44 protein-coding genes, 1 tRNA gene and 3 pseudogenes are annotated in these 47,900 nt (G+C 68.4%); 24 read left to right on the plus strand and 24 right to left on the minus strand.

Features of this window, described 5'->3' with window-relative positions; translation table 11 throughout:
* Positions 1 to 92 precede the first annotated feature (92 nt).
* Positions 93 to 1,238, plus strand: coding sequence for an aminotransferase class V-fold PLP-dependent enzyme (locus tag HWX58_RS11495; protein ID WP_175987864.1), 1,146 nt, complete (start codon positions 93 to 95; stop codon positions 1,236 to 1,238).
* A gap of 109 nt (positions 1,239 to 1,347) precedes the next feature.
* Positions 1,348 to 1,770: an NUDIX hydrolase gene (locus tag HWX58_RS11500; RefSeq protein WP_175987866.1), complete on the plus strand. Its 423-nt coding sequence runs from the start codon at positions 1,348 to 1,350 to the stop codon at positions 1,768 to 1,770.
* 7 nt (positions 1,771 to 1,777) lie between these two features.
* On the opposite strand, the gene HWX58_RS11505 is transcribed toward HWX58_RS11500, so the two are convergent.
* Both HWX58_RS11505 and HWX58_RS11510 read right to left on the minus strand, forming a co-directional pair.
* Positions 1,778 to 2,194: an aminoacyl-tRNA deacylase gene (locus HWX58_RS11505; protein ID WP_175987952.1), complete on the minus strand. Its 417-nt coding sequence runs from the start codon at positions 2,192 to 2,194 to the stop codon at positions 1,778 to 1,780.
* Between the two features lie 92 nt (positions 2,195 to 2,286).
* Positions 2,287 to 2,784, minus strand: coding sequence for a DNA helicase (locus tag HWX58_RS11510; protein ID WP_175987868.1), 498 nt, complete (start codon positions 2,782 to 2,784; stop codon positions 2,287 to 2,289).
* A gap of 158 nt (positions 2,785 to 2,942) precedes the next feature.
* Between HWX58_RS11510 and HWX58_RS11515 the strand changes: the two genes are divergently transcribed.
* A complete protein-coding gene (locus HWX58_RS11515; protein WP_175987870.1) occupies positions 2,943 to 3,500 on the plus strand; it encodes a peptidylprolyl isomerase in 558 nt (185 codons plus the stop codon).
* A 23-nt stretch (positions 3,501 to 3,523) separates the two neighbouring features.
* Complete coding sequence (locus tag HWX58_RS11520) at positions 3,524 to 4,417, plus strand: rhomboid family intramembrane serine protease (RefSeq protein ID WP_175987872.1); 894 nt, start codon at positions 3,524 to 3,526, stop codon at positions 4,415 to 4,417.
* 204 nt (positions 4,418 to 4,621) lie between these two features.
* On the opposite strand, the gene HWX58_RS11525 is transcribed toward HWX58_RS11520, so the two are convergent.
* Positions 4,622 to 4,861 carry a cell division protein CrgA gene (locus HWX58_RS11525; RefSeq protein WP_175987874.1) on the minus strand — a complete coding sequence of 80 codons (240 nt, stop codon included), beginning with the start codon at positions 4,859 to 4,861 and terminating at the stop codon, positions 4,622 to 4,624.
* Between the two features lie 77 nt (positions 4,862 to 4,938).
* Here HWX58_RS11525 and HWX58_RS11530 point away from each other — a divergent pair, with 77 nt between their 5' ends.
* The 3 genes from HWX58_RS11530 to HWX58_RS11540 are packed head-to-tail and all read left to right on the plus strand — an operon-like array spanning position 4,939 to position 6,539.
* Positions 4,939 to 5,730, plus strand: coding sequence for a class E sortase (locus tag HWX58_RS11530; protein ID WP_175987876.1), 792 nt, complete (start codon positions 4,939 to 4,941; stop codon positions 5,728 to 5,730).
* 10 nt (positions 5,731 to 5,740) lie between these two features.
* A complete protein-coding gene (locus HWX58_RS11535; RefSeq protein ID WP_175987878.1) occupies positions 5,741 to 5,896 on the plus strand; it encodes a hypothetical protein in 156 nt (51 codons plus the stop codon).
* 7 nt (positions 5,897 to 5,903) lie between these two features.
* A complete protein-coding gene (locus HWX58_RS11540; protein ID WP_175987880.1) occupies positions 5,904 to 6,539 on the plus strand; it encodes an anthranilate synthase component II in 636 nt (211 codons plus the stop codon).
* Here HWX58_RS11540 and pknB read toward each other — a convergent pair.
* The 7 genes and pseudogenes from pknB to HWX58_RS11575 form a co-directional block, all read right to left on the minus strand.
* Positions 6,521 to 8,218, minus strand: coding sequence for a Stk1 family PASTA domain-containing Ser/Thr kinase (gene pknB / locus HWX58_RS11545; protein ID WP_175987882.1), 1,698 nt, complete (start codon positions 8,216 to 8,218; stop codon positions 6,521 to 6,523). The two genes, HWX58_RS11540 and pknB, sit on opposite strands and share 19 nt — an antisense overlap.
* A 59-nt stretch (positions 8,219 to 8,277) precedes the next feature.
* Entirely contained in the window at positions 8,278 to 10,026 is a 1,749-nt protein-coding gene (locus HWX58_RS11550) for a protein kinase domain-containing protein (RefSeq protein ID WP_175987884.1), read from the minus strand.
* Entirely contained in the window at positions 10,023 to 11,477 is a 1,455-nt protein-coding gene (locus HWX58_RS11555) for a peptidoglycan D,D-transpeptidase FtsI family protein (protein ID WP_175987886.1), read from the minus strand. Before HWX58_RS11555 ends, HWX58_RS11550 begins: the two co-directional genes overlap by 4 nt.
* Positions 11,477 to 12,861, minus strand: a pseudogene (locus HWX58_RS11560) (FtsW/RodA/SpoVE family cell cycle protein). The gene HWX58_RS11555 and the pseudogene HWX58_RS11560 overlap by 1 nt, the downstream one beginning before the upstream one ends.
* Positions 12,858 to 14,213 (minus strand): PP2C family protein-serine/threonine phosphatase, encoded by a 1,356-nt coding sequence (locus tag HWX58_RS11565; RefSeq protein ID WP_175987888.1) that lies wholly within the window; start codon positions 14,211 to 14,213, stop codon positions 12,858 to 12,860. The pseudogene HWX58_RS11560 and the gene HWX58_RS11565 overlap by 4 nt, the downstream one beginning before the upstream one ends.
* A gap of 7 nt (positions 14,214 to 14,220) precedes the next feature.
* Entirely contained in the window at positions 14,221 to 14,754 is a 534-nt protein-coding gene (locus tag HWX58_RS11570; protein ID WP_175987889.1) for an FHA domain-containing protein FhaB/FipA, read from the minus strand.
* Complete coding sequence (locus tag HWX58_RS11575; protein ID WP_175987891.1) at positions 14,751 to 15,473, minus strand: FHA domain-containing protein; 723 nt, start codon at positions 15,471 to 15,473, stop codon at positions 14,751 to 14,753. Before HWX58_RS11575 ends, HWX58_RS11570 begins: the two co-directional genes overlap by 4 nt.
* A 144-nt stretch (positions 15,474 to 15,617) precedes the next feature.
* Here HWX58_RS11575 and HWX58_RS11580 point away from each other — a divergent pair.
* Positions 15,618 to 15,700, plus strand: a tRNA-Leu gene (locus HWX58_RS11580).
* Positions 15,701 to 15,797: 97 nt separating this feature from the next.
* The gene (locus tag HWX58_RS11585) at positions 15,798 to 16,574 is read left to right on the plus strand and encodes a hypothetical protein (protein ID WP_175987893.1); all 777 of its coding nucleotides are present in this window, start codon (positions 15,798 to 15,800) and stop codon (positions 16,572 to 16,574) included.
* Positions 16,575 to 16,653: 79 nt separating this feature from the next.
* Here HWX58_RS11585 and HWX58_RS11590 read toward each other — a convergent pair whose 3' ends face one another.
* The gene (locus HWX58_RS11590; protein ID WP_175987895.1) at positions 16,654 to 16,902 is read right to left on the minus strand and encodes a hypothetical protein; all 249 of its coding nucleotides are present in this window, start codon (positions 16,900 to 16,902) and stop codon (positions 16,654 to 16,656) included.
* A gap of 156 nt (positions 16,903 to 17,058) precedes the next feature.
* On the opposite strand from HWX58_RS11590, the gene HWX58_RS11595 reads away from it, so the two are divergent.
* On the plus strand, positions 17,059 to 17,535 hold the full coding sequence (locus HWX58_RS11595; protein WP_175987897.1) for a hypothetical protein: 477 nt from the start codon (positions 17,059 to 17,061) through the stop codon (positions 17,533 to 17,535).
* Between the two features lie 404 nt (positions 17,536 to 17,939).
* Here the strand turns inward: HWX58_RS11595 and HWX58_RS11600 are convergent, their stop codons facing one another.
* A complete protein-coding gene (locus HWX58_RS11600) occupies positions 17,940 to 18,881 on the minus strand; it encodes a GlxA family transcriptional regulator (RefSeq protein ID WP_175987899.1) in 942 nt (313 codons plus the stop codon).
* Between the two features lie 106 nt (positions 18,882 to 18,987).
* Between HWX58_RS11600 and HWX58_RS11605 the strand changes: the two genes are divergently transcribed.
* The 3 genes and pseudogenes from HWX58_RS11605 (at position 18,988) to HWX58_RS11615 (ending at position 21,062) form a co-directional block, all read left to right on the plus strand.
* The gene (locus HWX58_RS11605) at positions 18,988 to 19,299 is read left to right on the plus strand and encodes a putative quinol monooxygenase (RefSeq protein ID WP_175987901.1); all 312 of its coding nucleotides are present in this window, start codon (positions 18,988 to 18,990) and stop codon (positions 19,297 to 19,299) included.
* A 269-nt stretch (positions 19,300 to 19,568) separates the two neighbouring features.
* A pseudogene (locus HWX58_RS11610) lies at positions 19,569 to 19,727 on the plus strand (IS481 family transposase); the annotation flags it as partial.
* Positions 19,728 to 20,099: 372 nt separating this feature from the next.
* Positions 20,100 to 21,062 carry an EamA family transporter gene (locus tag HWX58_RS11615; RefSeq protein WP_175987903.1) on the plus strand — a complete coding sequence of 321 codons (963 nt, stop codon included), beginning with the start codon at positions 20,100 to 20,102 and terminating at the stop codon, positions 21,060 to 21,062.
* Positions 21,063 to 21,180: 118 nt separating this feature from the next.
* Here the strand turns inward: HWX58_RS11615 and HWX58_RS11620 are convergent, their stop codons facing one another.
* Together HWX58_RS11620 and HWX58_RS11625 are read right to left on the minus strand one after the other, a co-directional pair.
* A complete protein-coding gene (locus HWX58_RS11620) occupies positions 21,181 to 21,783 on the minus strand; it encodes a response regulator transcription factor (RefSeq protein ID WP_175987905.1) in 603 nt (200 codons plus the stop codon).
* Positions 21,780 to 23,042, minus strand: coding sequence for a sensor histidine kinase (locus HWX58_RS11625; RefSeq protein WP_175987907.1), 1,263 nt, complete (start codon positions 23,040 to 23,042; stop codon positions 21,780 to 21,782). The genes HWX58_RS11620 and HWX58_RS11625 overlap by 4 nt, the downstream gene beginning before the upstream one ends.
* A 111-nt stretch (positions 23,043 to 23,153) precedes the next feature.
* Between HWX58_RS11625 and HWX58_RS11630 the strand changes: the two genes are divergently transcribed.
* On the plus strand, positions 23,154 to 23,711 hold the full coding sequence (locus HWX58_RS11630) for a small multidrug efflux protein (RefSeq protein ID WP_175987909.1): 558 nt from the start codon (positions 23,154 to 23,156) through the stop codon (positions 23,709 to 23,711).
* Positions 23,712 to 23,831: 120 nt separating this feature from the next.
* Here HWX58_RS11630 and HWX58_RS11635 read toward each other — a convergent pair whose 3' ends face one another.
* Together HWX58_RS11635 and HWX58_RS11640 are read right to left on the minus strand one after the other, a co-directional pair.
* Complete coding sequence (locus tag HWX58_RS11635; RefSeq protein WP_175987912.1) at positions 23,832 to 24,005, minus strand: CsbD family protein; 174 nt, start codon at positions 24,003 to 24,005, stop codon at positions 23,832 to 23,834.
* Positions 24,006 to 24,103: 98 nt separating this feature from the next.
* Complete coding sequence (locus HWX58_RS11640) at positions 24,104 to 24,601, minus strand: hypothetical protein (protein ID WP_175987914.1); 498 nt, start codon at positions 24,599 to 24,601, stop codon at positions 24,104 to 24,106.
* A 96-nt stretch (positions 24,602 to 24,697) separates the two neighbouring features.
* Here HWX58_RS11640 and HWX58_RS11645 point away from each other — a divergent pair, with 96 nt between their 5' ends.
* Both HWX58_RS11645 and HWX58_RS11650 read left to right on the plus strand, forming a co-directional pair.
* Entirely contained in the window at positions 24,698 to 26,743 is a 2,046-nt protein-coding gene (locus tag HWX58_RS11645) for an MMPL family transporter (RefSeq protein WP_175987916.1), read from the plus strand.
* A 242-nt stretch (positions 26,744 to 26,985) separates the two neighbouring features.
* Positions 26,986 to 27,192 (plus strand): cold-shock protein, encoded by a 207-nt coding sequence (locus HWX58_RS11650; protein ID WP_175987918.1) that lies wholly within the window; start codon positions 26,986 to 26,988, stop codon positions 27,190 to 27,192.
* A gap of 70 nt (positions 27,193 to 27,262) precedes the next feature.
* Here the strand turns inward: HWX58_RS11650 and HWX58_RS11655 are convergent, their stop codons facing one another.
* Genes HWX58_RS11655 through HWX58_RS11665 form a run of 3 tightly spaced genes read right to left on the minus strand, consistent with a single transcriptional unit; the run spans position 27,263 to position 29,919 of the window.
* The gene (locus HWX58_RS11655; protein WP_175987920.1) at positions 27,263 to 27,943 is read right to left on the minus strand and encodes an HAD hydrolase-like protein; all 681 of its coding nucleotides are present in this window, start codon (positions 27,941 to 27,943) and stop codon (positions 27,263 to 27,265) included.
* Between the two features lie 41 nt (positions 27,944 to 27,984).
* Complete coding sequence (gene nucS / locus HWX58_RS11660; protein ID WP_175987922.1) at positions 27,985 to 28,680, minus strand: endonuclease NucS; 696 nt, start codon at positions 28,678 to 28,680, stop codon at positions 27,985 to 27,987.
* 9 nt (positions 28,681 to 28,689) lie between these two features.
* Positions 28,690 to 29,919: an MFS transporter gene (locus tag HWX58_RS11665; protein ID WP_175987924.1), complete on the minus strand. Its 1,230-nt coding sequence runs from the start codon at positions 29,917 to 29,919 to the stop codon at positions 28,690 to 28,692.
* Between the two features lie 58 nt (positions 29,920 to 29,977).
* Here HWX58_RS11665 and HWX58_RS11670 point away from each other — a divergent pair, with 58 nt between their 5' ends.
* Positions 29,978 to 31,042 (plus strand): LacI family DNA-binding transcriptional regulator, encoded by a 1,065-nt coding sequence (locus tag HWX58_RS11670; protein ID WP_250646205.1) that lies wholly within the window; start codon positions 29,978 to 29,980, stop codon positions 31,040 to 31,042.
* Between the two features lie 40 nt (positions 31,043 to 31,082).
* On the opposite strand, the gene HWX58_RS11675 is transcribed toward HWX58_RS11670, so the two are convergent.
* Positions 31,083 to 32,591 carry a hypothetical protein gene (locus tag HWX58_RS11675; protein ID WP_175987926.1) on the minus strand — a complete coding sequence of 503 codons (1,509 nt, stop codon included), beginning with the start codon at positions 32,589 to 32,591 and terminating at the stop codon, positions 31,083 to 31,085.
* Between the two features lie 128 nt (positions 32,592 to 32,719).
* Here HWX58_RS11675 and HWX58_RS11680 point away from each other — a divergent pair, with 128 nt between their 5' ends.
* The 6 genes from HWX58_RS11680 to mnhG are packed head-to-tail and all read left to right on the plus strand — an operon-like array spanning position 32,720 to position 39,005.
* Positions 32,720 to 35,665, plus strand: a complete 2,946-nt coding sequence (locus HWX58_RS11680; protein WP_175987928.1) for a Na+/H+ antiporter subunit A — start codon at positions 32,720 to 32,722, stop codon at positions 35,663 to 35,665.
* Entirely contained in the window at positions 35,665 to 36,234 is a 570-nt protein-coding gene (locus HWX58_RS11685; RefSeq protein ID WP_175987929.1) for a Na(+)/H(+) antiporter subunit C, read from the plus strand. The genes HWX58_RS11680 and HWX58_RS11685 overlap by 1 nt, the downstream gene beginning before the upstream one ends.
* Positions 36,231 to 37,784, plus strand: coding sequence for a Na+/H+ antiporter subunit D (locus HWX58_RS11690; protein ID WP_175987932.1), 1,554 nt, complete (start codon positions 36,231 to 36,233; stop codon positions 37,782 to 37,784). The genes HWX58_RS11685 and HWX58_RS11690 overlap by 4 nt, the downstream gene beginning before the upstream one ends.
* Positions 37,781 to 38,353 carry a Na+/H+ antiporter subunit E gene (locus HWX58_RS11695; protein WP_175987934.1) on the plus strand — a complete coding sequence of 191 codons (573 nt, stop codon included), beginning with the start codon at positions 37,781 to 37,783 and terminating at the stop codon, positions 38,351 to 38,353. Before HWX58_RS11690 ends, HWX58_RS11695 begins: the two co-directional genes overlap by 4 nt.
* Complete coding sequence (locus HWX58_RS11700; RefSeq protein WP_175987936.1) at positions 38,350 to 38,619, plus strand: MrpF/PhaF family protein; 270 nt, start codon at positions 38,350 to 38,352, stop codon at positions 38,617 to 38,619. The genes HWX58_RS11695 and HWX58_RS11700 overlap by 4 nt, the downstream gene beginning before the upstream one ends.
* Complete coding sequence (mnhG, locus tag HWX58_RS11705; RefSeq protein WP_175987938.1) at positions 38,616 to 39,005, plus strand: monovalent cation/H(+) antiporter subunit G; 390 nt, start codon at positions 38,616 to 38,618, stop codon at positions 39,003 to 39,005. The genes HWX58_RS11700 and mnhG overlap by 4 nt, the downstream gene beginning before the upstream one ends.
* Before the next feature lie 141 nt (positions 39,006 to 39,146).
* Here mnhG and HWX58_RS11710 read toward each other — a convergent pair whose 3' ends face one another.
* Positions 39,147 to 39,911, minus strand: a complete 765-nt coding sequence (locus HWX58_RS11710) for an alpha/beta fold hydrolase (RefSeq protein ID WP_175987940.1) — start codon at positions 39,909 to 39,911, stop codon at positions 39,147 to 39,149.
* Between the two features lie 108 nt (positions 39,912 to 40,019).
* Here HWX58_RS11710 and HWX58_RS11715 point away from each other — a divergent pair, with 108 nt between their 5' ends.
* On the plus strand, positions 40,020 to 40,781 hold the full coding sequence (locus HWX58_RS11715; RefSeq protein ID WP_175987942.1) for a GntR family transcriptional regulator: 762 nt from the start codon (positions 40,020 to 40,022) through the stop codon (positions 40,779 to 40,781).
* On the opposite strand, the gene HWX58_RS11720 is transcribed toward HWX58_RS11715, so the two are convergent.
* The 3 genes and pseudogenes from HWX58_RS11720 to HWX58_RS15435 form a co-directional block, all read right to left on the minus strand.
* Positions 40,782 to 43,430 (minus strand): penicillin acylase family protein, encoded by a 2,649-nt coding sequence (locus HWX58_RS11720; protein WP_175987944.1) that lies wholly within the window; start codon positions 43,428 to 43,430, stop codon positions 40,782 to 40,784. It lies immediately after the preceding gene.
* A gap of 109 nt (positions 43,431 to 43,539) precedes the next feature.
* Entirely contained in the window at positions 43,540 to 45,723 is a 2,184-nt protein-coding gene (locus tag HWX58_RS11725; RefSeq protein ID WP_250646206.1) for a YhgE/Pip domain-containing protein, read from the minus strand.
* 832 nt (positions 45,724 to 46,555) lie between these two features.
* Positions 46,556 to 47,743, minus strand: a pseudogene (locus tag HWX58_RS15435) (YhgE/Pip family protein); the annotation flags it as partial.
* Between the last annotated feature and the right edge of the window lie 157 nt (positions 47,744 to 47,900).

Below are 47,900 nucleotides of genomic sequence, written 5' to 3' on the forward strand. Positions count from 1 at the left end.
AAGAACACTACCCCATCGAGACACCAAGGCCGCGCCCGCTGCCCCGCTGCTCGATTCCTGATGGATGCCGCGACGTGTGGGATGCTGGGGCCATGACTGCCCTTCCGCACGAACTTCCGCACGACGACGTCGACCCCGGCGGGCTGCTCGAGTACTCGGTGGTGTTCACGGACCGCTCGCTCAATCACATGTCCGAGCGCTTCGTGGCGGCGATGCAGCAACTGCTCGGCATCCTCGACGAGGCGTACAACGCGCACACCTCCGCGGTCGTCCCCGGCGGCGGTACGTACGCGATGGAGGCCGTCGCCCGTCAACTGGCAACCGGGCGCCGCACCCTCGTGATCCGAAACGGACTGTTCTCGTTCCGCTGGTCGCAGATTCTGGATGCCGCCGGCATCAGCGACGACGTCACCGTGCTCACCGCGCGCCCCGACGGCGACGACGTCCAGGCGGCGTGGTCGCCCGTCCCGATCGACGAGGCGGTGGCCGCCGTCCGCGCTCGCCGCCCGGAGGTCGTCTTCGCACCGCACGTCGAGACCGCGGCCGGGATGATCCTCCCCGACGACTACATCCGCGCGCTCGCCGATGCCGTGCACGAGGTCGGCGGTCTGTTCGTGCTCGACTGCATCGCCTCGGGCGCGATGTGGATCGACATGAAGGACCTCGGCGTCGACGTGCTGCTCAGCGCGCCGCAGAAGGGCTGGAGCGGAACACCTGCTGCGGGCTACGTCATGCTCAGCGAGGCCGGGCGGGAGGCCGTGACCACGCGCCCGTCCACGAGCTTCGCGATCGACCTCGCCAGGTGGCTCGCGATCGCCGACGAGTACCGGGCTGGTAGGCCTGCTTATCACGCGACGATGCCGACGGATGCCCTGGTGCGCAATCTCGCAGCCATGGTCGAGACGCGTGACCGGGGCTTCTCCGCCCTGAGAGACGCGCAGGTCGAGCTGGGGTCGCGCGTGCGCGAACTGCTGGCCGCGCGCGGGCTGCCGTCGGTCGCCGCGGACGGGTTCGCCGCCCCCGGCGTCGTCGTCGTGCACACCGATGACCCGGCTCTGAAGTCCGGCGCGGCGTTCAGGGAGCAGGGTCTGCAGATCGCGGCCGGCGTGCCGCTGCACTGCGACGAGCCCGAGGGGTTCTCGACGTTCCGCATCGGCCTGTTCGGACTCGACAAGTTCGCCGACGTCGACGGCACGGTCGCCCGCCTGGAGGCTGCGCTCGACGCGATGCATCGCTGAACGCGGGTCGTCGGGCCGGAGGACTCGCGAGCGGTCGCGTCCGGTGAGTTGACGATTCACGCCACCTCCCGCGGAGAGGAATGCCTGCGGCGCCGAGTATGGTGAACCCATGGATCTGCGCGTCGCTGCGTACGCCGTCATCACTGACGATGACGGCAGGGTGCTGTTGGCGCGCTGGACGGAGGGGCGCCGCGCCGCCTGGACCATGCCGGGCGGCGGGCTCGAACCGGGTGAGGATCCGGAGGACGCCGTGCGCCGCGAGGTCGACGAGGAGACCGGTTACGCGGTGCGCGTCGGCGAGCTGCTCGGCATCCACTCGCGCGTTATCCCGGCCGGACGCCGCACGCATCACGCGGATGCTCCGCTGCACACCCTGCGCATCGTCTACTCGGCGGACATCATCGGCGGCAGCCTCCGCTTCGAGGAGAACGGCTCGACCGACATGGCCGGATGGTTCACGCTCGACGAGGTCGCGAACCTGCAGCGCGTCAAGCTCGTCGACATCGCGCTGCGGATGGGCGGCGTTCTCTGACCGTCGACTACTCCGGAACCGAGATGTCGGCGACCGTCGCGCCGTAGGCGGCGATGAGGTCGTCGGCATCCACGAACAGGCTGTAGCCGTGGGCGCCGGCACCCATCGCGATGCGCTGGCCGACGATCGACTCATCGGCGTAGATCGGCCAGTCCGTCGTGCTGCCGATCGGCACGATGGTGCCGCGCTCGTAGCCGGTCGCCGCCAGGGCGAGCTCGGGCTCAGGGAGGCGCAGCTTGTTGACGCCGACGACGGCGCGCAGCTTGGGCCACGAGATCGATCGGCCGCCCGGGACCAGCGCGAAGAGATACGTATCGTCGCTGCGCTTCACGACGAGGGTCTTGACGATGCCGGATGCCGGGATGCCGAGCAGCTCCGCCGCTTCGTGGAGACTGCGCGCGTTCGGCCGCTCGCGGATCTCGATCTCGAGACCACGGGCGGCCGCGGCATCCCGGACGCGGGAAAGCCGCTCCGGCCCTTCGACGGGCTCAGGGCGCGGAGCGGCCGGTGCGGATGTCACGCGTCGGGCGCGGACAGCGGGTCGTCGGCGACCCAGAGCTCGTCGTCGGTGCGCAGCGCCTGCCAGGCGGCGTAGAGCACGCCGGCGGCCGCAGCGGCGCCGAGGACGATCGCGATGATCGACCCGAGTCCCGGGCCCTGCTTCTTCTTGACGATGCGGCCTTTCGAGACGGTCAGTCCCTGGCGCTTCGCGTTGGCGACATCCCATGCCGACAGTGCGCTGCCGACGACACCGCCGACGATCGGCACGACCTTGTCGTCGACGACGTGACGGCCGAGCTTGATGCCGCGGTCGACGGTCGGGGCGACCCGGCGGTTGTAGGCATGCTGGACGATGGGAAGAACCTGCTCGCGGCCGACGTTGCCGAGCTGGCGACCGGCTTCACGAGCGATGTCGGCGGCGTGGCCGACGAGCTCCTGCTGGTGCTCCCAGAGCTCGTTGGCGTCGTTCTGCAGACGGCGCAGCTGCTTCTTGCGCTTGCGGGTCAGACTCACGATTGTTCTCCTGTCGATGGGGAGTACGGGTTCACCATCTTGCCAGAAGAGTCTGAGTACCGGCACTGATTCTGCCGCCCCTTGTCACGACGGGACGTCCCCGCTATTGTCCGGCCCGGTTCCGGCCCCCGCGCCGCATGCTCTGCGAGAATGGACACATGCCTCAGCACTCTCACGTCGCAACTCTGCACACCAACCACGGCGACATCGTCATCAACCTGTTCGGCGACCACGCCCCCAAGACGGTCAAGAACTTCGTCGGGCTCTCCGACGGCACGCAGGCCTGGACCGACCCGGCCACCGGCAAGCCCGGCGAGGGCGCGCTGTACACCGACGTCATCTTCCACCGCATCATCCCGAACTTCATGATCCAGGGCGGCGACCCCCTCGGTCAGGGCGTCGGCGGCCCCGGCTACAACTTCAACGACGAGATCCACCCGGAACTGAACTTCAACGAGCCCTACATCCTCGCCATGGCCAACGCGGGTCTGCGCCGCAACGCCATCACGGGCGAGCTCGAGGGCACCAACGGCTCGCAGTTCTTCATCACCACCGACCCGACGCCGTGGCTGATGGGCAAGCACACGATCTTCGGCGAGGTCGCCGACGACGCCTCGAAGAAGGTCGTCGACGAGATCGCCGCCGTCCGCACCGGCGCCGGCGACCGCCCGGTCGAGCCCGTCGTGCTGCACTCCGTCGACATCGCCGCCGTCTGACGCGATAAGCCTGGCCGATCCGGATGACGTCCTCTGAGTTCGCGAGCAACAGCGACAACTACTGCTATCGCCATCCGGATCGGCAGAGCTTCGTGCTCTGCCAGCGCTGCATGCGCACCATCTGCCCCGAATGCCAGACGCAGGCCGCCGTCGGCGTGATCTGCCCGGAGTGCATGAAGGACGACCGAGCGAATCGCTCCCCCGCGCAGAAGAAGGCCGCGCGGCGTTGGGGCGGAGCATCCGCATCGCCGATCGCCACAGCCCGCAGCGGCAAGCCCGTCGTCACCTACGCGCTGCTGATCATCACGTCCTTCATCAGCCTCGTGCAGCTCATCCCCGGCGTCGGCGACGCCGTGGGCGACGCGCTGCTGTTCGCCGCCGCGTATCTCTACCCCGACCTGTCCGGCGCTCCGTTCCAGCCATGGCGGATGCTGACGACCCTGCTCGTGCACGGCAGCTTCATCCATCTTGCGTTGAACATGCTCGGGCTCTGGATGCTGGGCCAGATCCTTGAGCCGATGCTCGGACGCGCCCGCTACCTGGCCCTGTACCTGATCAGCGGCCTGGGGGGCTCGGTCATGGTCGCCCTCCTCGCTCCGAACGTCGCGACCGTCGGGGCATCCGGTGCGATCTTCGGTCTCATGGCGGCCCTGCTCATCATCGGCCGGCACATCGGCGGGAACGTCACCGGCATCCTCATCGTGCTCGGTGTGAACTTCGCGATCGGGTTCGTCTTCGGCGGGATCGCGTGGCAGGCGCACCTCGGCGGTGCGATCGTCGGCGCGCTCGTCGCGCTCGTCTACACGCGCCCCCGCCGCAGGGATCAGCGCGTGTGGCAGATCGCCCTGCTCGGGGCCATCGCCGTGCTGCTGCTCGTCATCGTCTTCGTCGTGCCGCCCATCCTCGTCACCGCGTAGGCCACCACCACCGCCGCGGGCCACCACCGCGCAGCTCGGCGAAATCCTGGTCAGGCGTTGTTAACAGGGTTCTCCACCCCTGTGAATAACACCGGTGTAATTCTCCCCACCCTGTGCACAAGCCTGTGGATAACTCTGGGTCGCGCCCGCGCAGGAGCACGAAAAAGCCCCCCGGCGAACCGGAGGGCTTTGGTTGGCAGGCGGTCAGCGCCAGCGCGTGGTCATGAGGAAGCCGATGAGCGCGATGCCCAGGCCGATCGCGAGGTTCCACGACCCGATGCCCGGAATCGGCAGGGTCGCCCCCGACAAGTAGAACACGAGGATCCAGGCGAGGCCGAGCAGCATGAAGCCGAGCATGACGGGCTTGAACCAGACGGCGTTGGGTGCCTGCTCGCTCTCGGTGCGCTCGACGATGGGCTCTTCGCTCTTCCGGTCACGTGCCATGCCGTCATTCTACCCAAGAGCCCGCCCGTTCCCATTCCCGGAATCGGCGGTCACCCGGCGCGGATAGGATCGCACCTATGACCGCATCCGTCGCGCAGCCGCCGCCGCGGTCCCGCCGACGTCGTCCGCGTTCACGCGCGACGTTCACGAGCGTGCTCGGCGAGCTGCTCCTCACGGCCGGCGTCGTGGTGCTGCTGTTCGTCGCCTGGCAGATGTGGATCGGCGACATCATCATCGGGGCCCAGCAGAACAACGAGGGTCACGCCGTCTCGCAGGAGTGGGCGGCGCTGCCCGCACCGGAGCCTCCGGCAGCGACCCCGCAGGAGGACGGCACCGTTTGGTACGAGCCGCCGACGCTGGAGCATCCAGGCGCCGGCGTCCGCTTCGCGCAGATGCTGATCCCTCGGTTCGGTTCGGACTACAACGTCGCGATCGCCGGCGGGACGACCAGGCCCATCACCCTCGACCACGGATGGATCGGCCTGTACGATCAGTCGGCGATGCCCGGTCAGGTCGGCAATTTCTCGGTGGCCGGCCACCGCACCACGTGGGGCGCACCACTGAACCGCATGGACAAGCTGCGCGTCGACGACGCCATCGTGGTCGAGACCCCGGAAGGCTGGTTCACCTACCGGTTCCGCAACCTCGAGTACGTCAAGCCCAGCGCCGTCGACGTCCTGGCGGACGTGCCGCAGATGCCCGAGGTGAAGACGGGGGAGCGGTACCTGACCCTCACCGCCTGCTCGCCGCTGTACTCGCTCGCCGAGCGCATCGTCGGATACGCCGTGTTCGAGGGCTTCCAGCCCCGTGCCGAGGGCGCACCCGAATCCCTGAGCCCGGTGGACGACGTCGCCCCGCCGTCCTGGTAGGAGAGTATTCATGTATGCAGCGCTCTGGCGGATCCTCCCCGGCCCGTGGTGGCTACGGGTGCTGATCGTGCTCGTCGTCGTCGCGGCGATCCTGTACGGCCTGTTCTTCTATGTGTTCCCGTGGGTCAGCCCGCTCATCACGCCCGACGAGGTCGATCTCGAGTGAGCAACCGATGAGTGTCAGGGTGCTCGTCGTCGACAACTACGACAGCTTCGTGCACACCCTCGTCGGGTACCTGCGCGACCTCGGCGCCTCGGTGGATCTGGTCGAGGCGGATGCCGCGGACGCGAGCGCGTTCGCCGCGATGATCCCCCGCTACGACGGCGTGATGCTCTCGCCGGGGCCCGGCAGGCCGCGGGATGCCGGAGCATCCGTCGACGTCGTGCATCTGTGCGCCGACATCGGGATGCCGCTGCTCGGCGTGTGCCTCGGGCATCAGGCGATCGGCGCGGCTTTCGGCACAGAGGTCTCCGAGGCGCCGGAGCTCATGCACGGCATGGTGTCGTCCGTCGTGCACACCGGAACGGGGCTGTTCGACGGCATCCCTTCGCCCTTCGACGTCGGACGCTACCACTCGCTCGCGCTCGCCGAGGAGGACCTGCCCGCCGCACTGCGGGTGACGGCGCGCAGCGAATCGGGCACGGTCATGGCCGTCGCGCACCGCGAGCTGCCGATCACGGGCGTCCAGTTCCATCCCGAGAGCATCCTCACCGAGCACGGTCACCGACTGCTCGCGAACTGGCTGGGCTCCCTCGGCTCCGTCTGCTGGAGTGGTCCGGACGACCTGCGCTACTGGCCGGTGCAGTAGCGCAGCTCGACGTCGGACTGCACGGGGACATCGCCCGGAGGGGCCGACATCGACGCGACGGTGGCCGGATTCGTGGCCGGGCAGTCCGCGGACTCGATCGGGATGGCGTTCAGCCCGAGCTCCTCGAGGTGGGCGGATGCGGCATCCAGCGTCCAGCCGGTCACGTCAGGAAGAGTCACCCGTCCGCTGGCCACGACGAGGTTCACGACCGTGTTCGGCGCGACCTCGTCACCCTCATTCGCATCCGTGAGCTCGAGCACCGTGTCGGTCTGGCTCTCGGGGTCGTTGCGCGGGGTGACGCTGCCGAGCTCGAGTCCGGCATCCGCGATCTCCTGCTTCGCCGCAGTGAGCGAGAGACCCACGAGCGGGGGAATCTCCACGGTCTCCGCGCCGGACGAGACGTACAGCGTCACCGTCTCGCCCACCTTCACCGACTGGCCCGCCTCGGGGTCGGTGCGGATGACGTTATCCTCGCTGACGTCGGAGCTCGCCTCGTAGACGACCTCGGCCTGCAGGTCCATGTCGGCAAGGTCTGCCTGCGCGCGCTCGGCCGAGACGTCGACGAGGTCGGGGATGATCCGCGATGAAGACGGGATTTCCTCGCCGCGGGGCATCATGATGACCCACAGCAGCACCGAGATGAGCAGGACGGCCAGCAGTGCGACCCCAGCCCAGATCCACGCCACTGGCGGACCGGACTGCGTGCGGGTCATGGTCGTGTCCGAGCTCAGCTGCCGCAGCGACCGCGCGGTCTCCTGCGCCTGGCGCGGGCTCGGACCGTACAGCTCGCTGGTGAGCTCTCCCAGCTGCTTCTTCGTCGGCGCCTTGCCGGTCACGGCCGAGTCGAGCGCGACGCGGAAGCTCGCGGCATCTGGATACCGCTGGTAGGGGTCCTTCGCGAGTGCGCGGAGCACGATCGGGTCGAGCGTCCGCGGCGCCTCCTCGTTCACCTCGGTCGGCGGAACCGGCGCTTCGCTGACGTGCTGGTAGGCGACGGCCACGGGTGAATCGCCGCGGAACGGCTGGCGCCCGGTGAGCAGCTCGTACAGCACGACGCCCGTCGAATACAGGTCGGCCCTGGCGTCCACCGGTTCGCCCTTGGCCTGCTCCGGAGAGAAATACGCGGCTGTGCCGAGGATCTGGGTCGTCTCGGCGACCGTCGACGACGAGTCCGAGACCGCGCGGGCGATGCCGAAGTCCATGACCTTGACCTTGCCGGCGGCGGTGACCATGACGTTGCCCGGCTTGATGTCGCGGTGCACGACACCGGCGCGGTGCGAGTAGTCCAGCGCCTCGAGGATGCCGTCGATGTACCGCACGGCGTCCTCGACGGGCACGGGGCCGGCGGCGATGATGTCCTTCAGCAGTTGCCCCTGGACGAGCTCCATGATGATGTACGGCTCGCTGGTGGAGGCCGTGCTGCCATCGGCGGAACCGGGATCGCCGGCGTCGAACACGCGCACGATCGAGGGATGCGACATGCGCGATGCCGCCTGCGCCTCGAGGCGGAACCTCGTGCGGAAGGCCGTGTCGCGGGCGAGTTCGGGGTCGAGGATCTTGATCGCGACGTCGCGGCCGAGGGTCAGGTCGTAGCCGCGGTACACCTTGGCCATGCCGCCGTGGCCGATGAGCTCGTCCACGCGGTACCGCTCAGCGATGATGCGCGGCTCTGCTGACACGTCCGTCCCCCTGGAAAATCACTCCGACTAGCTCTGCAACCCTATCCGCTGAAACCTGGTCATCCAGCGGGAGGAGGCGTCACCCCGTCACCGGGATCGGGCAGGGCTGCACCCTCTTGGATCGACGCGACATCTTCGGGGGACTCCACGGTTGTGCGGGCACCCGCGCTGCCGCCGGAGCAGGTCACCGTGTACTTCACGACAAGGGCCTCACCGGGGTTGCCCGTGACCGAGATCGCGGCCGTGCGGTCCCCGGATCCGAACGTCGCCGTCGCGGAGTCGTTGATCGCGAAGACGCCGCCGCTGACCGTGAAGTTGTACGCGCTGACCTGGCCCTGCCCGGAGGGGCAGCTGTAGCCGGTCCACGTGACCTGCACCTCGCTGCCGGCATCGGCGGTGTCGGGGAGGTTCGGGGCCGTCGGGTCGGGCAGGGGCGTCTGCTCGCCGTAGTAGAGCAAGTCGATCGTCGCGCCGACAGGCTGGTTTCCGCCGCTGTTGACGCGGTAGATGATGCCCTGGTCGGACTCCTGCGGCGCGGGATCGCCCGCTATGCAGTTGGGCACGAGCCCCTCGGCCTCGAGCGTGGAGGTCGCCTGGTCGCACGTCATGCCGACGAGGTTCAGCGCGTCGACGTTCACCGGTTCGGCCGACGGCGTCTGCGATGGCGTCTGCGACGGGGACTTGGATGCCGTGGTCGCCGGCGGCGTCGACGGGTCGGCTTCGGGTTCGCCCTGGTTCAGCAGCGCGAACAGCGTGCCTGCCAGCACGATCACGAGCAGGACGATGAGGGCGATGAGCGGCCACGTCCACGGGCTGCGCTTCTTCTTCTTGCCCTCCTCGACCTCGCCCTGCTGTTCGGTGGGCAGCTGGGCGGTGGTCGGCAGGATGCGGGTCGTGCCGTCGCCTGCGGCCGAGGCGAGGATGCGGGTCGCATCGTCGCCCGCAGCGGCGCCGGCGATGGCCGGGACGGCGATCGCGGCCGAGTTCAGGTCGCCGCGGCGCAGCGCCTGCGCAGCACGCGCCACGGTCGCCGCCGACGACGGACGATCGGCGGGCTTCTTGGCGATCATCGCCATGACGAGGTTCTGCACCGGTATCGGCACGGTCACCGGCAGCGGCGGGGGCTGCTCGTTGATCTGCGCCATCGCGATCGCGACCTGCGATTCGCCGGTGAACGGGCGCTTGCCGGCCAGGCACTCGTACGCGACGATGCCGAGCGAGTAGATGTCGGTCGCCGGGGATGCCGGGTGGCCAGAGGCCTGCTCGGGGGAGAGGTACTGCACCGTGCCCATGACCTGACCGGTCGCGGTCAGGGGCACCTGGTCGGCGATGCGCGCGATGCCGAAGTCCGTGATCTTGACGCGGCCGTCGGGGGTGATCAGCAGGTTGCCCGGCTTGATGTCGCGGTGCACGAGACCGGCGGCATGAGCCGCCTGCAGAGCGGATGCCGTCTGGGCGACGATGTCGAGGGTCTTGTCGGCGCTGAGCGATCCCTCGCGCTCGATGATCGTGGAGAGGGCCTCCCCGGGGACGAGCTCCATGACGAGGAAGGCCGAGCCGTTCTCCTCGCCGTAGTCGAAGACGCTCGCGATGCCCTCGTGGTTGACGAGCGCGGCGTGGCGCGCCTCAGCGCGGAACCGCTCGAGGAATCCGGGATCCCCCATGTATTCGTCCTTGAGGATCTTGATCGCGACGGTACGCCCGATGACGTGATCCGTCGCCTCCCAGACCTCGCCCATACCGCCGATCGCGATACGCGACTGCAGCTCGTATCGACCACCGAACGACACACCCTGCGTCGGCCTCATTTGTTCAGCACCGCCTCAATGATCTTCTTCGCGATCGGGGCGGCGAGTGTGTCACCGGATCCCGACTGTCCCATTCCGCCGCCGTCTTCCACGACGACGGCCACCGCGATCTGCGGGTCGTCCGCCGGCGCGAAACCGGTGAACCACAGTGTGTACGGATTGCTGCCGCCCATCTCGGCCGTTCCCGTCTTACCGGCGACCTCGACCCCGTCTATTCTTGCACCCTGCGCCGCGCCATCCGCGACGCTGGCGACCATGGCGGCGGTCACGTCGTTCGCGACGTCCGCATCGACGGCGCGGCCGAACTCCTCGTCCGGATACTCGCGCACCGTGGACAGGTCGTTGCCGATCACGGCATCCACGAGCCTCGGCTTCATGATGAGGCCGTCGTTGGCGAGCCCGGCGGAGATCATCGCGACCTGCAGCGCCGTCGCGGTCACCTGGCCCTGCCCGAATCCGGCCAGTGCCGTCTGAGCGTCATCCAGCTTCTCCGGGTAGCTGGACTTCGCGACCGGAAGAGGAGTGGTGAAGTCCTGGTTGAAACCGAACTTCTCGGCCGTGGCGAAGATCGTCTCACTGCCGAGCTCGACGGCGAGCTCCGCCATCGGGATGTTGCAGCTGAGCTTGATCGCCTCGGCGATCGTGACAGTGTCGCCGGATCCGCATGTGCCGCCCCACGCGTTGCGCACCTGGTTGTTCGAGCCGGGCAGCGCGTAGCGGGCCGGGTTGGGCAGTGTCGACTCCGGTGTCCATTCACCGGTGGCGTACGCGGCAGCGGCCACGAGCACCTTGAACGTCGAGCCAGGCGGGTTGACGTCGGCCGTCCCGTTGTCGATCAGCGGGTTGGGCTTGAGCGCGTCGAGCTCGTTGTACCGCTGCTCGGCCTCCGCCGCGCTGTGCACGGCGAGCTCGTTCGCGTCGTATCCGGGCGTCGAGTACATCGCCAGGATGCGACCGGTCGACGGCTCGATCGCGACGGCTGCGCCCTGCTTGTCGCCGAATGCCTCGTACGCGGCGCGCTGCGCATCGGCATCCGGGGTCAGCTCGACGCTGAATCCGCGTTGCGGCTGACCGGAGACGATGCGCTCGATCTCGGCGAGGAAGGCGCTCGCACCGGTGCCCGACAGGTCGCCGTTCAGGGCGTTCTCGATACCGGTGGACGACTGCAGGGCGGGGTTGAAGAACCCGGTGATGTTCGACCACATCGGTGAGTCGACGTACTCGCGCTGGTACTGGTACTCGTCGTCCGAAGGCACGGAACTCGCGATCGGCATCCCGTCGACGATGATCGACCCGCGCTGGATCTCGTAACTGTCCAGCAGCGACCGGGTGTTGCCGTCGGCCTGCGCGAGATCGTCGGCCGCGACGACCTGGATCCAGCTCGTCGCGACGAACAGCGACAGGAACATGAACAGCATCACGATGCTGAGGCGGCGCATCTCCTTCGTCATCAGCCGATCACCACCCTGGGCTGGCGGCGCACGCCGTCGGAGATCCGCAGCAGCAGTGCGACGATGAGCCAGTTCGCGACGAGCGAGGATCCACCCGCTGCGAGGAAGGGCGTGGTGAGACCGGTGAGCGGGATGACGCGGGTCACTCCGCCGACCATGATGAACACCTGCAGGCCGATCGTGAACGACAGGCCGGTCGCGAGGAGCTTGCCGAAGTCGTCCTGCCCGGCGATGCCGATGCGGACGCCGCGGCTGATGAAGACCATGTAGAGGCAGAGGATCGCGAACAGGCCGATCAGCCCCAGCTCTTCGCCCAGGCTCGGGATGATGTAGTCGCTCTCGGCCAGGGGGGTGATCTGCGGGCGGCCCTGACCGAGGCCCGTTCCGATCAGTCCGCCGTGCGCGAGACCGAAGATGCCCTGCACGAGCTGGAAGCCGGGCCCGCGCGGGTCGACGACCTCGGGGTCGAACGCGTAGAGCCAGTTCGTGAAGCGCCCGTGGACGTACGGGAGGATCTGGGTGGCGGCGGCGACGCCGGCGGCGACCATGCCGAGACCGATGAGCACCCAGCTCGTCTTGCCCGTGGCGACGTAGAGCATCGCGATGAACAGGCCGAAGATGAGCATCCCGGTGCCGAGATCGCGTTGGATGACGATGATGCCCAGCGAGATCAGCCAGACGACGATCACGGGTCCGAGTTCGCGCATGCGCGGCCAGGTGATGCCGAGGAACCGCTTGCCGACCGAGGCGAGGCTCTCGCGAGTGCGGACGAGGTAGCCGGCGAAGAAGATCGCCAGGCAGATCTTGGCGATCTCACCGGGCTGGAATGAGAAGATCCCGCCGATCGACACCCACACGTCGGCGTTCGCCTCGGAGACGCCGAGACCCGGGATGAACGGCAGGAGCAGGAGCAGGACGCCGGCGAGGCCGAACAGGTAGGTGTACCGGAAGAGGATCCGGTAGTTGCGCAGCAGGATGACGATCGCGATCGCACCGGCGAGCGAGATCGCCGTCCACGCGAGCTGCTTCGTGGAGAACGCCGCCCAGCCCGTGTTGTGCTCGGCGATGTCGAGCCGGTAGATCATCGCGATGCCCAGGCCCGTCAACAGCGTCGCGATGGGCAGCACGAACGGGTCGGCGTCGGATGCCACGGCGCGCAGCACGAAGTGCAGGGCGAAGACGAGTACGACGAGTCCGCCGCCGATGAAGAGGATGAACGGGTCGATGAGGCCCAGGGCGCCCAGCTGCACGAGCGCGAGGGCTGCACCGCTGATGGCGCAGGCGAAGAGCAGCGCCAGAACTCGCGGTTGCGCTGGGTCTGCGGCATCCGCATCCGCTTGAGAGCCTTGATGACCGTGGTGTCGGCGACGACGTCGGCGCTCATCCGATCACCTCACCGTCGTTCGCCGTCGTGGTGCCGGACTCGGCCGGGGCGCCGTTCGGGGTCTCGGTCGGCAGTGGTACCGGCGAGGTCGTCGGGGCGGGGGAGGGCGTCTGGCCGACGACGGCCTCTTCGCCGGCGCGCAGCCGCTCGACGATCGCCATCGCGTCGGAGAGCGAACGGGCGGTGATGGTCCGCTCGACGGTGGCGCGCTGGTAGGCGGGAAGGTTCGCCAGCAGGATGCCGGTGTCCTCGAGTTCGGTCGACAGTGAGATGGGCCCGATGTTCTGCTGCACTCCCTGGAAGATGACGACGCTGTCCTCGTCGGCGCCGACGAAGTAGCGGGTCTGGGTCCAGTTGTACGCGAGGATGCCCGCACCGGTGAGCGCGAGCACGAACACGACGAGCGCGGCGATCCAGCCGATGCGGCGACGCCGTGCGCGACGGCGATCCTCTTCGATGAGCTCTTCGAGGTAGTCGGCGGCCGGCTCGAAGTGCGACGGTTCGTTGGCCGCCTGGCGCACCGGGTGCAGCCAGCTCGTTCTGGGAGCGCGCTCCGGCGGGATGAGAACGCCGGAAGGCGTGGATGCCGCGCCGACGATGGTGGGCGTGCCGGAGGAGAGCGGATGCTGTCCTCCGACGTCGACCAGCACGATCGTGACGTTGTCGGGGGCTCCGCCATCGAGGGCCTGCTTGAGCAGGTTGTCGGCGGTGCGGCCGGGCGGCAGACCGAGGCGCATGGCCTTGAGGATGTGGGCCTCGTCGACGACGCCGGAGAGGCCGTCGGAGCACAGCAGCCAGCGGTCGCCGGGGAGCGTCGGCATGACGAACATGTCGAGCTCGGGGTCGTTGTCCATGTCGCTGAGAACCCGCATGAGCACGGAGCGGCGGGGGGGGTAGCGCGCCTCTTCGGGCGTGATGCGGCCGGAGTCGACCAGGCGCTGGACGAAGGTGTGGTCGGCGGTGATCTGGGTCAGCTCGTCATCGCGATAGAGGTAGATGCGGGAATCGCCGATGTGCCCGATGACCGCGTGGTCGTCGACCATGATGATCACACTGACGGTGGTGCCCAGGCCCGCGAGTTCGGGCTGCTCCTTGGCCGCGCGGATGAGGTCGCCGGCTGCGCTGGTCGCTGCGGCCTGCAGGGAGGCCTGCGCGTCATCCGTTGAGGAGAAGGCCTGGTCGAGCCGCTCGAGGTGCTGGATGGCGATCGTGGATGCCACGTCGCCACCCGCGTGCCCGCCCATGCCGTCGGCGACGGCGAACAGGTTCGCTCCGGCGTAACCGGAATCCTGGTTGTTGGACCGGACCTTCCCGGTGTGGGAGATCGCGGAGGCGGATCCTTCGAAGACCATGCCGGGTTCAGGCCCGCAGCTCGAAGGTCGTTGCGCCGACCTTGATCGTGTCGCCGATGCTGATGGGGGCCGGGGTGCCGCCCAGGCGCTTTCCGCCGAGGAAGGTGCCGTTGGTCGAGTCGAGGTCCTGGATCGCCCAGGCATCGCCGCGCAGCAGCAGGCGGGCGTGGTGGCTGGACGTGTAGTCGTCGCGGATGACGAGGCCCGACTCGCTCGATCGGCCGATGGTCATCGCCTCGGTGCCCAGGGGCAGCTCGAGCCCCGCCTTCGGACCCGAAGTGATGACGAGTTTGGAGACGGTGGAGGTCGTGGCGGGGCCGCTCGTGCGCGCGCCGCCCCGGGGTGCCGACCGCGGAACCGCAGCTGTCGGCGCGGAGGGCGCGGAGGTCGGGGCGACGCCGCCGGAGGCGGCCGCGGCGGGCAGCTTGCGCACCTTCACACCGAACAGGTCGGCACGGAGGGAGTAGACGACGCCGAAGACGAAGAACCACAGCAGCACCAGGAAGCCGATGCGCAGCAGGAGGAGGACGAGCTCACTCATCGGGTTGCCACCCCGCTCCCTGAGCCGCCGCTGCTTCCTGGGCCCGTCGAAGGGTCGGCGACCGCGACGACGCGGAAGACGAGATCGGTGCGGCCGATCGTGATCGTGGTGTCGGTCGGCAGCGGTGCCTCGCGCACCTTCTCTCCGTTGACCTTGGTGCCGTTGGTGGAGCCGAGGTCGCGCATCATGGCGCGCTCGCCGTCCCACAGCACCTCGACGTGCTTGCGGCTGGATCCGGCATCCGCGATGGTGATGTCGGCATCCGAGCCGCGGCCGATGACGGTGCGCGCACGGGAGATCGGGTGGCGGCGTCCGTCGACGTCGATCACGGCCTGCCAGCTGACGCGGCCCTCGATCGTGCCGGAGCTCACGCGCACCGTGCCGGTGGCGACCTTCTCGTCGGACTCGAGCGCGATCGACACGGGGCCGGCGAAGCTGTATCCCTGTGCCTTGGCGTGCTTGGTGAGCAGGGCGTGCAGCTCGTCGGTGAGCGCGCCGCCGAGGGCGCGCATCCGGTCGTGGTCGTCGGCGCTCAGGCGCACGACGAAGCTGTTGGGCACGATGATGCGGTCGCGACTGACCACGGCCGCGTTGATGTCGGCCTCGCGGCGCAGGGCCGAAGCGATCTCCACCGGCTGGATGCCGCTGCGGAAGGTCTTGGCGAAAGCGCCGTTGACGGCGCGCTCAAGACCCTTCTCAAAGCTGTCAAGTAGTCCCACGGGGCTCCTCTGGCATGGCGGTGGTAGCAACATCGTAGCCAGGTGTCCTGAAAGTACGCCGCTTCGGTGACACGGGGGCGCGTACGAGAGGGGCTGAAGTGCGTGATATCCTCGTGAAGTTGAGTTCTTCGGAACGAGACGCTCGCGCGAGTGGCGGAATGGTAGACGCGCTGGCTTCAGGTGCCAGTGTCCTTATGGACGTGGGGGTTCAAGTCCCCCCTCGCGCACGCTGGGCTGTATTCGTAAATTCAGCCCGATGTATTCGTAAATTGAAAGAGCCGGTCAGGTGCATAATCTGACCGGCTCTTTCTGTTTCGCCGTGCCATGCTTACGTCGAGCGAAAGGCATGCGATCACGGTGAACCTGCCATTTCAACTTCGAGCACATCACCTCGTCAAGCACCCGCTGCTTCAAGACGGTCGTGCGGTGCGAGATTTGAAGGTGCTCGTCGATGTACCGGTCTGGGACATGCTTCGCGAGAGCGAAGGCCATGCATTCCTCTTGCTCCGGGCGCTGCTTCAGGGTGAGCGGATATCCATGTCTCTTTACGGAGACGATGGCCCACCGCCTGACGTTGAGCGTTGCCCGGACGATTCACCGTTCGGCGGCGGTGAGGCTATCGGCTGGACCGTGGTCACGATGAACGACGACCTGATGGTTCCGTACAAGATCACTACCGCTACTGAGGAGTCAGTCTCTGGGGAGGCCCTCTTCGCTGACCAAGTCTTCGCCGCGCGCATGGTGCTCGAGCAGGAGCAAGCCATGGGCGATGAGCGTGATGCCTTGCTCATCACCGTGGCCCAGGAAGTCGGTGCCGATCTACTCATCACGGAACGGGCGTCGCTCCTCAACACCCGGCTGTTGCAGCGCGGGAACTGCCAGGTCGCCGCACCGGTCGACGCCCTCGCGCTCGTCGCTCTCTACCTCCGGGCGGCAGGGCAGTTCATCGCCGCGAGGGGAGGCTGGTGGAGCTTCGTGGCGCCGCCGACGCAGTTTTACCAGCAGATGGCGGAAGCGCACCTGCCGACCCTTGCGGAGTTCGTGCGTCGAGCGGACGGCGTAGTGTCACCGGCGACAACAAGTTCGACATCCGAGCCATAGTTGGTGCCTCAAGCGTTACGTTCACGAAGCACATCGGTCAGACTCGTCGCTACCACTGCTCGACCACATCATGTGTTCTTTATGCGACGGCAACTGCACCGGTCTCAGAGTTGAGCGCATCTTCAACGATCTCGGGCAGTACAACGACGATCCGGTACAACGTCGACACGACGAATCCTCTGCAGGCGTTTTCACCGGCGATCAACGGTGAGATGACGGTGAAGCTCACTCCACGCGCGTGGACGTTGACCGGTAAGCACGATCTCATGCCCGTGCACCAGTTCATGTGGGGACCGCAGCTCTCGGAGTACAAGATCTCGTACTCCACGCACGATTTCTACACCCTCGTTTGTCTCTATGGTGGCCCTGTGTGTACAGCAAAGGTCAACGTGCAGTTATGACGTCCACGGCAGTGAGAAGGCAGAGCCGAGCGGGAACAATCGGTGCTCTTCTGCTGGGGATCGGTGGCGTCATCTTGGCAAGCATGGTCCGCTCCGTCGATCACATGACGTTGCCGATATTCATCCTGACAAACCTCGGAGACTTCGTCGGGTTCGCCCTTGTCGTGACTGGAACCACCCTTGCCGCGTCGCGCAGCTCATCTCTGGGGCGAGCGTTCATGATCGCGGGATCCGCGACCTGGCTCGTGGGTTGGTCGTGGGCCTGGCATGCAGGGCTGGTGTTCCCCGTTCCGTTCTGGATCTGGGCCGCCATCGCGGCACTCGCCTACCTGTCGGCGGCGATTGCATACTTCGTGCATGGCGCGCTATCGGCGGGTAGCGCAACGGTGCCGCTTCTGCTTGGGTCGCTGGGCTCCATGATGCCCCCGCTGTTGAGTCCGGTTTTCATTCCGGACTACACGTACGTGCCCTTCAGTGTTGGCGCCATTTGTGCCGCGGTGCTCGCGTTCTTCGAAGTGAGGCGCTCGTACCACGGCGGTGGAGGCAGCGTCGTGACATGAGTACCCCTGAGGCCACTTCTCGGTTCCGCCTGACAACCCATCAAGGCTGAATATCGCGATTGACATCGTCCAACCATCCGGTCGCCGACGACGTCACCCTGGGTGTCGGCACCGTCTCAAGGCGTTCTATCACTCACCGGAAGGGGGGTGCCGGGTTCCCGCGCTTCGCGCGCTGACGACGGCGACGAGAGCTCGCTCCATCCCGCGTTCGAAACAGAGCAGCAGGGCAAACGCATTGGCGTACCGCTGTTCGTCGACTTTCCGTATCCATTGACGGCCGTCCGAACTGGTGAAGAGAACGTTGCGGGCAATCACATTTCAGGGAGATCCTTGAATCACGCGCCGCATCTCCGCACCGGGTGGCAACATCGCGGGAAGGCCAGTGTCGCTGATGATGCGATAGGTCAGGAACGGCGTCGCTCCCTGCGCAGGAGGGAGCGCAGAGTCTCGGCGTTCGCGTAGCCGACCCGTAGCGCGATCTCGGCGGAGGTGAGGTCCGTGGTTGCTGAGAGGTGCCGAGCTCGTTCGATGCGAAGCCGTTGGACGAAGCCGAGCGGAGTGAGGTTGAGCGCCGCACGGATTCGTCGTTCGAGGGTGCGCCGGCTGGTGCCGAGCGACTGCGCGACGAAGGCGACGTTGAACGGTTCGTCCAGGCGGGCGCGCACGAAGCGTTCGAACTCGACGACGATCGGGTCCTCGTGCCGGAGATGTTCATAGGCGACGAAGGCCGCCTGCGACGGGCGCTCGTCGATGAGGAGGAGCTTGGCGACATGTTGGGCCAGGTCGGGGCTGATCGATCGCACGAGTGAGAGCGCGAGGTCGATGTGGGCGAATGCGGCGCCTGCGGTGACGAGGTTCCCGTCGACCACGACCATGGTGTCGAGATCGAGGCCGACGGTCGGATAGCGCTTCAGGAACTCTGGCCCCAGGAACCAGCTGGTCGTCGCCCGCCGATGATGCATCCGTCCGGTCTCGGCGACGGCGAACACGCCGGTGCACGCCGCGGCGATCCGGGTGGTCGCCTCGTCGAGGCGCCCGAGCGAGGCAATGACCGAACGAGCATCTCGGCTCTGGAGGGCGTCGTTGGTAGCGGCGGCCGTGAGGGTTCCAAGCGCAGGGACGACGACAACGTCGAAGTCTCCGGACTCCGACAGCGGGTGGTCCACCGACAGGGTCATCGACGCCGTCGTGGTCACTCGCCGTCTCGGTCCGAGGATGGCGAGTTCGATCGGCTCGATCTGGGGGTCGACATCGCCGCGGGCTCCGTCGGCCACCCGCACGATGTCGATGATCGACGCGATGGCCGAACCGAAGCAGCCGTCGATCGCGATCAGTCCGATACGCATGACGTGAATAATAGCAAAACTGCCGTATACGCCACTACCTACCGGCCCTCGCTCGTCATACGCTGACTTCGTCCCACGAAAAACCCGACTTCAAGGAGAGTCCCTCGTGTCCACACCCGCATCACTTCCGTATGCCTTCGTCGCCAAGATCGTCGCGGCCGATGGACAGCACGACGCGCTCGCCGATCTGCTCGCCGGCGCTGTCGCACTCGCCAACGAAGAAGTAGGAACGATTGTCTGGTTCGCGGTCAGGACCGACGCCGACACCTTCTGGATCTTCGATGCATTCCCCGACGAGGCCGCTCGCGACGCCCACGCCAACGGCGCCATCGTCGCAGCCCTGACGGCCAACCAGCACCTCCTCGGCGCAGCACCCGAGATCATGGCGGCCGACGTCCTCGCGTCCAAGCTCCCGTAGTCCGCCAACGCACGAGACGATCGCGCCCCGCCGAGCCGTCGCCAGGTCGCGACGCAACGCCACGCTGCGTTGCCGAGCGGTGCGAGGCCTATCGGCACACGGACAGGATGCCGGCCGCGAGCGCTCAGCCGGCGAGGGGTCCGTCGCAGAGGAAAGCGACGTCGGTGTCGGGCAGAGCCGTGAGGCCAGCGCATCGCGCGACCACCAGAACCGAACAGCCCCTGACCTGTGTTTCCGCAGGTCAGGGGCTGTTCGCCGGACGGCGCTGGCGCATGCTCGGTCTGCAGGCCGGCAAGCACAACAGCAAGAAGCAGGGGCTGGGTTACGCGTTCGTGCACCACGCGGTCGATGACTGCACCCGACTGGCCTACTCCGAGCAGCTGGCCGACGAACGCAAGGAGACCGCCGCGGCGTTCTGGACCCGCGCACGTGATGACTCCATTCGAGTGAGAAGTAGAGAGCTTTCTCGAAGGATCACACGGTGACCGCGCTTACGTCGTCAACGACGAGCCAGACCACCACGCCCTACATCACTTTATGGGGGAGTTGGCGGTGGTATATGCATAGGCGGCGCTAGCAGGAAGCAAGACCGCCAGCAGTATGGCGACCCCCGGGACTTTGTTACGTAGGTGACGCATGGTCATCACCTTTACGGCTTGAGATAGGCGCACGAAACGAAATCGATCGAAGCAACGGCCAGAGAGCGAATACGTGCCGTGCTGCAAGAGTGCCGTCCCAGCATCTCCGCGCCGTACTCACTACAGCAACGGATGCAGTCGGATCCGCCGCCGCTAGGCTGGATGAGGCTCGTCAGGGCGGACGACATCCCGTCCCGTCATCTCCTGGAGTCTCTCATCCGCCGCCACCACCTCGCCTCCACCGCATCGCGCGGGGTCGCCGCATCCGTTCTCGCATCCGTCCTGTTCGGCGCGATCAGCCTGCTCGGCGGCCATCTCGGCGGCTTCACGTCCGAAGAGACCACCGCCTGGCGGGTACTGTTCATCGCCGCTGCCCTTGGCGCGCTGCACGCCACGGGATCCCGTCGCGCGGCGTTCGTGTCGGTGACGCGGCGCATCATCCGCAGCCCGAAGCTCATCGTCATCGTCGTGGTCAACACGGCGATCATGTGGGTGCAGCTCTGGGTCTTCATGTGGGGGCCGGCGAACGGGCACACGCAGGACATCGCGTTCGGATACTTCCTGCTGCCTCTGGTCATGGTCGTCGTCGGCCGGGTGTTCTTCCGCGACCGTCTCAGCGTGCTGCAGTGGGCGGCCGTCGCGGCCGCCGCCGTCGGCGTGCTCGCGCAGGCCCTCGTCGCCGGGGGCATCAACTGGCCGGTGCTTATCATCGCCGGCCTCTACCCGGTCTACTTCGCCCTGCGCCGCTGGGCGGGCATCGACTCGATGCAGGTGTTCCTCATCGAGATCCTCCTGCTCGTCATCCCCTCCGCCGTGATCGCCGGCGGGCATCTCGTGTCGCCGGCGGGCGCTGCGGCATCCTGGCCGTCTCTTCTGCTCATGGCGACCCTGAGCGCGGCGGCGATGATCCTCTACATCCTCGCCTCACGCCTGCTGCCGCTTTCGCTGTTCGGGCTGCTGTCGTATCTCGAGCCGGTCCTCGTGCTCGGGGTATCCCTGCTGCTCGGCGAGATCCTCACGGGCGCGGATGCCTTCGTCTACGCACCGATCGTCGCCGCCCTCGTGCTGCTCGGACTCAGCGGCCGCCGCCGGCCGCGCGAGCACCTCGAGGAGCCGCCGCTGTAGCGGATGCGTTCGCGCCCGCTCGCCCCGCGCGCGGAACGGCGAAACGGGGTTTGCCGCACGAGACGGGGGCGCATGGCCCGGGTCTCATGCTGCAAACCCCGTCTCGGCGAGGCAGGGCTCAGATCCAGCCGCGCTCCTCCGCCATGAGAACGGCCTGCTGACGCGTGGTGATCTGCAGCTTCGACAGGATGGCCGAGACGTGGTTGCGCACGGTCCCCGGCGCGAGCAGGAGCTTCTTCGCGATCTGCCCCGTCGTCTCGCCGCGGCGCCCGGCACGCAGCACGTCGAGCTCGCGATCGGTCAGCGGGCAGCGTTCGTCGCTCAGGGCGTCGGCCGCGACCTCGGGGTCGACGTAGCGGGCTCCGGCCGCGACGCGGCGGATGACCTCGGCCACCTCGCCCGCGCCCCGCGACTTGGGCAGGAACCCGGCCACACCGGACGCCAGTGCCCGCCGCAGTACGCCGGGGCGGGCATGCCGGGTCACCACGACGCAGCGCGCGGTGATCGTCCGGCTCAGCCGCTCCGCCACCTCGACGCCGTCGAGTCCCGGCATCTCGAGGTCGAGCAGGCAGATGTCGGGCTGCAGCTTCTCGGCCATCGCGACGGCCTGGAGCCCGTCGGCGCACTCCGCGACGACGTCGATGTCATCCTCGAGCCGCAGCAGCGCCGCGAGCGCCGAGCGGATCATCGCCTCGTCGTCGGCAAGCAGCACCCGGATCACCGCGCGGACCCCGGCTCGGCCGCTGCATCCCCGAAGGCGGCATCCTGCATCGGGACTGCACCCGCGGCATCCGGAACCGTCGCGATCACCCGGAACTCGCCGCGCTCGCGCTCGACCCGCACCTCGCCGCCGGTCTCCGCCACGCGGCGCGCGATGCCGTCGAGACCGGAACCACTGCCCGAGGCGCCGTCGCCGTTCGCGGATGCCGCATCGTTGACGATCTCGTACCGCCACATGCCGTCCACACGACCGAGGGTCAGCCGGGCACGGTTCCCTCCGCCGTGCCGGAGAACGTTCGTCGTCGTCTCGCGAATCACCGGGCCAAGGACGGATGCCGGCGCGGCCACCGCGTCGGGCGAGACTGTGGCATCCGCCGTCGTCCCCGCCGCGCGCAACAGATCGACGGCGTTGGCGATCTCGTCCGGCAGCGGCACACCGCGGAACCGCATCGCGAGGTCGCGTGTGCCTTGGCGCGCTTCCGCGACGCTCGCTCTGGCCAGCCGAAGCTGCTCGAGCGCGGCATCCGGATCGCGCTGCTTCTCACCGCCCGGAGAGAGTAGCCTCTCGGCGAGCTCGAGCTGCAGCGCGATCACCTGCAGATGGTGCCCCTGCAGATCGTGCACGTCGGTCGCGACCCGCAGACGCTCCTGCGTCGCGCCGAGCCGTGCCTCCGCCGCCCGCGCACGATCGAGCGTGACGAGCACGTCCCACCACCACAGCGACGTCACGGTCATGAGCGGCAGTGTCGCCGCGAAGAAGCCGAACAGGAACCAGACGCTCGTGACCTCGGCATCCGCACCGTCGAACGTCATCTTCAAGTCGATGAACCACAGCGCGGCGATGACGGCGACGCACGCGATCACGAATCGCAGCCGCACCCCGCGCGGCCAGTTCAGCAGCGTCAGCGACTGGATGAGAGGGATCGCACCCACGAGCCACAGGCCGCTGGCAAGGCCCGACAACACACCGAACGCGATGGCGACGGCGAGCGGGATGAGGATGCCGCGCCACCCGGCGACGGGCCCTGCCGAGTCGTCCCGATGCCGATACTGCAGCAGCAGCGGAACACTCGCCGCGCACCAGATGAGTCCGCCCACTCCGATCAGGGTGAGCGCCACCGGGTCGACCCGCATCCGGGCGAAGATGCTCAGCCAGATGAAGAGGATCATCACCTGGAAAACGAGCACGCCCGAGACCGTGTACCACCACGTCGCGGTGATGCCTCGGTTCAGGCGGCGGGCGCCGATCGCATCCGTCATGCCCTCAGCTTAGGGGCGTGACAGATGTCACCCATCGGACGTGCACAGTGCCCGCACAGAGGTGACAGGCAGGCACTTACCGGATGCCGCGGCGCACGGTGGACTGTAGGCATGAACCTCATCGAGACCTTCCAGAACCTCGTCGCCCAGGTGCCAGAGCTCGTCCAGCCGCTCATCGTGGCACTCGCCGGGGCCGTGCCCTTCATCGAGGGCGAGGGCGCCGCGACCATCGGCATTCTCGGCGGCATCCCGCCCGTCATCGCCGCGATCGCCGCCATCGTCGGCAACTTCGTCTGCGTCGCCCTCCTCGTGCTGCTCAGCGCCAAGGCGCGAGACGCTGTGGTGAACCGCCAGCGTGCCAAGGCGCTGGTCGACGTCGAGGGCCGTGTCGTCGCGGATGCCGCGGACACGGGCATCCAGGTCGAAGCCGGCGACAGCGAGCGGAAGGCCGCCCGCAAGCAGAAGTTTCAGCGGGCGCTGGAGCGCTACGGCGTCCCCGGGGTGAGCCTGCTCGGTCCGCTGCTGCTGCCCACCCAGTTCACCGCGACCATGCTCGCCGCGATCGGCATCGGCCGCGCCCGCATCCTCATCTGGCAGGCCGTCGCGATCATCGGCTGGACGACCGCGCTGGCGCTGCTCATGACGGGGATCGTGCACTTCGCGGTCTGACCGGCGCGGCCGCGACCCGCGGCACGCCACCCGCAGGGATCCGCGAGACGGGGTCTGCTGCACGAGACGGGGCCTGCCAGCACCTGTTTCGTGCGGCAGACCCCGTCTCGGTGACGCCGACTACTTGTCGAACGCGTCCTTGATGTCGTCGCCGATCTTCTTCGCCTCGGCCTTGGCCTGATCGGCCTTGCCCTCGGCCTCGAGCTTCTCGTTGCCGGTCACCTTGCCGGCGGCTTCCTTCGCGTGCCCGGCGATGTCCTCAGCGGCGTGCTTGGCCTTGTCTCCGATACCCATCGATGCGTTCCTTTCGTCGGGGATCAGGTGATCCGTTCCCTCCAGGCTGTCACGGCAGAGCCGCCGTGCCAAGGGGTTGACGCGGGCGTCCTGGCACGTTACGCGGGATTCTCAGGCGCGGGTTTCCGGTATGCGTCGCGCATGTGGTCGCTCGTGAGGAAGTCCGCGATCCCGATCATGATCAGGCTGAAGACGATCTGCTCGGTGACCATCCACGCCGGGTAGAGCCCGGGGATCGCGGCCATCACCAGGGTGATCACCGGGAAGATCTGCGCGAACAGCCGCAGCCGCTGATATCCCCAGCGCCAGCCGAGCTTTGCCCGCCAGGCGAAGTAGAACAGTGTCGCCGTCATTGCGAGGACGACGACCGTCCGCATCCACACCGCGAACGAGACCGGCTCGCCGCCCATCGCCAGCACGAGCGCGATCACCACGGCGCCGACGCCGAGGATCAGTTCGACGGCGAGCAGCCACATGATCCAGGTGAACGCCCGCTTCGTCTTCGGGTGGGTGCGCGCCTCGTCCGGGATCGCGACGCCCGCGGCGCGGCCGCCGGCGATGCGATCGAGCCGCTGCAACAGGGTTTCGAACGACATGCGGTCAGCCTATGCGGCGGCATCCGCGCGCGCGATGCGCGGGTCTCCATCTTTCGAGCGATGTCCGCATGCGCGTGCGCTGGTGGGCTGGAGATCATGACAGCAACGCGCACGCGCCTTCCCGACCGGCTCACGTCCCGGCGGGGAGCATGGGTCTCCCTCGGTATCGTCCTCATCGTCTTCGTGGCCCTGTTCGGCCTGTTCAGCAGGATCGAGGCGCCGTCCTCGAACGAGACCGCCCCGGCGGATTCGGAGTCGAGCCGGGTGAGTGCGCTGCTCGACGACTTCCCCGATGCGGACGAGCAGTCGGTGATCGTCGTCGCCTCACGGGAGGATGCCGGCGAGCTCACGGCATCCGATCTCGATGCTCTGACCGACTTGGTGCCCGTCCTGGAAGAGCACACCGGACTGGAGTCCTCGCCGCCGAGCGTGAGCGACGACGGCGAGGCCGCGGTGATCGTCGCGCCGATCACGGTCGGCGAGGACAACGCCGCGACCGCGGAGATCGTGAAGGATCTGCGTGAGGCGCTCCCGGGCATCGACGGACTGACCCTGCAGATCACCGGCGGGCCGGCCTTCGGCGCCGACATCACCTCATCCTTCGACGGCGCGGACTTCACGCTGCTCAGCGTGACGATCCTCATCGTCGCGCTGCTGCTCATCGTCACCTATCGCTCCCCGATCCTGTGGCTGCTGCCGCTCGTCGTGGTCGCGTTCGCCGACCAGCTCGCATCGAAGGCGACCGCGGCGCTCGGTGCCTGGCTCGACCTGCAGTTCGACGCCGGCATCATCAGCGTGCTCGTGTTCGGCGCGGGCACGAACTACGCCCTTCTGCTCATCTCCCGCTACCGTGAGGAGCTCGCGGTGAACGACGACCACCGGGTGGCCCTGAGTACGGCATGGCGCAAGACGGTGCCGGCGATCGTTGCGTCCAACGTCACGGTCGTCCTCGCCCTGCTGACGCTCACGCTCGCCGTGATCCCGGGCACGCGCGGCCTGGGTATCTCGTCGGCGGCGGGGCTGCTCATCGCGCTCGCCGCCGTGCTGTTCGCGCTGCCGCCGGTGCTCGCAGTGTGCGGGCGGAAGGTGTTCTGGCCGTTCGTGCCGAAACCGGGCAGCGCGGTGAAGCAGGGACGAGTGTGGCGCGGCATCGCGACGCGCGTCATGAAGCGACCCGCCGTCAGCCTCGTCGGCGGCCTCGCGCTGCTCGCCGTCATGGCCACAGGGCTCCTGGGCACGTCGATCGGTCTCGACCAGATCGACAAGTTCCGGGTCCAATCCGAGTCCGCGGCGGGGCTCGAGGTGCTCGCGGATCACTTCCCGCCGGGAGAAGCGCAGCCGATCCTCATCGTGGCCGCATCCGATCAGGCGGACGAGGTCGTGGATGCCGTCTCCGATGTCGACGGCGTGGTCCGCGCGCATCCGACCGGTGAGACCGACGACGGCGAGCTCACCCGGATCATGGTGACCGGCGAGTTCGCCCCCGGCACCCCGGAGAGCCTCGACCTCGTCACCGAGCTGCGCGAGGTCGCGCACGCCGTGCCGGATGCCGATGCGCTCGTCGGCGGCGCGATCGCGACCGATCTCGACGCCCGCGCGGGCAATCAGCAGGATCTTCTGCTGATCGCCCCGCTCGTGCTCGCGGTGAGCTTCATCGTGCTGCTCGTGCTGCTGCGCTCGCTCCTCGCCCCGGTCGTCCTCCTGCTCGTGAATCTCGCGAGCGCCGCGGCGGCGATCGGCGCCGGGGCGTGGCTGAGTCGCGTGCTGTTCGATCAGCCGGCGCTGGATCTGCAGGTGCCGCTGCTGGCGTTCCTGTTCCTCGTGGCGCTGGGGATCGATTACACGATCTTCCTCGTGCACCGTGCGCGCTCCGAGGCGCAGGCGCGCGGCACCCGCGGAGGCATGGTCGAGGCGGTGTCGCACACGGGTGCCGTCATCACGAGCGCGGGCATCGTCCTGGCCGCGGTGTTCGCCGCGCTCGGCGTGCTGCCGCTGGTCACGCTCGGCCAACTCGGGCTCATCGTCGGCGTGGGCGTCGTAGTCGACACGCTCGTCGTTCGCACCGTCATCGTGCCTGCATTGTTCGGCGTTCTCGGCGATCGGATCTGGTGGCCGAGGAACATCGAAGCGCCTCGGTTATGAGGTTTCTGAGTTTGTCCCCCATATGGGGGACAAACACTTGCGTTTGGAGATAGGCTGTCTCTGACGCACCCTCCGGTCGTCTTTGGCCCTCACCGCTCCCCCCCGCGGTGAGGGCCGCATCCGTTCTCGGGCTGTGCAACATTTGGATCACCATCTGGTCACAGCTGTTCCGCTCGGAGCACGCGCAGATAATCTGGGCATCGTCGGGGCACCCCGGCGACATTCCAGCAGAACGGCAGTACATGAGCACCCAAGGCACGGTCAAGTGGTTCAACTCGGAGAAGGGCTTCGGCTTCATCTCCCCCGATGACGGCGGCGCCGACGTCTTCGCGCACTACTCCGCCATCGAAGCAACCGGCTACCGCTCGCTCGACGAGAACCAGCGCGTCGAGTTCGATGTGGCGCAGGGCCCCAAGGGCCTGCAGGCCGAGAACATCCGCCCTCTCTGAGGCAGATCTTCACCCGCACTCCTCGTCCGGGAGCATGCCATCCGCGTGCCTCGGCGGGGAGTGCTGTGTTTCAGGAGGCCTGCTCCGGCAGGAGGATCGCCCGCAACGCCGATACGTCGGCGACGCGGAAGGCTGCGGCATCCCCCTCTGACGGGTCGCCGAAACCCCACTCGTCGAAGATGACGGGGATGCCGAACTCCGCGGCGCCCTCGACGTCATGATGCCGGTCGCCGATGAGCACCGGACGCGTGACGTCGGCACCGGCCGCCGCCAGTCGCTCGAGCGCCCAGCCGATGACCTCCTTCTTGCTGTCGCTGCGGCCGACCTCACCGGCGCGCGCTCCCGAGACGGCCGTGAACAGCTCGAGCAGCTCGTTGTGCTCGAGGATCGCGCGCACCTGGTTCTCGGGCTTCGTGCTCGCCGTGGATTGCGGGATGCCGGCGGCCGCGACCGCGCGGATGACATCGGGCACGCCCGGGTAGATGTCGACGGATGCCGCGTACCCGTCGCGGGCGGCGAGCGCCCGGTACGCGGTGAGCGCCTCGGACGCCTTCTCGGGGCTCAGGCCCGCAAGCTCCTGGAACGACTCGTACATCGGCGGGCCCACCCACCGGTGCAGGACGGACTGGTCGGGTTCGGGGAGCCCGAACTGGGCGAACACCTCGCGGAGCCGCGGGAAGATTCCAGGCGTCGCATCGGCGATCGTGCCGTCGACGTCCCACAGCACGCAGGAGAAGGGGGAGAGAGGCATGCATTCAGCCTATGGGCGCGGACGCCGCCGCCCCGCACGTCTCAGAACAGGCGGGGGATGCCCGACTCGATGCCCTTCATCTCGTCGTAGTCGAGCACGAGGCAGCGGATGCCGCGGTCCTCGGCGAGAACGCGCGCCTGGGGCTTGATCTCCTGAGCGGCGAAGATGCCGGTGATGGGGGAGAGGTGCGGATCGCGGCCGAGCAGGTCGAGGTAGCGGGTGAGCTGCTCGACGCCGTCGATGTCGCCGCGGCGCTTGACCTCGATGGCGATCGCCCGGCCGTCAGCATCGCGGACCATCAGATCCACGGGCCCGATCGCGGTCGGGTACTCGCGACGCACCAGGGTGGTGCCCTCGCCGACGAGCTCGACCTGCTCGGCGAGAAGGCGCTGCAGGTCGGCCTCGACGCCGTCCTTCTGCAGTCCGGGGTCGACGCCGAGCTCGTGCGCCGAGTCGTGCAGCACCTCGTAGATCTGCACGCGCAGCGCGTCGCCGGTCTTCTTGTGGGTCACCCGCCACACGTCGATGACGCCGGCGCTCGCCTCCTCCTCACCGGGCTCCTCGGTCGTGAGGGTGCACGGCGGGCTCATCCAGTTCAACGGCTTGTAGCTGCCGCCGTCGGAGTGCACCAGCAGCGACCCGTCCCCCTTGTGCACGAGCAGGCGGGTGGCGAGGGGCAGATGAGCGTTGAGGCGGCCCGTGTAGTCCACGGAGCAGCGGGCGATGACGAGACGCACCCGACGAGCCTACTTCGTCGCGGCGGCGGCCGCCGTCTCCTTCAGGGGCTTGGCCGCACCCGAGAACAAGCCGGAGAGCACGACCAGCGCCACGAGGATGAACAGCGTGTTCAGCAGTCCGATGTGCTCGCTGATGACGCCGAGCACGGGCGGGCCCCCGAGGAAGGCGATGTAGCCGATGGTCGCCGCAGCGCTCACGCGCGCAGCCGCCTTCGCCGGGTCGTCCGCCGCTGCGGACATGCCGAGCGGGAAGCCGAGCGATGCGCCGATGCCCCACAGCGCGGCGCCGACGAACACGAGCGGCAGCGACGGCGCGAGGATGAACAGCAGGATGCCGCCGGCCGCAGCGACCGACAGCACGCGGAGCACGAGCACGCGTCCGAAGCGGTCCACGAGCGGTCCGCCGAAGATCCGGACGGCCGTCATGCAGACCGAGAACACGGTGAGCGCGGCGGCGCCCATGGCCGTCCCGCCGCCGTGGTCCTCGGCCGTCCCGAGCGCCAGCCAGTCGTTGGCGCCGCCCTCGGCGAACGACATGCCGAGCATCACGACGCCGAGCGCGTAGGTGCGCGGCTCGCGCCAGGCCGACAGGGCGACGTGCATGCGCTCACGCCAGTGCGGCTTCTCGCCGGGCTCCTGGGGGTCGAGCACCGCGTCTCGCGATGGCACGTTCGCGAAGCACACGAATGCGGCGATGACGATGGCCGCACTGACGGCAGTCGCGTGCATGACGACCGAGGCGTGGAAGTTCGTCGCGAGCCAGCCGATGCCCGCGCCGATGACGGTGCCGAAGCTGAAGAAGGCGTGGAACAGGGGCAGGATCGTCTTGCCGGCCTCCTGCTCGATCGCGGTCGCCTCGACGTTCATCATGACGTCGAGGGCTCCGTTGCCGAGGCCGAAGAGCACGAGCCCGGCGATCACGATCGGGAACGATGCGAGAACGGTCGTGCCGAGGCCGATGAGGGCGAGCCCGATCGCGACCATGATCATTGTGGTCAGCATCCCGCGCCGCGCGCCGGTGCGCGCCATGACGGCCGGCCCCGTCGAGATGCCGATGATCGAGGCGACGCCCATGCCGAGCAGGAGCAGGCCGATCTGCGCGTTGTGAATGTCGAGCGCGAGCTTGATGTCGGGAACGCGCGACGCCCACGTCGCGATCGACATGCCGCTGGCGAGGAAGATCGCGAAGATCGCATTGCGCCAGCGGACGTACTGGGCCCCGGTGAGCGTCTGGTCCATGCCTCGAGTGTATCGAATCGATTCGATGCCCGGAACCGGGAGCGGCTATCCTCGGATCATGGCCGCTGAGATCGCACCGCGCAGAGCGACGCTGTCGGACGTCGCCCAGGAGGCCGGGGTGTCGATGTCGACGGCCTCGGTGGTCTTCAGCGGCAAGACCAAGGTGTCGGATGCCACGCGCGATCGCGTGCTCGCCGCCGCGACCGCGCTCGGCTACACGGGCCCTGATCCGATGGCCGCCTCGCTCCGCCGCGGCCGCAGCGGCATCGTCGCCGTCGTACTGGAGGGACAGCTGCGCGAGGCATTCCTCGACCCCGTGACGATCCCCATGATGGACGGCCTCGCCGACGGGGTCGCCTCGCTCGGCGCCGGCATCCTGCTGCTGCGCGACGACCCGACCGAGGACGGCGCGTCGGCGCTGACCACGGCCCCGGTCGACGCCGCCGTCCTCATCGGATGCTCCACCCGCACCCGTTCGTCGCTCGACGTGCTGCGCAGCCGCGGGCTGCCGGTCGTCGTCATCGAGGGTGATGCGGGGGAGGGGATCCCGCGCATCACGCTCGACAACCGCGAGGCGGCCGCCGAGATCGCCCGGCACGTGCGGCACCTCGGGCACACCGATGTCGTCGCCGTGACGCTTGCGACCGACAGCCGCCGAGAGCGCGGCGGCATCTCGCCGGATCGCCTTGCCAGGGCCACCGTGGACGTGACCGTCGATCGCCTGGGCGGCGTGCGCGACGTCTACCCCGACGCACCGGCGATCTCCGCCGCGACCAGCTCGATCGACGAGGGCCTCATCGCCGGTCGCGCACTGCTCGGCGACCCGGCATCCCGACCCACCGCCGTGCTCGCGCAGAGCGACCTGCTCGCGGTCGGCGTCATCCGCGCTGCCGAAGAGTTCGGACTCCGCGTGCCGCAGGACCTCAGCGTGGCCGGATTCGACGGAGTCCGCGTCGACGGCATCGGCGATCACGTGCTGACGACCATGGTGCAGCCCGCCGTCGAGAAGGGAAGAGCCGCAGGGGAGCAGGTGGCCCGGATGCTGCGCGGAGAACCGGCCGCATCGCTCCACTTCACGTGCCTGTTCCGGGCCGGGACGACGACCGCACCGCGGCGGCCCTGATTCCGCCGTCCCGAACGTCGGTCAGCGATCCCGAACGCCGTCAGAAGTGCTGTGGTCCGAGCGGCAGGGTCGCCGGTGCGAAATCGTGGATCGTGTAGCGACCGCACGACACCGTGTCGGTCGGCACCGCGTTCGATCCCAGCTGCCAGGGCGTGCTATGCGCGTCCTCGATGAGGAACGTCACCTCGCCGGCGGCGAAGTCCGAGCGGTTCACCAGCCACGCGTAGGCACTCAGCCGGTGATCGACCTGCACGAGTTGCGACGGGTCGTCCAGGTGCAGCTTCGGCAGGCGAGCGGTCCAGAACTGCCCTCCTCCCGTCCGGCCCGACTCCGTCACCCAGTCGGTGACGCAGGTGAGGTCGGGATCCGGATGCTGCGCCGCGGCGAGGATGCGGGGCACGCTGAGCGCGGCGCCGACCACGAGCACGCTGGCGACCGTCGCCGTCAGCACAGTCGCTGCCCGTCGCGACACCCGCATGATCCGGGGAGATGCGACCAGCGCAAGCACGGGGGCGAACAGGGCGGGCTCGAGGTAACGGGTCGCATGCGTGCCCAGGGCGATCGCCCCGATCGTCACGAGCAGCGGCAGCACGAACGCCGATGCGGCGACCACGCGGGCGCCGGCGTCCTGGGCCCGCAGGGCTTGACGGATCGCGAGCACGAGCAGAGCCGCGACGAGGAATGCGGCGGTGACGCCAAGCGGGTTCGACAGCCGTTGAGCGAGCAGGTCGCCGTAGTAGCGAGCGGACTCGGGCCACTGGCCGGGTTGCGCATACCCGGTCCCGCTGTTCGCGATCCACAGCGAGAGGGGGATGCGCGCCAGGAGTCCGACGACCGTGCCGCCCAGCAGCCAGGCGAGCAGCAGCACGGCTTTCCGCCGTGACGTCGGATAGACCGCTGCGACGCCGAGAATCGCAGCGAGCGGCACAGTGGCCCATGCGACGAACAGCGGGTTCGACAGCACCGATGCGGATGCGACCGCCGCCAGCCACACGGGCAGCGATCGCCCGATGCCGGATCGATCGAAGGCTCGCCGGACGATGCCCACGCTCACCACGACCGCCACGGCCGTCGCCGCGTAGTAGGTCGTCGTCAGCTGCAGCGAGGCCAGTTCCAGCGCATCCCGGGAGGAAGACGTCTCCGTCGCCGCGAGCAGGCAGAATGCGGCCAGGGCCACGAGGGACCAGGCCACCGGAGCGGCCCCGTCTCGCCGGCGTCCAGCCGCCAGGCGGATGCCGCCGTACAGGCCCACGAGGTTCAGCGCACCCGCCGCGGCCAGCACGATGTCGACGCCCGGATCGAACGGACGGCTGAGCATCCACAGCATCCCGAACGCGAGGGTCTCGGGAATGAACAGCACGCTGGACATCGCCCAGTCGAACGGCTGGCCCTCGGTGATCGACCTGACCAGCAGCGCGACGACCAGCGAATCGCCGTCTCGGAACAGCAGCTCGGCACGCTCGGTCGACGCGACCTGGGCCGCCGTCGCCGTCGCGAGCAGCAGCGCGCCCAGCCACCCGCCGAGCTCCCTGATCCGATCTCCGCGCACGCTCCCACTCTCCCATCTCCCCGCACGAGCTTCACGATCCGGGCGAATGCATCGGCCCCGGCGGGTAAACTGGGAAAAACCCGCCCGCCTGCGCCCCTCGGGGCCGACGAGCCATTGAGGAGCCGCCGATGATCGTGCTCCTTGCTGTGTTCTTCGTCGGGGCTCTCGTCCTCCCCGCGTTGGTGCGCTGGCTGGGAGCGCAGGCATTCGCCGTCGCTGCACTCATTCCCGCAGCGGCATTCGTCCACGCGCTCATGCTGACGCCGCAGGTGCTGGATGTCGAACCGGCGCCCTTCGACTCCGTCACGTGGATCCCGCAGCTCGGACTGAACCTCTCGATGCACATGGATGTGCTCGGGTGGATCCTCACCCTGATCGTCAGCGGCGTCGGCGCGCTCGTGCTGCTGTACTGCCGCTGGTACTTCTTCGACGACACCACCGAACTCGGCCAGTTCGCAGGCGTCCTGCTCGGCTTCGCCGGCGCCATGTACGGCCTCGTCCTCACCGACGACATCATCATGCTCGTGATGTTCTGGGAGGTCACGAGCATCCTCTCGTACCTGCTCATCGGGCACTACCGGCGCCGCGCGGCCAGCCGTCGTGCGGCCCTGCAAGCTCTGCTGGTCACGACCCTCGGCGGTCTGGTCATGTTCGTCGGCGTCGTGCTCCTCGCGGTGGATGCCGGCACCACGAGCATCGCCGCGATCCTCGAGCTCGCGCCCTCGGGGCCGGTGGTGGATGCCGCTATCGTCATGCTTCTGATCGGAGCCATCAGCAAGTCGGCGATCTTCCCGTTCCATTTCTGGCTGCCGGGCGCCATGGCAGCGCCCACCCCGGTCAGCGCCTATCTGCACGCCGCCGCCATGGTGAAGGCGGGCATCTATCTCATCGCGCGCTTCGCCCCCGCGTTCGCGCTCTCCGAGCCGTGGCGTCCGATCGTCATCTCACTGGGAGTGTTCACGATGCTGCTCGGCGGCATCCAGGCGCTGCGCGAGACCGACCTCAAGCGCGTCCTGGCCTTCGGCACGGTGAGCCAGCTCGGCTTCTTCACCATCATGACCGGGTACGGAACGCAGGCGACGGCGCTCGCCGGCCTCGCCCTGGTGATCGGCCACGCCCTGTTCAAGTCGGCGCTGTTCCTCATCGTCGGCATCATCGACCGTCAGCTCTCCACCCGTGACATCACAGAGCTGTCGGGCGTGGGACGCCAGGCGCCGGTCATGGCCGTCGCGGCATTCATCTCGGTGGCATCCATGGCAGGCATCCCGCCGACCATCGGGTTCGTCGCCAAGGAGTCCGCGCTGACATCCCTGCTCGATGACGCGATGGGCGGATCGGTGTGGGGTCTGGTCGCGCTGATCGGCGTCATCCTCGGATCCATGCTGACCACGGCATACGGCATCCGGTTCCTGTGGGGGGCGTTCTGGCGCAAGCGCGACGAGCAGGGCGAGCGGATGCCGGACACCGTCTGGCCCGACCCGCCCGTGGGCTTCCTGTCCGCGCCGATCATCCTCGCCGGTGTCACCCTCGCCGCGGGCCTCGCCGCCCCGGCCATCGACATCGCCCTGCATCCCTACGCCGTCACGGCCCTGCCCGGCCTCGACGCCGAGGGTGCCGCGACCGAGGGCCCCGGCCACCTCGCGCTGTGGCACGGGTTCGAGCCGGCGCTCGGCATCTCGATCCTGTCGATTCTCGTCGGCACAGGCCTCTTCCTGCTCGCCGTCCGCACCCGGTGGGACCGCCGGCGACGGCTGCTGCCCTTCACCGCCGCCGACGCGTACGCGTTCGTTATGCGCGGGGTCGACCGCCTCTCGGTGGTCACGACCACGCTCACCCAGCGCGGCTCGCTGCCGGTCTACGTCGGCACGATCTTCGTGGTGGTCGTCGCCGCCGAGGTCACCGCGCTGCTCGCCAGCGACGTCGACCGGCTGAACCTCTCGGCCTGGCACACGCCGACCCAGATCGCCGTGGCGCCGATCATGGCGATCGCGGCAGTGTTCGCGGTGCAGGCGCGCAAGCGCTACACCGGCGTCGTGCTGGTTTCGGTCACCGGCCTCGGCATGGTCGCGCTGTTCGCCACCAGCGGCGCTCCCGACCTCGCCCTCACGCAGATCCTCGTCGAGACCGTGACGATGGTGACCTTCGCGCTCGTGCTGAGGCGGCTGCCGGCGCGCATGGGTGAGCACAACGCCTCGGTCTCGCGCATCCCGCGTGCCCTCCTCGCGATCGGTACCGGGCTGACGATGGCGTTCGTCGTCATCGTCGCCACGCAGTCCCGCATCGCCGACCCGATCTCGATCACATTCCCCGAACTCGCGTACGAACTCGGTCACGGCAAGAACGTCGTCAACGTCGCCCTCGTCGACCTGCGCGGATGGGACACCATGGGTGAGCTGTCCGTGCTCGTGCTCGCCGCGACCGGCGTCGCATCCCTCGTCTTCGTCACCCACCGCGCCGACATGCTCGCGCAGCGTCCGGCCCTGCCCAAGCGCGTCCGCCGGAAAGCCCGCATCGCGCCGCTGGTCGAAACCACCGAGGGCGTCCGCTTCCAGACCGCCGAGAACCGCAGCAGCCCGCGCGCCTGGCTCGTGGGCGGGCAGCAGATGAAGCCCGAGAACCGCTCGATCCTGCTCGAGGTGATCGTGCGGATCCTGTTCCACACGATCATCGTCGTGTCGATCTACCTGCTCTTCGCCGGGCACAACCAGCCGGGTGGCGGATTCGCGGGTGGCCTCGTCGCAGGCATGGCGCTCGTGATGCGCTACATCGCCGGTGGACGCTGGGAGCTCGGTGCCGCAGCCCCCGCGGATGCCGGGCGCCTGCTGGGCGCCGGTCTCATCCTGGCGGTCGGCACCGCCGTCGTACCCCTGTTCTTCGGGCTCGCGCCGCTGACCAGCACGTTCTGGGAATGGGAGATCCCCGGGATCGGCCACATGGAGTTCGTGACCTCGACGATCTTCGACGTCGGCGTCTACCTCGTCGTCATCGGCCTCGTGCTCGATGTGCTGCGCAGCCTCGGCGCCGAGGTCGACCGGCAGGCCCAGCAGATGCGCGAGCGGGCGGTGACGAGCTGATGGATGTCTCGCTGACCCTGATCATCGTCATGGCCGTGCTGTTCGCCGCCGGCGTCTACGCGATGCTCGAGCGCAGCCTCACCCGCGTGCTCATCGGCTTCATGCTCCTCGGCAACGCCACGAACCTGCTGCTGCTCATCGTCATGGGGGTACCGGGCAACGCGCCGTTCTTCGGCTACAGCGACCTCAGCGATCCGCTGCCTCAGGCGCTGACTCTGACCGCGATCGTCATCACGTTCGCGGTGACGGCGTTCCTGCTCGCGCTCATCTATCGGTCGTGGCAGCTCGGCCAGGCCGACACGGTCGAGGACGACGACGCCGATATCGCCCTGCGCGAGCGCACGGATGCCGACGAAGACGTCCTGGATGACGAGGACGACGCCGGCGACGACGACGCCACGACCGACTTCGTCGGCGTGCAGACGGCGCCGATCACCGTCCTGCACATGCGCGACCACCCGTCGATCCACGACGACGCCCCGGTCGACCGGGCGTGGGCTCCGGATGCTTCGACGGACTCGCCGTCGGCGACGGCAGCCGATGAGAACGACGAGGGGGACCGCCCATGAGCGCGCTCGTCCCCCTGCTCGTCGCCCTTCCGCTTCTCGGCGCCGCCATCACGCTCGTCTTCGGGCGCAGCCCGCGCCTGCAGGTGTTCGTCACCGTGGCCACCCTTGCAGCGGTCGCGATCATCGCCGCGGTCCTGCTCGTCGTCGTCGATCAGGGCACCCCGCTCGCCGTCTCCGTCGGCGGGTGGCCGGTGCCGTTCGGCATCGTCCTCTACGTCGACCGGCTCGCCGCCCTCCTCGTGATGATCTCGAGCATCGTCCTCGTCGCGGTCCTCCTGTTCTCGATCGGACAGGGCGCCGCCGACGGCACCGACGAGACCCCGATCTCGATCTTCAACCCCTCGTACCTGATCCTCGCCGCCGGCATCTTCAACGCCTTCATCGCCGGCGACCTGTTCAACCTCTACGTCGGATTCGAGATCCTGCTCGTCGCCTCGTACGTGCTCATCACGCTGGGCAGCACCGAGTCGCGCATCCGCACCGGCGCCGTGTACATCGTCGTCTCACTCGTGTCGTCGATCCTGTTCCTCGCCGCGATCGCGGTGATCTACGGCGCGCTGGGCACGGTGAACATGGCGCAGATCGCCGAGAGGATGAGCGAGCTGCCGCAGGACACCCAGCTCGTTCTGCACCTGCTGCTCGTCGCGGCGTTCGGCATCAAGGCCGCCATATTCCCCGTGTCGTTCTGGTTGCCGGACTCCTACCCGACCGCGCCCGCACCGGTGACGGCGGTCTTCGCCGGGCTGCTGACCAAGGTCGGCGTCTACGCGCTGATCCGCACCGAGACGCAGCTGTTCGCGAGCAACGACATCAATATGCTGCTGATGATCATCGCGCTGGCGACCATGATCGTCGGCGTGCTCGGCGCCGTCGCGCAGGCCGAGCTCAAGAGGATCCTCTCGTTCACGCTCGTCAGCCACGTCGGCTACATGATCTTCGGCCTCGCGATCGCGACGCCCGAGGCGATCGGCGCGACGGTGTACTACATCGTGCACCACATCATCGTGCAGACGACGCTGTTCCTCGCCGTCGGACTCATCGAGCGCAGAGCCGGCAGCACGTCGATCCTGCGCGTCAAGGGGCTGATGAAGGTCGCGCCGGTCCTGGCGGTGCTGTACTTCATCCCGGCGATCAACCTCGGCGGCATTCCGCCGTTCTCCGGCTTCATCGGCAAGTTCGCGCTGTTCGAGGCCGCGGCATCCGTCGGCACGCCGATCATGATCGTGCTGATCTTCGGCGGCATCCTGACCTCTCTCCTGACCCTCTACGCGCTCATGCGCGCGTGGAACCTCGCGTTCTGGCGCGAGGAGGAGGACTCGACCGAGACCGAGGCGCGCACCGCGTACCTCGCCGGTGCACCCGCCGCCGACGAGCAGCAGGAGCGGCGGCGCATCCCGAAGATCATGACGATCGCGACCGGCGGCATGGTCGGCGTCACGATCGCCCTGACCGTGTTCGCGGGTCCTCTCTACGCCCTGTGCACGAGCATCGGCGAATCGCTGCTGCAGCCGGTCAACCTCGTCCAGCTCGAGGAGGAGGTGAACCCATGAGGCCCGAATCCTCGCGGAGCGTGCTGCGCGACGTCGCGCTGCAGCTGCCGTTCCTCGCCTGGCTCATCGTGCTGTGGATGCTCGTATGGAACCAGTTCACCGTGCTCTCGTTCGTCACCGGCCTCGTCGTCGCGATCTTCGTCACCCGAGTGTTCCGGCTGCCGACCATCGAGCTGTCGGGGCGGGTCAACCTCTGGTACGCGGCGCTGTTCGCCGTGCAGTTCCTGGGGGCGATCGTCCGCGGTGCCGTGGCCGTGACGATCCAGGTGTTCGACTTCCGCCGTCAGCCGGGGGCCGCGATCATCGGCGTGCCGCTGCGCTATGCCGACGACCTCATCATGACGCACGTGTCGGTGACCTCGTCGCTCATCCCCGGGTCGCTCGTCGTCGAGGCCGATCGCGACCGGGGCATCCTCTACCTGCACATCATCGGGGTGCGGAACATGGATGACGTCGAGCATCAGCGCCAGGGCGTGCTGAAGTGGGAGCGCCGGATCGTGCGGGCGCTCGGAAGCCCGGCGCAGTATCGTGCGCTGAAAGAGGACGAGCGGATGGGAGGCGCCCGATGAACGGACTCATGATCGCGATCATCGTCATCTTCGGCATCGCCGCCGTGCTGACCGTCGTCCGCATCATCCGCGGCCCGTCTATCCTCGACCGCGCCGTCGCGTCGGACGTGCTGCTGACCGAGGTGATGTGCGTGATCGGTGCGGAGATGGCGATAGGCGGCCATACGCGCAGCATCCCCGTGCTGCTGATCATCGCCGCGGTCGGCGTCTTCGGATCGATCGCGGTCGCCCGCTACGTCGCACGGAGGGACAACACGACCTCATGAACGTGCTCGGATTGGAGATCCCGGATGCCGTGATCGACACGACGGTGCTCGTGCTGATCCTGCTCGGCGCGCTGCTGTGCTTGTCGGCCGCGGTCGGACTGCTGCGCTTCCGCGCGGTGCCCTCGCGGCTGCATGCGGCGACCAAGCCGCAGGTGCTCGGCCTCTTGCTGATCTGCCTGGCCGTGGCGCTGTCGCAGCGGTCGGTCGGAGGCATCCTGCTCGGCCTCGCGCTGGTCGCGCCGATCGTGCTGATGCAGTTCGCGACCGCCCCGCTGTCGGCGCACATCGTCGGGCGGCAGGCCTATCGCAACGGCACCGAGGAGCAGCGCACGCTCGTCGTCGACGAGCTCGCTCAGTCGAAACAGACCCCGCCCGCCGCGGGCTGAGGCCCGCGGTGCCTCCTGCGCGGCGCCTCCCGCCCGCGGCGCCTGCTGGCGAAACGGGGTTTGCTGCACGAGACGTGGGCCAGTGAGACGGGTCTCATGCTGCAAACCCCGTTTCGCGGCGCGGGAAAGATCCGGCGCGCGTCACAGCGACCCGGCGAACTCCGTGATCAGGTCGGCGGCGAGCTCGGCGTCGCTGAGCAGCGTCCCGTGCCCGTGGTCGGGGATCTCACGCAGCTCGGCGCGCCCCGGTACGAGGGAGACGATCTCGCGGCACCAGTCGACAGGGGCGAGCGGGTCGCGCTCGCCGCGCAGCACGAGCACGGGGCACTTCACCTTCGCGTACGCCTTCTCGGGCTCGTGCACCACGGTCGCGCGGATCTTCCTGATCAGGTGCGGTCCGCCGCGCAGATACTCGCGCGCGCCGCGCCACAGCACGATCGGACGCTCGCCGACCAGATCGCGCATGAGGTACGTCGCCTGCTCCCTGACGCTGCGCGATGCACTGTTCACGGTGGGACCGGCGAGCACCAGTCCGTCGACGAGGGATGAATGCCGCGACGCGAGCTCCGCGCCGATCTGGCTGCCCATCGAGTGGCCGATGACGACGGCGTCGGAGACATCGATGCTGCGCAGGAACGCCGCGATGAGATCGGCGTGCCGTGCCATGGTGAGCGTCCTGGCCGGCTCCGGTGCTTCGCCGAAACCGGGCAGATCGAGGGCGATGATGCGGCCCGGCAGGCGCTCGACGAAGTCGAGGTAGACGCTGCGTCCCATGCCGATGCCGTGGATCAGCACGTAGGGTCTGGGGCCGCTGCCGAAATCCTCGGCGATCAGGGTCGCGCCGCCGTGCTCGAACTCGACGACGGATGCAGGGGTGCCTTCGGGAGCAAGCAGACGTTCTGGCACCGTTCGAGCATAATCCAGCGCGGTCAGGCATCGGACGGCGTCGTCGTGGACAATGGTTGTCTGGCGTCGTGCACGATAAGCGGCGCACCGAGAACGGGAAGGATGCCGATGGCCGTACAGCCTCCGCGTGCTGCGACGCCGATGGTCCGCGTGCCGCGCCCGTCGACGGTCGACCTGATCACCGCAGAGCTCCGCAGCGCCATCTTCTCCGGTGCCCTCCCTGTGGGCAGCCCGATCGGCGAGGTCGAGATGGCGTCCCAGCTCGGAGTGAGCCGCAGTCCCCTGCGCGAGTCGATGCAGCGGCTGGTGCAGGAGCGGCTGCTGACGGCATCCCCCGGTCGCGGCATGAGGGTCAGCGAGATCGGGCCCGAGCGCGTCGCCGATGTCTATGACGCACGCCTCGCCATCGAGGCTCAGGCGGCCAGGCTCATCATCAAGGCCGGCGCCGAGTCCGTCCTGGACCGGCTCGAAGCCGCCTACGCGGCGCTCGTCGAGGTGAGCCAGGGTACGGATGCGCTCGCCATCAGCGACGCCGACCTCGAATTCCACCGGCTGCTCGTCGACGTGGCGGGCAGCGACCGTCTCGGGCTGTACATGTCGACTCTCGTCATCGAGACCCGCATCGCCGGACTCAGCGGCGACGGCGACGGCTACACCGCCCGCCGCTCGATCTCGGAGACCTATCGTCAGCTGCTCGACGCGCTCGCCGCCGGTGACGCGTTCGAGGCCTTCACGGCTCTCGAACGCCAGTTCGCCGAAGCCGTCGCACGGCACACCGGTCAGGCCGGCGACGTCGACACCGTCGAGACTCCGGTGACCGAGGCGATCGCGGTGATCACCCCGATCGAGGTCGTCGACGACGAGGGCTGATCAGCCCTTCGGCGCCAGCACCAGCGTGTCGACGGTCGCCTCGTCGACGGCATCCGGCGTGTAGGCCCACACCGTCTGGAGGCCGCGCGACCAGTTCTCGGTCTGATCCGTGTAGTGCGCGTGGAACGCGTGCCCGGATGCTCCGGTCAGATGATTCCACGACGAGGCATCGAAGTCGGACAGATCGATGACCATGCGCATCGACGGCACGGTCGTCGTCTCGTACGACTGGCCGATGTCCCATCCCGTCGCGTTGACCACCGACGCGCCTCCGCCGACGGGGTAGGGGCCGCGGTTGAACAGCGCCTCGATCGGCGCGATGCCCGAGGAGCCCAGGGTGTCGCTGCGCAGGGTGATGGCGTGCAGGCTCCCCCAGTTCCACCGCGAGGTGACGTCGCCCTGCAGGGCGACCAGCTCGTCGTAGGCCTCCTCGGCCGACAGCGCGAGCATCTCGTCCATGCCGCTCGCGCCGATCGCGTCGTTGGACCAGAGCGGATCGGACGGGTCGTCGAGCATGCCGTCGACGACGGTGAACAGGCGGCCCTGACCGCCGATGGGCAGCGGCTCCTCGCGCTCGGCGAACAGGTTCGTCACGAGGTGCGACCAGAGCACATTCGCATAGGCGGCCGCCGCCGAATCGGCGTTGTTCTGCGCATCCCAGGTGCGCAGCAGGTCGACCGCCTCCTGCGGGCCGGCGCCGTCGACGGCGACGTCGCCCATGACGGTGGCGAGCTTCTTGCCGATCCACATCTCGTTGTCGTTCTGGATCGCGCGCATGTCCGCGCTCGTGAGGGGAGCTGCGGCCGCCTTGCGCTCGATGAGGTGGGCGATGCGCGCGGCCCGGTACCCGTAGTCCCAGTCCCGGGAGAGGAAGTGGTCGTAGTCGTCGGTGACGATCGCATTGTTCGCCGTGACGATGTATCCCGAACTCGGGTTGTACGACACGGGCAGCTCCTCGAACGGGATGAACCCCGTCCAGTCATACGAGCTGTCCCAGCCCGGCTGCGGTAGCCAGCCGTCGCCGGCACCGCGGATCGGCAGACGCCCCGGCGCCTGGTACCCGATGTTGCCCTCGACGTCGGCATAGATCAGGTTCTGCGCCGGGACGTCGAACAGGGACGCCGCATGGCGGAAGCCGTCGAAGTCCTTCGCGGTGTTCAGCGCGAACAGCGCTTGTGCCGTCGTCCCGGCGTCGAGTGCCGTCCAGCGCAGGCTCACGGCGTACTCACCGCTCATGCCGCTCGCGGCATCCGTCTCGCCCTGGCTGAGGCCCGACCCGTCGGCTGCGACGAGGCCGTCGGCGACCGAGGTGAAGTCGTCGGTGAGGCCCGACACGATCGGACCGTGCACGGTCGAGCGGATCGTCAGTGGGATGTCGTCGCCGCCCGCGACCTTCACGGTCTCTTCGCGCACATCGAGCGGCACCAGCTCACCGTCGCGCCAGTACTGGTCGCCGTCGATCTTCTCGACATACAGATCGGCGACGTCGGTGGTCAGGTTCGTGAAGCCCCAGGCGACCTGCTCGTTGTGGCCGATCACGATGCCGGGCAGGCCCGAGAATGAGAATCCGCTGACGTCGAACGGGCACTCGTCACTGACGGTCGAGCACCGCAGCTGCACCTGATACCAGACGCTGGGCACGGCTGCGCCGAGGTGCGGGTCGTTGGCGAGCAGCGGCATCCCCGTCGCGGTCAGTGCACCCGATACGACCCACGAGTTCGAGCCGATCCCCTCACCGGCATCACCGAGGAGCATGCCGGCCGCTTCGATGACGTTGTCGGCCTGCTGCCATTCGACGGTGGTGATGGCGCTCTGGCCACCCGCGTCGTCGCCTCCGTCGTCGTAGGAAGCAGCATCGGCATCCGTGCCCGATCCGACCTCGGGGACGGTCGAGATCTTCGGCACGATGACCGGGTTCTCATCGAACGGATACGACGGATAAAGCTGTTCGAGCATCGCCATGCTGTCGGCCGGTGCCTCGGGATCTCCTGTCTCGGCGACGAGCAGCGCCCGCTCGGTCTCGTCCTCGATGTTGGTGCGGAGGTCCCAGGCCATCGCCTTCAACCATGCGACGGAGTCGGCGGGCTCCCACGGCTCGATCTCGTACTCGGGGTTCTGTATGCCGAGGACGGCATATTCAAGGGATGCCTCGGCGCCGTCGTGCTCGGCGAGGTAGGCGTTCACACCGTCCGCGTACGCCTGGTAATAGGCGCGGGTCGTGTCGTCGAGGGCCTCGACCTCCTGCTCGGCGACGTCGCGCCAGCCGAGGGTGCGCAGGAACATGTCGGTACCGGCCTGCGACTCCCCGAACATCTCGGCGACGCGCCCGCTGGTGACGTGGCGGCGGAAGTCCATCTCGAAGAAGCGGTCCTGCGCGTGCACGTAGCCCTGCGCGTAGAACAGGTCGTGCGAGGAGTCGGCCGTGATGGTGGGCACGCCGAGCGCGTCGCGCTGCACGACGACCTCGGACTGCAGCCCGTCGACCTGCAGCTCGCCGGCGGTCTGCGGGAAGGAGCGCTGGATCGTCCAGACCACGAAGAACGCGGCGGCGACCGCGACGACGAGGAGGGCGGCGACGACGAGGAACGCGATCCTCCCGATCTTCGCACCGAGATGACGGGGGGCGGGCTCGGCGGGTTCAGTCGTCATCGCACAGCTTTCAGGGTCGATCGCGGGATTCGAACCTGCCGAACCCCGGGCGCGCTTCGGGGACGCGCGTTGGAAGCCTATCCGAATGCGTGTGCGTCGTGCGGAGTGCTCACATGAGCTTGGTGGATTCCAGAGCGCGCAGCAGCTTCCGGTTGAAGCCTATGAGCGGCAGACGCAGCACCAGACCGAGCAGAAGCGCGGGCACGGCGAATGCAGCCAACCAGCCCAGCGAGACCCAGTAGTCGTTCTGGTAGATGCCCGCGATGGCGGAGCGCATCGCGCTCACAGCATGAGTGGCAGGCAGGAACGGACTGACGTTCTGGAACCATTGCGGAAGCACCTGCAGAGGGTAGGCGCCGCCGGAGCTGGAGATCTGCATCACCAGCAGCAGCACCGCAAGTGCCTTCCCGGCGTTGCCGAAGGTCACCACCAGCGTGTAGATGATCAGAGTGAACACCAGCGAGCTCACCCATCCGGCGAGGATGAGCAGGAACGGATGCTCCGGCTGCACCTGCGTGAACAGCACGCTGCCGAGACTGACGAGCGTGCTCTGCAGGAAGGCGACGAGCGCGAAGATACCGAACCGTCCGAGATAGGTCTCGGCGGGGGAGAGGTCGGGAAGTCCGGTTGATCCGTCCCGGGGCGGGTCGACGCGGATCGCGACCGAGGTGAGCAGCGCTCCGACCCAGAGGGCGAGCACGGTGTAGAGCGGCGTCATGGCGGCGCCGAAGCTCACGACCGAGTACACCGGTATGCGGGTCAGCTCGACCGGCTCGGCGAGGTGCATCGCGAGCGCTCGCGGGTCTGCGCCGATCACGTCGGTCAGCTCACTGAGATCGCCCGTGTCGATCGCGGTGGTCAGCGCCGCGCTGAGCTGCGCGAAGCGGTCGGCGGTGTCGGTGAGCGAATCCGAGATGCCGGTGGTCAGCTTCTGGGCATCCGCCAGGGCCGAACCGGTCGACGACGAGCCGGTGAGCGAGTTCGCGGCCGATGTCAGGTCGCCTGAGATCGAGTCGATTCCGCCGCCGATGCTCGAGAGCGTCGACGCGAGCGCGTCGAGCTTAGGCTGCAGACCGTCGGTGTAAGAGATCCGCGCATCGTCGACGGCGGCCTTCGCCTGAGCGGTGAGCTTCTTGATCTCGTCGCGGGTCGCCTGGCTCGACTCGCTCGAATCCATCACCTGGGAGGCGGCCTCGTCCAGGCGATCCTGCAGCGCCTGCTGACGGGCGATGGCGGCGTCGATGCGCGACACCGAGGCATCGAAGGCGTCGAGCAGGCTCTCGGGCAGCTGCGGACGCACATCGTTCACGAGTCCGTCGCGCAATTCCTGCTGCTGGTCGATCTGCACCTGCACCCGGTCGGCGAGGGAGCCGATGGTGCCGGCGGCGCTCGCCGACTGCGAGTCCATCGCGGCGTAGACCTCGTCGATGCTGTCTGACACGCCCTGGTAGCCGGCGGAGGTCTGGGCCAGGGCGTCGCCGAGCGCAGAGGTCGACGACGAGAGCACCTTCTTCAGTGACGCGGCCGCGTCCTTCCCGCCGCCGAGCGCCCCTCCTGCGTCTCGCAGAGCGTCGCCGGATCCGGTGATGAGACCCGAGGCGCTGTCGACCAGCGGCCTGCTCGACGCGATCAGCGAGCCGAACATGTCTGCGGTCGACGCCCCTGCGCGCAGCTGAGCCGCGACCGAGTCGACACGCGCCTGCAGTTTCGACAGCGCGGCCTGGGTGTCGGCGTCGTCGAGGTAGTCGGAGAGAGAGGTGAGGATGTTCATGCCCGCCTCGCCGAGAGTCTCGGTGAACACCTCGTTGATGCTCGTCGACACCTCGCTCGCGCCCCGGTCGGTGACCTTCGGCGCGAGGGCGTTCTTCTTCTCGTTGAGGTAGTAGTCGATGCGCGTTCGGTCGGCGCCACTCGTGTAGAAGGTCATCATGTCGGCGCTGAAGGTCGGCGGAAGCACGATCGCGGCGTAGTACTCGCCCGAGCGGGTGCCGTCGACAGCGTCCTCTTCGGTGGTGATGACCCAGTTCAGATCGTCGTTGGCGCGCAGCGCCGACACGACCTGCTCGCCGACGTTGAGCCGGATCGGCACGAGATCGCTCTGATATCCGTCGTCCGTGTTCGCGACGGCCACGGTCAGGTTGCGGGCGTTGTCGAACGGGTTCCAGCTGGCGATGACGTTGAACCAGGTGAACAGCGATGGGATGACGACGAGCCCGAACAGCACGATGATGGCCATGACGCTGCTGGTCGCGCGGCGGATATCGTGGCGCATGACGGCGATGACGTGGCTCACTTGTCGCCCTCCTTCTCGTGCGGCGTGTCGGTGGCGGTAGTCGGCTCCGGTTCGGGTTCCGGATGCCTGGGAGCGGCGTCCACCGCCTCGGAGGCAGGGTCTTCTGCGCCGGGTCCCCGGTTTCCGGCGGCGCCTCCTCGTGCGCGAACAGCTCGTCGAAGGCGACGGCAGCGTCGTCCGGATCGGCGGCGTCGTCCGGATCGGCGGCGTCGCCCGGATCGGTGGCGTCGTCCGGATCGGTGGCGTCGTCCGGATCGGTGGCGGAGACACCGGCTGCCGCGGCCGACGCCGAGGTCGCGGCCCCCACGGGCGCGGTCCCATCGCCATCCGTGAGCACCTTGCCCTTCGCAGAGTCATCCATCGACAGGGCACGGCGCAGCTCCGCATCCGGCATCGCGCCGATCTCGGCGGCCTGCTCGATGCTCTGCCTGATGTACTCCAGCGTGACGACGAAGCCGATGAGCAGCAGGCACCAGAGGGCGGCGAGGCCCAGCACGACCGCCTTGGCATCCGGGATCAGCCAGCCGCACAGCGCGAGCACCACGAGACCGGCGGCGCCGATGAGCAGCGTCAGGCGCAGCCGCGTGGGATAGTGCTCGCCGAAGCGCTGCGCCCGCCCGGCGACGTCAGCGCGGAAGCCGTCGCCGTCCGTGAGGGCGCGGATGATCTCCGGGGTGCGACGGCGACCTGTGACCTGCACCTCCTCGCTGACCATGAGCTGGCTCTCGGCGAGACGGCGGTTGAAGAGCAGGGCGAAGTTGCTCAGGCGGCCACGCAGGAAGATCCCGAGGATCCAGGCCAGGGCGACGAAGATCGACAGCGCGCCCATGAAGCGCCACCAGTGCAGGCCGTAGAAGCCGCTGATCGTCTCGCGCATCGCGTCGATGCCGTACGTGAACGGAAGGAACGGGTACAGCCCGCGGAAGAAGTCGGGCATCATCTCGATCGGATACAGACCTGAGGCGCCGGGGATCTGGAAGATCACCAGCAGGATGCACAGGCCCTTGCCGACGATCCCGAAGCACACCGACAGTGCGTAGATGATGCTGAGGTACGCCAGTCCGATGAGTATGCCTGTGCCGACATATGCGAGCGCATTCGCCGTCTGCACGCCGATCACGAGGTTGCCGATGGTGACCAGCGCGGCCTGGAAGATCACGATCGTCGCGAACAGGAGCCAGCGGCCGATGTACGCCTGTCGCACGGTGATGCCCTCGACGCCCTCGGTGTCGACCTCGACGCGCATGATCACCATGAGCACGAACGCGCCGATCCAGAGCGAGAGGTTGGTGAAGAGCGCGGCCATCGCCGAGCCGTAGGCGGCCGTCGGGAACATCACGTTCGTGTCCACCTCGACCGGCGAGGCCATGAACCGGGCGATCGCATCGGGTTCGAGCCCGGTGATGGTGCTGAGCTTGTTCCAGATCTCGGCCGAGCCGAGGGCGAGCACGTCGGTGCGCACGGTGCCGAGCCCACCCTCCGCCGCGGCGAGGTCGCCGTCGAGAGCGGTGAGCGCGTCGGAGGTGCCGGCGAGCTGGGTCCTGAGGCCGTCGAGCAGGCTCCGCGCCTGCTCGACCTGGGTGCGCTGCGCGCCGAGCGCCGACGAGAAGGCGTCAGCGCTCGACGAGAGCTGCGACATCGCGCGGTTCAGCTGCGGCACGCTGTGCGTGAGCGCGTCGCGGATGGCCGTCGCCGAGCTGGCTGCCTGACCGACCGCGCCGTTCACGCTGTCTGCCGCCTTCGTGACAGAGGTGATGGTGTTCGAGACGTCGGTGTTGAGCTGCTCGAGCTGGCTCAGCACCTGCTGGTCGGCGGCGTTGCGCTCTCTCAGCGCGTCGATCGCAGCGCCCAGGCGCTCTGCGGCGGGCGAGCCGGGCTCTGTGCCGTCGAGCACGGCCTGCAGCTCGTCGAGAGCCGTGGCGTTGGACTCGATCACGGCGGTCAGGTCGTCGACGGTCGTGCCGACGGCCACGTTCGCCTGCTGCAGGCCCGCGGCGAGGGTGGCGATCGAGCCGTTCATCTTCGCGGCGGCCTCGGCGATCAGCGTCGAGCCCGAGACGTAGGCCGAGGTCACGCTGTCGGTCACGGTGAGCAGCTCCTGCTGCGCCTCGGCGGCGATCTTCTGCGCCTGGCCGACGGCGGTCTGCACCTCGCCGAGTGTGCGGTCGACCTTGCCG

Source organism: Microbacterium tenebrionis (assembly GCF_903645325.1).
In the GTDB taxonomy this organism is placed as follows: Bacteria; Actinomycetota; Actinomycetes; order Actinomycetales; family Microbacteriaceae; genus Microbacterium; species Microbacterium tenebrionis.

Coding starts and splice junctions, on each gene's coding strand:
- HWX58_RS11495 (WP_175987864.1), top strand. CDS start 93: ATGACTGCCCTTCCGCACGAACTTCCGCACGACGACGTCGACCCCGGC.
- HWX58_RS11500 (WP_175987866.1), top strand. CDS start 1,348: ATGGATCTGCGCGTCGCTGCGTACGCCGTCATCACTGACGATGACGGC.
- HWX58_RS11515 (WP_175987870.1), top strand. CDS start 2,943: ATGCCTCAGCACTCTCACGTCGCAACTCTGCACACCAACCACGGCGAC.
- HWX58_RS11520 (WP_175987872.1), top strand. CDS start 3,524: ATGACGTCCTCTGAGTTCGCGAGCAACAGCGACAACTACTGCTATCGC.
- HWX58_RS11525 (WP_175987874.1), bottom strand. CDS start 4,861: ATGGCACGTGACCGGAAGAGCGAAGAGCCCATCGTCGAGCGCACCGAG.
- HWX58_RS11530 (WP_175987876.1), top strand. CDS start 4,939: ATGACCGCATCCGTCGCGCAGCCGCCGCCGCGGTCCCGCCGACGTCGT.
- HWX58_RS11535 (WP_175987878.1), top strand. CDS start 5,741: ATGTATGCAGCGCTCTGGCGGATCCTCCCCGGCCCGTGGTGGCTACGG.
- HWX58_RS11540 (WP_175987880.1), top strand. CDS start 5,904: ATGAGTGTCAGGGTGCTCGTCGTCGACAACTACGACAGCTTCGTGCAC.
- HWX58_RS11550 (WP_175987884.1), bottom strand. CDS start 10,026: ATGAGGCCGACGCAGGGTGTGTCGTTCGGTGGTCGATACGAGCTGCAG.
- HWX58_RS11555 (WP_175987886.1), bottom strand. CDS start 11,477: ATGACGAAGGAGATGCGCCGCCTCAGCATCGTGATGCTGTTCATGTTC.
- HWX58_RS11565 (WP_175987888.1), bottom strand. CDS start 14,213: ATGGTCTTCGAAGGATCCGCCTCCGCGATCTCCCACACCGGGAAGGTC.
- HWX58_RS11570 (WP_175987889.1), bottom strand. CDS start 14,754: ATGAGTGAGCTCGTCCTCCTCCTGCTGCGCATCGGCTTCCTGGTGCTG.
- HWX58_RS11585 (WP_175987893.1), top strand. CDS start 15,798: ATGCTTACGTCGAGCGAAAGGCATGCGATCACGGTGAACCTGCCATTT.
- HWX58_RS11595 (WP_175987897.1), top strand. CDS start 17,059: ATGGTCCGCTCCGTCGATCACATGACGTTGCCGATATTCATCCTGACA.
- HWX58_RS11600 (WP_175987899.1), bottom strand. CDS start 18,881: ATGCGTATCGGACTGATCGCGATCGACGGCTGCTTCGGTTCGGCCATC.
- HWX58_RS11615 (WP_175987903.1), top strand. CDS start 20,100: ATGAGGCTCGTCAGGGCGGACGACATCCCGTCCCGTCATCTCCTGGAG.
- HWX58_RS11625 (WP_175987907.1), bottom strand. CDS start 23,042: ATGACGGATGCGATCGGCGCCCGCCGCCTGAACCGAGGCATCACCGCG.
- HWX58_RS11630 (WP_175987909.1), top strand. CDS start 23,154: ATGAACCTCATCGAGACCTTCCAGAACCTCGTCGCCCAGGTGCCAGAG.
- HWX58_RS11635 (WP_175987912.1), bottom strand. CDS start 24,005: ATGGGTATCGGAGACAAGGCCAAGCACGCCGCTGAGGACATCGCCGGG.
- HWX58_RS11640 (WP_175987914.1), bottom strand. CDS start 24,601: ATGTCGTTCGAAACCCTGTTGCAGCGGCTCGATCGCATCGCCGGCGGC.
- HWX58_RS11645 (WP_175987916.1), top strand. CDS start 24,698: ATGACAGCAACGCGCACGCGCCTTCCCGACCGGCTCACGTCCCGGCGG.
- HWX58_RS11650 (WP_175987918.1), top strand. CDS start 26,986: ATGAGCACCCAAGGCACGGTCAAGTGGTTCAACTCGGAGAAGGGCTTC.
- HWX58_RS11655 (WP_175987920.1), bottom strand. CDS start 27,943: ATGCCTCTCTCCCCCTTCTCCTGCGTGCTGTGGGACGTCGACGGCACG.
- HWX58_RS11665 (WP_175987924.1), bottom strand. CDS start 29,919: ATGGACCAGACGCTCACCGGGGCCCAGTACGTCCGCTGGCGCAATGCG.
- HWX58_RS11670 (WP_250646205.1), top strand. CDS start 29,978: ATGGCCGCTGAGATCGCACCGCGCAGAGCGACGCTGTCGGACGTCGCC.
- HWX58_RS11680 (WP_175987928.1), top strand. CDS start 32,720: ATGATCGTGCTCCTTGCTGTGTTCTTCGTCGGGGCTCTCGTCCTCCCC.
- HWX58_RS11685 (WP_175987929.1), top strand. CDS start 35,665: ATGGATGTCTCGCTGACCCTGATCATCGTCATGGCCGTGCTGTTCGCC.
- HWX58_RS11690 (WP_175987932.1), top strand. CDS start 36,231: ATGAGCGCGCTCGTCCCCCTGCTCGTCGCCCTTCCGCTTCTCGGCGCC.
- HWX58_RS11695 (WP_175987934.1), top strand. CDS start 37,781: ATGAGGCCCGAATCCTCGCGGAGCGTGCTGCGCGACGTCGCGCTGCAG.
- HWX58_RS11700 (WP_175987936.1), top strand. CDS start 38,350: ATGAACGGACTCATGATCGCGATCATCGTCATCTTCGGCATCGCCGCC.
- mnhG (WP_175987938.1), top strand. CDS start 38,616: ATGAACGTGCTCGGATTGGAGATCCCGGATGCCGTGATCGACACGACG.
- HWX58_RS11715 (WP_175987942.1), top strand. CDS start 40,020: ATGGCCGTACAGCCTCCGCGTGCTGCGACGCCGATGGTCCGCGTGCCG.
- HWX58_RS11720 (WP_175987944.1), bottom strand. CDS start 43,430: ATGACGACTGAACCCGCCGAGCCCGCCCCCCGTCATCTCGGTGCGAAG.